The sequence below is a fragment of the Ruegeria sp. I1 genome (assembly GCF_056532675.1).
Window position 1 is genome coordinate 282,478 of record NZ_JBQFNM010000004.1, and the last position, 54,253, is coordinate 336,730.

General features: G+C 58.8%; 62 protein-coding genes (2 of these 62 running past the window's edge). 29 read left to right on the plus strand and 33 right to left on the minus strand.

Going from position 1 to position 54,253, the window contains the following annotated elements; all coding sequences use genetic code 11:
- The 5 genes from ACR0DH_RS09960 to argH form a co-directional block, all read right to left on the minus strand.
- Positions 1-2,240, minus strand: partial view of a TIGR02302 family protein gene (locus tag ACR0DH_RS09960; RefSeq protein WP_480548928.1) — the 5' portion only. It extends 292 nt beyond the left edge of the window; 2,240 of the gene's 2,532 nt are visible here — the first part of the coding sequence; its start codon is at positions 2,238-2,240; the stop codon falls past the left edge of the window.
- Between the two features lie 48 nt (positions 2,241-2,288).
- Positions 2,289-3,554, minus strand: coding sequence for a diaminopimelate decarboxylase (gene lysA, locus ACR0DH_RS09965; RefSeq protein ID WP_480548523.1), 1,266 nt, complete (start codon positions 3,552-3,554; stop codon positions 2,289-2,291).
- A 71-nt stretch (positions 3,555-3,625) separates the two neighbouring features.
- The gene (locus ACR0DH_RS09970; RefSeq protein WP_170535788.1) at positions 3,626-3,775 is read right to left on the minus strand and encodes a hypothetical protein; all 150 of its coding nucleotides are present in this window, start codon (positions 3,773-3,775) and stop codon (positions 3,626-3,628) included.
- A gap of 45 nt (positions 3,776-3,820) precedes the next feature.
- Entirely contained in the window at positions 3,821-4,006 is a 186-nt protein-coding gene (locus tag ACR0DH_RS09975; RefSeq protein WP_417750407.1) for an argininosuccinate lyase, read from the minus strand.
- Positions 4,003-5,391, minus strand: coding sequence for an argininosuccinate lyase (argH, locus tag ACR0DH_RS09980; protein WP_480548521.1), 1,389 nt, complete (start codon positions 5,389-5,391; stop codon positions 4,003-4,005). Before argH ends, ACR0DH_RS09975 begins: the two co-directional genes overlap by 4 nt.
- 21 nt (positions 5,392-5,412) lie before the next feature.
- Between argH and ACR0DH_RS09985 the strand changes: the two genes are divergently transcribed.
- The 10 genes from ACR0DH_RS09985 to yddG all read left to right on the plus strand — a co-directional run bounded on the left by ACR0DH_RS09985 (position 5,413) and on the right by yddG (position 13,492).
- Positions 5,413-5,979: a TlpA disulfide reductase family protein gene (locus ACR0DH_RS09985; RefSeq protein ID WP_170535784.1), complete on the plus strand. Its 567-nt coding sequence runs from the start codon at positions 5,413-5,415 to the stop codon at positions 5,977-5,979.
- Positions 5,980-6,043: 64 nt separating this feature from the next.
- On the plus strand, positions 6,044-6,409 hold the full coding sequence (locus ACR0DH_RS09990) for a hypothetical protein (protein WP_480544377.1): 366 nt from the start codon (positions 6,044-6,046) through the stop codon (positions 6,407-6,409).
- Between the two features lie 131 nt (positions 6,410-6,540).
- Complete coding sequence (locus tag ACR0DH_RS09995; protein ID WP_480544378.1) at positions 6,541-6,927, plus strand: hypothetical protein; 387 nt, start codon at positions 6,541-6,543, stop codon at positions 6,925-6,927.
- Positions 6,924-7,895 carry a sterol desaturase family protein gene (locus tag ACR0DH_RS10000; RefSeq protein ID WP_480548519.1) on the plus strand — a complete coding sequence of 324 codons (972 nt, stop codon included), beginning with the start codon at positions 6,924-6,926 and terminating at the stop codon, positions 7,893-7,895. The genes ACR0DH_RS09995 and ACR0DH_RS10000 overlap by 4 nt, the downstream gene beginning before the upstream one ends.
- Positions 7,896-7,991: 96 nt before the next feature.
- Positions 7,992-8,180, plus strand: coding sequence for a hypothetical protein (locus tag ACR0DH_RS10005; RefSeq protein WP_480548517.1), 189 nt, complete (start codon positions 7,992-7,994; stop codon positions 8,178-8,180).
- 89 nt (positions 8,181-8,269) lie between these two features.
- Positions 8,270-9,103: an EAL domain-containing protein gene (locus ACR0DH_RS10010; RefSeq protein ID WP_480548515.1), complete on the plus strand. Its 834-nt coding sequence runs from the start codon at positions 8,270-8,272 to the stop codon at positions 9,101-9,103.
- A 192-nt stretch (positions 9,104-9,295) separates the two neighbouring features.
- Positions 9,296-10,471: an acetyl-CoA C-acetyltransferase gene (locus ACR0DH_RS10015; RefSeq protein ID WP_480548513.1), complete on the plus strand. Its 1,176-nt coding sequence runs from the start codon at positions 9,296-9,298 to the stop codon at positions 10,469-10,471.
- A gap of 186 nt (positions 10,472-10,657) precedes the next feature.
- Positions 10,658-11,380, plus strand: a complete 723-nt coding sequence (gene phbB, locus ACR0DH_RS10020; protein ID WP_353012069.1) for an acetoacetyl-CoA reductase — start codon at positions 10,658-10,660, stop codon at positions 11,378-11,380.
- Positions 11,381-11,681: 301 nt separating this feature from the next.
- The gene (locus tag ACR0DH_RS10025) at positions 11,682-12,629 is read left to right on the plus strand and encodes a transcriptional regulator GcvA (protein ID WP_480548511.1); all 948 of its coding nucleotides are present in this window, start codon (positions 11,682-11,684) and stop codon (positions 12,627-12,629) included.
- A complete protein-coding gene (gene yddG, locus ACR0DH_RS10030) occupies positions 12,626-13,492 on the plus strand; it encodes an aromatic amino acid exporter YddG (RefSeq protein ID WP_480548509.1) in 867 nt (288 codons plus the stop codon). The genes ACR0DH_RS10025 and yddG overlap by 4 nt, the downstream gene beginning before the upstream one ends.
- Here yddG and ACR0DH_RS10035 read toward each other — a convergent pair.
- The 3 genes from ACR0DH_RS10035 to ACR0DH_RS10045 form a co-directional block, all read right to left on the minus strand.
- Positions 13,489-13,653 carry a YdcH family protein gene (locus ACR0DH_RS10035; RefSeq protein WP_083445267.1) on the minus strand — a complete coding sequence of 55 codons (165 nt, stop codon included), beginning with the start codon at positions 13,651-13,653 and terminating at the stop codon, positions 13,489-13,491. The two genes, yddG and ACR0DH_RS10035, sit on opposite strands and share 4 nt — an antisense overlap.
- Before the next feature lie 115 nt (positions 13,654-13,768).
- Positions 13,769-14,548, minus strand: coding sequence for a tRNA1(Val) (adenine(37)-N6)-methyltransferase (locus ACR0DH_RS10040; RefSeq protein ID WP_480548507.1), 780 nt, complete (start codon positions 14,546-14,548; stop codon positions 13,769-13,771).
- A complete protein-coding gene (locus tag ACR0DH_RS10045; RefSeq protein WP_170387439.1) occupies positions 14,545-14,760 on the minus strand; it encodes a putative signal transducing protein in 216 nt (71 codons plus the stop codon). Before ACR0DH_RS10045 ends, ACR0DH_RS10040 begins: the two co-directional genes overlap by 4 nt.
- A gap of 56 nt (positions 14,761-14,816) precedes the next feature.
- On the opposite strand from ACR0DH_RS10045, the gene ACR0DH_RS10050 reads away from it, so the two are divergent.
- Positions 14,817-15,815 (plus strand): polyprenyl synthetase family protein, encoded by a 999-nt coding sequence (locus tag ACR0DH_RS10050; RefSeq protein ID WP_480548505.1) that lies wholly within the window; start codon positions 14,817-14,819, stop codon positions 15,813-15,815.
- On the opposite strand, the gene ACR0DH_RS10055 is transcribed toward ACR0DH_RS10050, so the two are convergent.
- The 4 genes from ACR0DH_RS10055 to soxR all read right to left on the minus strand — a co-directional run bounded on the left by ACR0DH_RS10055 (position 15,808) and on the right by soxR (position 20,673).
- A complete protein-coding gene (locus tag ACR0DH_RS10055; protein WP_480548503.1) occupies positions 15,808-16,629 on the minus strand; it encodes a 4-(cytidine 5'-diphospho)-2-C-methyl-D-erythritol kinase in 822 nt (273 codons plus the stop codon). The two genes, ACR0DH_RS10050 and ACR0DH_RS10055, sit on opposite strands and share 8 nt — an antisense overlap.
- Positions 16,619-18,331 (minus strand): tetratricopeptide repeat protein, encoded by a 1,713-nt coding sequence (locus ACR0DH_RS10060; protein ID WP_480548501.1) that lies wholly within the window; start codon positions 18,329-18,331, stop codon positions 16,619-16,621. Before ACR0DH_RS10060 ends, ACR0DH_RS10055 begins: the two co-directional genes overlap by 11 nt.
- Positions 18,332-18,435: 104 nt before the next feature.
- Positions 18,436-20,082: an electron transfer flavoprotein-ubiquinone oxidoreductase gene (locus ACR0DH_RS10065; RefSeq protein ID WP_480548499.1), complete on the minus strand. Its 1,647-nt coding sequence runs from the start codon at positions 20,080-20,082 to the stop codon at positions 18,436-18,438.
- A 135-nt stretch (positions 20,083-20,217) separates the two neighbouring features.
- Positions 20,218-20,673, minus strand: coding sequence for a redox-sensitive transcriptional activator SoxR (soxR, locus tag ACR0DH_RS10070; protein WP_353013598.1), 456 nt, complete (start codon positions 20,671-20,673; stop codon positions 20,218-20,220).
- A gap of 88 nt (positions 20,674-20,761) precedes the next feature.
- Between soxR and ACR0DH_RS10075 the strand changes: the two genes are divergently transcribed.
- The 3 genes from ACR0DH_RS10075 to ACR0DH_RS10085 all read left to right on the plus strand — a co-directional run bounded on the left by ACR0DH_RS10075 (position 20,762) and on the right by ACR0DH_RS10085 (position 22,858).
- Positions 20,762-21,142: a VOC family protein gene (locus ACR0DH_RS10075; RefSeq protein WP_480544390.1), complete on the plus strand. Its 381-nt coding sequence runs from the start codon at positions 20,762-20,764 to the stop codon at positions 21,140-21,142.
- Positions 21,143-21,377: 235 nt separating this feature from the next.
- Complete coding sequence (greA, locus tag ACR0DH_RS10080) at positions 21,378-21,848, plus strand: transcription elongation factor GreA (RefSeq protein ID WP_480544391.1); 471 nt, start codon at positions 21,378-21,380, stop codon at positions 21,846-21,848.
- A gap of 14 nt (positions 21,849-21,862) precedes the next feature.
- Positions 21,863-22,858 carry a hypothetical protein gene (locus ACR0DH_RS10085; RefSeq protein ID WP_480548497.1) on the plus strand — a complete coding sequence of 332 codons (996 nt, stop codon included), beginning with the start codon at positions 21,863-21,865 and terminating at the stop codon, positions 22,856-22,858.
- Here the strand turns inward: ACR0DH_RS10085 and ACR0DH_RS10090 are convergent.
- The 5 genes from ACR0DH_RS10090 to ACR0DH_RS10110 are packed head-to-tail and all read right to left on the minus strand — an operon-like array spanning position 22,855 to position 27,581.
- Complete coding sequence (locus ACR0DH_RS10090; RefSeq protein ID WP_480548495.1) at positions 22,855-23,403, minus strand: GNAT family N-acetyltransferase; 549 nt, start codon at positions 23,401-23,403, stop codon at positions 22,855-22,857. The two genes, ACR0DH_RS10085 and ACR0DH_RS10090, sit on opposite strands and share 4 nt — an antisense overlap.
- Positions 23,404-23,444: 41 nt before the next feature.
- Positions 23,445-25,490, minus strand: a complete 2,046-nt coding sequence (locus tag ACR0DH_RS10095; RefSeq protein ID WP_480548926.1) for a molybdenum cofactor synthesis domain-containing protein — start codon at positions 25,488-25,490, stop codon at positions 23,445-23,447.
- Positions 25,491-25,510: 20 nt separating this feature from the next.
- Positions 25,511-26,002 carry a molybdopterin-guanine dinucleotide biosynthesis protein B gene (mobB, locus tag ACR0DH_RS10100; RefSeq protein ID WP_480548493.1) on the minus strand — a complete coding sequence of 164 codons (492 nt, stop codon included), beginning with the start codon at positions 26,000-26,002 and terminating at the stop codon, positions 25,511-25,513.
- Positions 25,999-26,646 (minus strand): molybdenum cofactor guanylyltransferase MobA, encoded by a 648-nt coding sequence (gene mobA / locus ACR0DH_RS10105; RefSeq protein ID WP_480548491.1) that lies wholly within the window; start codon positions 26,644-26,646, stop codon positions 25,999-26,001. Before mobA ends, mobB begins: the two co-directional genes overlap by 4 nt.
- A complete protein-coding gene (locus ACR0DH_RS10110; RefSeq protein WP_480548489.1) occupies positions 26,643-27,581 on the minus strand; it encodes a formate dehydrogenase accessory sulfurtransferase FdhD in 939 nt (312 codons plus the stop codon). The genes mobA and ACR0DH_RS10110 overlap by 4 nt, the downstream gene beginning before the upstream one ends.
- Between ACR0DH_RS10110 and ACR0DH_RS10115 the strand changes: the two genes are divergently transcribed.
- Positions 27,580-28,290, plus strand: coding sequence for an AzlC family ABC transporter permease (locus ACR0DH_RS10115; RefSeq protein ID WP_480548488.1), 711 nt, complete (start codon positions 27,580-27,582; stop codon positions 28,288-28,290). The genes ACR0DH_RS10110 and ACR0DH_RS10115 overlap by 2 nt on opposite strands.
- Positions 28,287-28,619, plus strand: coding sequence for an AzlD domain-containing protein (locus ACR0DH_RS10120; protein ID WP_480548486.1), 333 nt, complete (start codon positions 28,287-28,289; stop codon positions 28,617-28,619). Before ACR0DH_RS10115 ends, ACR0DH_RS10120 begins: the two co-directional genes overlap by 4 nt.
- On the opposite strand, the gene ACR0DH_RS10125 is transcribed toward ACR0DH_RS10120, so the two are convergent.
- From ACR0DH_RS10125 to ACR0DH_RS10155, 7 genes are all read right to left on the minus strand, one after another.
- Positions 28,608-29,240 (minus strand): hypothetical protein, encoded by a 633-nt coding sequence (locus tag ACR0DH_RS10125; RefSeq protein ID WP_170535739.1) that lies wholly within the window; start codon positions 29,238-29,240, stop codon positions 28,608-28,610. The two genes, ACR0DH_RS10120 and ACR0DH_RS10125, sit on opposite strands and share 12 nt — an antisense overlap.
- Positions 29,241-29,260: 20 nt before the next feature.
- Positions 29,261-29,395, minus strand: a complete 135-nt coding sequence (locus ACR0DH_RS10130) for an aa3-type cytochrome c oxidase subunit IV (protein WP_170535738.1) — start codon at positions 29,393-29,395, stop codon at positions 29,261-29,263.
- Between the two features lie 67 nt (positions 29,396-29,462).
- On the minus strand, positions 29,463-30,023 hold the full coding sequence (locus ACR0DH_RS10135) for a hypothetical protein (protein ID WP_480548484.1): 561 nt from the start codon (positions 30,021-30,023) through the stop codon (positions 29,463-29,465).
- Positions 30,010-31,848 carry a glycerophosphodiester phosphodiesterase family protein gene (locus tag ACR0DH_RS10140; protein WP_480548482.1) on the minus strand — a complete coding sequence of 613 codons (1,839 nt, stop codon included), beginning with the start codon at positions 31,846-31,848 and terminating at the stop codon, positions 30,010-30,012. The genes ACR0DH_RS10135 and ACR0DH_RS10140 overlap by 14 nt, the downstream gene beginning before the upstream one ends.
- 56 nt (positions 31,849-31,904) lie before the next feature.
- Entirely contained in the window at positions 31,905-32,357 is a 453-nt protein-coding gene (locus tag ACR0DH_RS10145; protein WP_353013580.1) for a DUF6173 family protein, read from the minus strand.
- Between the two features lie 3 nt (positions 32,358-32,360).
- Positions 32,361-33,386: an MBL fold metallo-hydrolase gene (locus tag ACR0DH_RS10150; RefSeq protein WP_480548480.1), complete on the minus strand. Its 1,026-nt coding sequence runs from the start codon at positions 33,384-33,386 to the stop codon at positions 32,361-32,363.
- Positions 33,387-33,405: 19 nt separating this feature from the next.
- Positions 33,406-35,109 (minus strand): acyl-CoA dehydrogenase, encoded by a 1,704-nt coding sequence (locus tag ACR0DH_RS10155; RefSeq protein WP_480544403.1) that lies wholly within the window; start codon positions 35,107-35,109, stop codon positions 33,406-33,408.
- 139 nt (positions 35,110-35,248) lie between these two features.
- On the opposite strand from ACR0DH_RS10155, the gene ACR0DH_RS10160 reads away from it, so the two are divergent.
- On the plus strand, positions 35,249-36,196 hold the full coding sequence (locus tag ACR0DH_RS10160) for an L-threonylcarbamoyladenylate synthase (protein ID WP_480548478.1): 948 nt from the start codon (positions 35,249-35,251) through the stop codon (positions 36,194-36,196).
- Here ACR0DH_RS10160 and ACR0DH_RS10165 read toward each other — a convergent pair whose 3' ends face one another.
- Positions 36,197-36,751 carry a YqgE/AlgH family protein gene (locus tag ACR0DH_RS10165; protein WP_480548476.1) on the minus strand — a complete coding sequence of 185 codons (555 nt, stop codon included), beginning with the start codon at positions 36,749-36,751 and terminating at the stop codon, positions 36,197-36,199.
- A gap of 145 nt (positions 36,752-36,896) precedes the next feature.
- Between ACR0DH_RS10165 and ACR0DH_RS10170 the strand changes: the two genes are divergently transcribed.
- Complete coding sequence (locus tag ACR0DH_RS10170) at positions 36,897-37,709, plus strand: protein-disulfide reductase DsbD domain-containing protein (protein ID WP_480544406.1); 813 nt, start codon at positions 36,897-36,899, stop codon at positions 37,707-37,709.
- A 4-nt stretch (positions 37,710-37,713) separates the two neighbouring features.
- On the plus strand, positions 37,714-38,133 hold the full coding sequence (locus tag ACR0DH_RS10175) for an NUDIX hydrolase (RefSeq protein ID WP_480548474.1): 420 nt from the start codon (positions 37,714-37,716) through the stop codon (positions 38,131-38,133).
- On the opposite strand, the gene ACR0DH_RS10180 is transcribed toward ACR0DH_RS10175, so the two are convergent.
- The 5 genes from ACR0DH_RS10180 to ACR0DH_RS10200 form a co-directional block, all read right to left on the minus strand.
- Positions 38,130-41,531: an efflux RND transporter permease subunit gene (locus tag ACR0DH_RS10180; protein WP_480548472.1), complete on the minus strand. Its 3,402-nt coding sequence runs from the start codon at positions 41,529-41,531 to the stop codon at positions 38,130-38,132. The two genes, ACR0DH_RS10175 and ACR0DH_RS10180, sit on opposite strands and share 4 nt — an antisense overlap.
- Before the next feature lie 5 nt (positions 41,532-41,536).
- Positions 41,537-42,985, minus strand: coding sequence for an efflux RND transporter periplasmic adaptor subunit (locus tag ACR0DH_RS10185; RefSeq protein ID WP_480548471.1), 1,449 nt, complete (start codon positions 42,983-42,985; stop codon positions 41,537-41,539).
- Between the two features lie 105 nt (positions 42,986-43,090).
- Positions 43,091-43,627 (minus strand): molybdenum cofactor biosynthesis protein B, encoded by a 537-nt coding sequence (gene moaB, locus ACR0DH_RS10190; protein WP_480548469.1) that lies wholly within the window; start codon positions 43,625-43,627, stop codon positions 43,091-43,093.
- Positions 43,627-44,223, minus strand: a complete 597-nt coding sequence (locus ACR0DH_RS10195; protein WP_480548924.1) for a metallophosphoesterase family protein — start codon at positions 44,221-44,223, stop codon at positions 43,627-43,629. The genes moaB and ACR0DH_RS10195 overlap by 1 nt, the downstream gene beginning before the upstream one ends.
- Positions 44,223-44,987 carry a uracil-DNA glycosylase gene (locus tag ACR0DH_RS10200; protein ID WP_480548922.1) on the minus strand — a complete coding sequence of 255 codons (765 nt, stop codon included), beginning with the start codon at positions 44,985-44,987 and terminating at the stop codon, positions 44,223-44,225. The genes ACR0DH_RS10195 and ACR0DH_RS10200 overlap by 1 nt, the downstream gene beginning before the upstream one ends.
- A 169-nt stretch (positions 44,988-45,156) precedes the next feature.
- On the opposite strand from ACR0DH_RS10200, the gene ACR0DH_RS10205 reads away from it, so the two are divergent.
- The 8 genes from ACR0DH_RS10205 to ACR0DH_RS10240 all read left to right on the plus strand — a co-directional run bounded on the left by ACR0DH_RS10205 (position 45,157) and on the right by ACR0DH_RS10240 (position 50,377).
- Positions 45,157-45,405 carry a hypothetical protein gene (locus tag ACR0DH_RS10205; protein WP_480548467.1) on the plus strand — a complete coding sequence of 83 codons (249 nt, stop codon included), beginning with the start codon at positions 45,157-45,159 and terminating at the stop codon, positions 45,403-45,405.
- A 340-nt stretch (positions 45,406-45,745) separates the two neighbouring features.
- Positions 45,746-46,681, plus strand: a complete 936-nt coding sequence (locus tag ACR0DH_RS10210) for an aspartate carbamoyltransferase catalytic subunit (protein ID WP_480548465.1) — start codon at positions 45,746-45,748, stop codon at positions 46,679-46,681.
- Positions 46,678-47,196: a hypothetical protein gene (locus ACR0DH_RS10215; RefSeq protein ID WP_480548463.1), complete on the plus strand. Its 519-nt coding sequence runs from the start codon at positions 46,678-46,680 to the stop codon at positions 47,194-47,196. The genes ACR0DH_RS10210 and ACR0DH_RS10215 overlap by 4 nt, the downstream gene beginning before the upstream one ends.
- On the plus strand, positions 47,181-47,567 hold the full coding sequence (locus tag ACR0DH_RS10220; RefSeq protein ID WP_480548462.1) for a hypothetical protein: 387 nt from the start codon (positions 47,181-47,183) through the stop codon (positions 47,565-47,567). Before ACR0DH_RS10215 ends, ACR0DH_RS10220 begins: the two co-directional genes overlap by 16 nt.
- Complete coding sequence (gene pyrC / locus ACR0DH_RS10225) at positions 47,564-48,844, plus strand: dihydroorotase (protein ID WP_480548460.1); 1,281 nt, start codon at positions 47,564-47,566, stop codon at positions 48,842-48,844. The genes ACR0DH_RS10220 and pyrC overlap by 4 nt, the downstream gene beginning before the upstream one ends.
- A complete protein-coding gene (plsY, locus tag ACR0DH_RS10230) occupies positions 48,844-49,449 on the plus strand; it encodes a glycerol-3-phosphate 1-O-acyltransferase PlsY (RefSeq protein ID WP_480548458.1) in 606 nt (201 codons plus the stop codon). The genes pyrC and plsY overlap by 1 nt, the downstream gene beginning before the upstream one ends.
- Entirely contained in the window at positions 49,446-49,715 is a 270-nt protein-coding gene (locus tag ACR0DH_RS10235; RefSeq protein WP_480548456.1) for a hypothetical protein, read from the plus strand. The genes plsY and ACR0DH_RS10235 overlap by 4 nt, the downstream gene beginning before the upstream one ends.
- Before the next feature lie 188 nt (positions 49,716-49,903).
- Positions 49,904-50,377: a YHS domain-containing (seleno)protein gene (locus tag ACR0DH_RS10240; RefSeq protein WP_353013544.1), complete on the plus strand. Its 474-nt coding sequence runs from the start codon at positions 49,904-49,906 to the stop codon at positions 50,375-50,377.
- Positions 50,378-50,507: 130 nt separating this feature from the next.
- On the opposite strand, the gene ACR0DH_RS10245 is transcribed toward ACR0DH_RS10240, so the two are convergent.
- The 3 genes from ACR0DH_RS10245 to ACR0DH_RS10255 form a co-directional block, all read right to left on the minus strand.
- Positions 50,508-51,491: a quinone oxidoreductase family protein gene (locus ACR0DH_RS10245; RefSeq protein WP_480548454.1), complete on the minus strand. Its 984-nt coding sequence runs from the start codon at positions 51,489-51,491 to the stop codon at positions 50,508-50,510.
- 108 nt (positions 51,492-51,599) lie between these two features.
- Entirely contained in the window at positions 51,600-52,586 is a 987-nt protein-coding gene (locus ACR0DH_RS10250) for an NAD(P)H-quinone oxidoreductase (protein WP_480548453.1), read from the minus strand.
- A gap of 57 nt (positions 52,587-52,643) precedes the next feature.
- Positions 52,644-53,336, minus strand: a complete 693-nt coding sequence (locus ACR0DH_RS10255) for a COQ9 family protein (protein ID WP_480544420.1) — start codon at positions 53,334-53,336, stop codon at positions 52,644-52,646.
- A 111-nt stretch (positions 53,337-53,447) separates the two neighbouring features.
- Here ACR0DH_RS10255 and rpsU point away from each other — a divergent pair, with 111 nt between their 5' ends.
- Together rpsU and ACR0DH_RS10265 are read left to right on the plus strand one after the other, a co-directional pair.
- The gene (gene rpsU, locus ACR0DH_RS10260; RefSeq protein ID WP_008207378.1) at positions 53,448-53,654 is read left to right on the plus strand and encodes a 30S ribosomal protein S21; all 207 of its coding nucleotides are present in this window, start codon (positions 53,448-53,450) and stop codon (positions 53,652-53,654) included.
- Between the two features lie 302 nt (positions 53,655-53,956).
- Positions 53,957-54,253, plus strand: partial view of a CAP domain-containing protein gene (locus ACR0DH_RS10265; RefSeq protein WP_480548451.1) — the 5' portion only. It continues 759 nt past the right edge of the window; the window shows 297 of its 1,056 coding nt (coding positions 1-297); the start codon lies at positions 53,957-53,959; the stop codon falls past the right edge of the window.

A 54,253-nucleotide genomic window follows, 5' to 3' on the forward strand; every position in this document is an offset into this window, starting at 1 on the left:
ATCGCTTCGGATTGACGATCTATCGCCTCGGCCAAATCATCGCCGCGCAGGGCTTGTTCGGCCTCATCCATGGCCCGACCCGCACGGCCCAGCGCATCGCGGGCGGCTTCGCCTTCCTGCGTGCCGGCACCCGGCAGGCCCTGTTCCTGACGCCGCAACTCATCGCGCAGCGCCTGTTGACGATCCGCCAGACTGCCCTGACCGGATTGACCTTCACCAGCCTGATCCGAATCCTGCCCCTGACCGCCCTGTCCTTCGTGGCTTTGACCCCGACCCTGACCACCATTGCGACCTTCGTTGCCCTGGCTTTCACCGGCCTGCCCGCCCGGGTTGAATTGTTCCTGCAAATCGCGGAAGGCCTGATCGCTCAGACCTTGTTGTTCGCGCAATGTCTCGGCTAGACCTTCCATGGCCTGTTGCCCCTCGGACTGGCCACCTTGACCCTGACCTTGGGTGACACGCATGTTTTCCATCATCTGCTGAAACTCTTCCAGCGCCTGCTGGGCTTCGGCCATGCGGCCCTGTTCCATCAGTTCTTGAATGCGGTCCATCATGGCCTGCAGATCATCCTGCGACATCTGCAGCGACTCGCCATTTTGCCCAGACTGACGTTCACCATCTTCGCCATTCTGTTGCGCCAGACGCTGCAACTGTTGGAGGTAGTCCTGCGTCGCCTCGCGCAGCTCCTGCATCAACTCTGCAATCTCTTCATCGCTCGCGCCATTTTGCATCGCCTCGCTTAGGCGTTCCTGCGCGCGGCGCATCCGCTCAAGTGCATCGGCCAGAGTGCCGTCTTCGATCAGCACCGCCAGATCCCACAGGGCTTGCGCGATTTCTTCCTGCTGAGGCTGCTTCAACCCGTACTGATTAAAGGTCTCCAACCGACGTAATAACACGCGCAGTCGCAGATAGGCCGTATCCGAGCGGAACAGACCCTCGGGCTGATGCGAAACTGCCCGCAACACCTGAGCGACCCGTGCGCCGTTCTCGCGCGACCAAAGCAGATCGCGCCGTTGTTCGATCACAGCAGCCGCAAGCGGATCAAAGAACCGGCGCGCAGGCAAGAGGGTCAGATAGGGTTGCGATTCCGATTGCTGATCCGCCGCATCGCGCGCCATCAGCGTTATCCGCACCGGCAGATGCGCCCATGGATGCTGCGAGAAGTCTTCAATCAAGTCTTCGGTAAAATCAGCCCGGTCGCCGGTGATGGGCATGGGCAATTCAATCTCGATCACCTCGCGCGGCTCAGGTTCGGTGGTCAAACCATACCGGCGATCTACGGCGTCCAGATCAAGTTCGATCAGGGCAGAGCCAGAGACAACGCCATAGTCGTCACTGGATTGAAACGGCAGCTTCATCTGCCCGCCCGCTTCGGCCTCGGCCCGACCTGCCACGTCAATGGTCGGAGGGGCATCGCCAATCACGTCAACAACCCAATCCCGGCCTGCAGGTCCTTCGATCCGCAATTGCCCCGATTGAGTGACAACAAAATCCTGTTCTGGTTCAGTGGCAGCTTCGGTTCCAGTGACCGAACTTGTTTCGGTCAGGCTGTGCGCACCAACCTCACCATAAAACCTCAAGGTCACACTACTGCCTGCAGGCACGGACAGAGCGGGCCCCGATTGATCGGCAAGATAGAGTGTTGGCAGGCCGGTATAGCGCGGTGGCTCAACCCAGCCCTCCCAGGTTGGTCCCTGCCCCGCGACCGCTGTTCCCGGCGTCATCTCGGCGACGGAGCCAATGCGCCATAGCGATCCGAACAGCATGGCAACAACCAATGCCAATAGAGCGGCATAGCGCAGGGCGTACGGATCGCGCGAAGCAAGGCGCAGATCAGGTTTCACTGCCTCGGCCTGAGAGACGCGCTGCGCCATCCGTGCCTTGTGCGCATGCCACAAAGCAACTGAATCCGCATCCGTCTCCCCAATGGCCTGGTCATCGATCAACGCCTGAATAGGGCGTCCGGGCAATGCCTCGTCCAAGCGGACAAGCGCCTCAGAGCGCGTCGGCCGATGGAATCGCCGAATCCCAACAGCCGCAGCCACGCTCAGCGCGATCAGGCTGACTGCACCTGCGGCCCAGACAAATTCAACGCGCACTTGATCCTGAAGGCCCAACATCAAAGCAGCCAGAACAGCCATCAAAATCGAGAAAAACGGCCAGAATGCGCGCAAAACCTGCTCGGCCAGCATTCCTGCATGGGTCAGCCAGAGCGAACGTTTTGGTATCGGCAGTTTCATTTTATCGCGCAATGCGGGCCTCCTGATCGGGCCCTTACGCTGATTGCGTCAAAGCCACGTAGGTATGGTATCGCGGTTTATGATTTCGTCAAAGCTTGGGCGTTCACGAATAACTGCAAATTGATCCTCATGCACCAGAACCTCGGGGATCAACGGCCGCGTGTTGTATTCACTAGACATCACCGCGCCATACGCACCGGCACTGCGAAACGCCACCAGATCACCCGCTTCAAGCGGCGGCATGTTGCGCTGTTTGGCAAAAGTATCGCCGCTTTCGCAGACCGGGCCCACGATGTCATAGGGCTGCTGTTCAACCCCGGCAGCGGGTTCCTGAACAGCAATAATGTCGTGATACGCCTCGTACATTGCCGGGCGGATAAGATCGTTCATTGCGCCATCAAGGATCAGAAAATCCCGACCCTCGCCGGATTTCACATAGATCACTTTGCTGACCATCAGCCCGGCATTGCCTGCGATCAGACGTCCAGGTTCGATCTCGATTTCACAATCCAAATGTCCCAGCGTCTTCTTGATCAGCGCGCCATATTCGACAGGCAGCGGTGGCGCATCGTTCGAGCGCGCATATGGAATGCCCAAACCGCCCCCCAAATCGAGGCGGCGGATATTGTGCCCTTCGCCCCTTAATTGTTCGGTCAGCTCGGCGACCTTGGTATAGGCAAGCTCAAACGGCTCCAGCTCGGTCAATTGTGACCCGATATGAACGTCAATCCCAATCACCTCGAGCCCCGGTAGGCTGGCGGCCAGCGCATAAACCTCGGATGCGCGCGAGATCGGAATGCCAAATTTGTTTTCGGACTTACCTGTCGCAATCTTGGCATGAGTCTTCGCATCCACATCCGGGTTCACCCGGATTGTGATCGGCGCAACCATCGCCAGCTCTGCCGCAACCGCGCTGATCACCTGCATCTCGGGTTCGGATTCCACGTTGAACTGGCGGATGCCGCCGGTCAGGGCAGTCCGGATCTCATCTGCCGTTTTGCCGACGCCTGAAAACACGATCTTATCGCCCGGAACGCCTGCAGCCTTGGCCCGCAGGTATTCTCCGCCTGAAACAACATCCATCCCAGCGCCTGCCTGTGCCAATGTCTTCAGGATGGCCTGATTGCTGGCCGCTTTCATCGCGTAGCAAACAAGGTGATCGGTTCCCTCAAGCGCATCATCAAACAGCTTGAAATGACGCAGCAAGGTGGCTGTTGAGTAGACATAGAACGGGGTTCCGACCGCGGCAGCGATTTCGGAGATTGGGACATCCTCGGCGAAAAGCGCGCCGTCGCGGTAGAGAAAGTGATCCATATCTGCGCGCTTAGACCAAAACGGCCCCCCGGTTCAATGGATTCGGGCGCTTAAGAGCCCCACGCAGCTATTTAGAACTCGGTCGAGACCCCGGCACGTGCATAGCCGGATACAGAAATGCCGGACTGTTTTGGCTCTGGCTTAGGATCAGGGCGCGACGCAGATGTGGATTCGCACGCCGCCAAAACGGCAAGCGTTAGAACTAGGCCGATGGTTCGCATATGCCGTTCTCCTCAGGCTCGGTGCTAACGGTGTTGGGTTTCGGATCAGACACCCAGATAAAGGCCGAGGCCGCCTTTGCGTAGGCCAACGCCTCCGCCAACATGTGTCCCACTGGATCCGACGCCAACACCCAGGCTGGCGGTCGGCTGAACAGGTTCGCCATCGGCACCACAGGCTGCCAAGGCAAAACCGGTCAAGATCAGCAGAATGACCCGAAACATACGCATCATACCAACGCCTTCCATCGTTTGATCTGAGCCCGCACCTGATCAGGCGCAGTCCCTCCATAAGATTGGCGCGAGTTTACCGAGTTTTTAACGGTGAGGACAGAATAGACGTCATCGGTGATATCATCGTGGACCGATTGCATGTCTTCCAACGACAGATCCGGCAGGTCGCTGCCCTTGCTTTCGGCCATGGCAACCAGCGACCCGGTCACATGATGCGCATCGCGGAACGGCAGGCCCAGCACCCGGACCAGCCAGTCGGCTAGATCGGTCGCGGTCGAAAAACCAGACCCCGCAGCGGCAGCAAGGCTATCGCGGTTGGCGGTCATATCCTTGACCATGCCTTCCATCGCGGCCAGCGCCAGCATCCAGTTGTCGGCGGCGTCAAAGACCTGTTCCTTGTCTTCCTGCATATCCTTGGAATAGGCCAGCGGCAGGCCCTTCATCACCATCATCAGCGCAGTGTTCGCACCAAAGATGCGGCCAACTTTGGCGCGGATCAGCTCCGCCGCGTCGGGGTTTTTCTTCTGCGGCATGATCGACGAGCCGGTCGAGAACCGGTCGGACAGCGTCACAAACCGGAATTGGGCCGAGGACCAGATCACCAGTTCTTCGGCAAAGCGCGACAGGTGAACGGCGCAGATCGAGGCAGTGGACAGGAACTCTAGCGCGAAGTCGCGGTCACTGACGGCATCCAGCGAGTTCGCGGCAGGGCGGTCAAAGCCTAGCGCTTCGGCCGTCATGTACCGGTCGATTGGGAAAGATGTCCCAGCCAGCGCAGCGGCCCCCAGCGGGGATTCGTTCATCCGGGCGCGCGCGTCACGCACGCGGGACAGGTCGCGACCAAACATCTCGACATAGGCCATCATGTGGTGGCCCCATGTTACCGGCTGCGCGGTTTGCAAATGGGTAAAGCCCGGCATGACCCAATCCGCCCCGGCCTCGGCCTGCGCCAAAAGCGCGCGGATCAGAGCCAGAATGCCGGTTTCTGCCGCATCCAACTGATCGCGGACCCAGAGTTTGAAATCGGTCGCCACCTGATCATTGCGCGACCGACCCGTGTGCAGACGGCCTGCGGGTTCACCGATCACCTCTTTCAGGCGCGCTTCGACATTCATGTGGATGTCTTCCAGCGCGGTCGAGAACTGAAAGTCTCCGTTTTGGATTTCTGACAAAACGGTGAGCAGCCCTTCCCGAATAGCCTGCGCGTCACTATCACTAATAACGCCTGTGGCGGCCAACATGGCGGCATGGGCGCGCGAGCCTGCGATGTCCTGGGCTGCCATCCGCTGATCGAACCCGATCGAGGCATTGATTGCCTCCATGATCGCGTCTGGACCGGCGGCGAAGCGGCCGCCCCACATCTGGTTCGAGGATTGATCGGTCATGAAAGAAAACCCGGAGTTAATATGCGCCTGTTACGTCTGATCCCCCTTTATATGGCCCTAGCGCTGGGTGCAAACGCCGCTTTGGCAACCGATGCCGAGACATTGGGGCCGCTGCGCGAGGACAGCCTGAAGCGACTGATCCTGCATAAAGAGCCCAAACCGGTTGAAGCGGTTGAATTTGAGTTGGAAGATGATGGCGGCACGGCGTCTCTGGAGGACTATAAGGGCAAATACATCCTCCTGAACTTCTGGGCCACCTGGTGTGCCCCGTGCCGCAAGGAGATGCCCCAGATCGCTGAACTTCAAGAAGAGTTCGGCGGCGACAGGTTCGAGGTGCTGACGTTGGCCACCGGGCGCAACTCACCCGCCGGGATCAAAAAGTTCTTTGACGAGAACGGGATCGACAACCTGCCTCGCCATCAGGACCCCAAACAGGCCGTGGCGCGTGAGATGGGCGTGATTGGCCTGCCGATCACCGTGATACTTGATCCGGACGGCAATGAGATCGCGCGACTGATTGGTGATGCCGAATGGAACTCGGATAGCGCGAAGGCGATTATCTCGGCTCTCGTCAACGCTGAAAGCTGAGAAATTCTGCTCTAAACCGTTAGAATCATGATACTCTCTTGCCGTTTAATCAGGAGAGTATTTTATGAAGAGTATCGTAACACTTGCCGCTGCTACCTTTATTGCACTGGCGGCGGCGGTGGCAGCCGACGCCAAGGACATCAAAAAGCAGAAGCAATTCCTTGATGCAGTTGCTGGCAAAACGCTGACTGGGAACGGGGCGACCCTGGTCATTTCGGCCGACGGAAAACTGTCTGGTAAACTGGACGACGGTCGAAACGTTGCCGGGGCCTGGGTTTGGAACAAACGGTTCTGGTGCCGCAATCTGGTGGTTGGAAGCGATACGTTGCCGCAAGATTGCCAGACCGTTTCGCTGGACGGCAATCAGGTGACGTTCACCCGCAACAAAGGCAAGGGTGACTCTGGCGGGACTTACACGATCAGCAACTGATATAATTTTGACCCGATCGAGTTCTCGAGGGGCGCAACCACTGCGGCTGCGCCCCTTTGCCATTCCGCCTTACGCCACGCCACCTTTGACAGCTGCAAAGGCCGGCTGCACTCTGGCCGCGGGAGGACCAAATGCCGCTGGAAATTCTTCTGGTGCTGGTGGTCGGAGGAATCGCTGGTGTCACGCTGTTGCTGCACCTGACAGGCCGATCGCAATTGCGCGCGCTGACACAGGACAACACGCTTCAGGAATGGCTGCGCCATTTCCCGGACGATGACGTGATCGATCTGACAATCGCCCATGATGGCCACACTGCCCTGATCCGAACCACAAACAGCCCTGGTCTGATCTGGTCCTTTGGCACGGATACCGTCGCGCGGCACCTACTGGATTATGACCTGCTGGACCATCCCGACGGGTTCGAAATCCAGTTTCACGACTTTGCCACACCCAGATGCCTTGTTCGTCTGGACGAATTCGAACGCAGCCATTGGCGTAACCTGATGGAACCCACATGACCGACCAGATTACCTTTCCCGACGCCGTCCAATGGGCAGTTCCCTTTTTCATCGCCGCGATTCTGGCCGAGTTCTTGTGGATCGCTGTCAAAGGCCGGGGTGGCCGGTATGAGACTCGCGATGCGGTGACCTCATTGATCATGGGGGCCGGAAACATCGCTTCGGGCTTTCTGCTGGGGTTCATCGCCTATGCGTTCTTTATGTGGCTGTGGCAGATCACGCCACTTGATCTGGGCACCTCGATCCCTGTGATCGTCCTGTGCTTTGTGCTGGATGACCTGCGGTACTACTGGGTGCACCGGTTCGGTCATCGCATTCGCTGGGTCTGGGCCAGCCATGTGAACCATCACAGCTCACAGCACTACAACCTGACCACCGCTTTGCGGCAAACTTGGACCTATACGTTCACCTTCATGATGGTGGTCCGCGCACCTCTGATCCTGCTCGGCTTTCACCCGGCCATGGTCCTGTTTGTCGGCGGGTTGAACCTGATCTACCAGTTCTGGATCCATACCGAAGCCATCGGCAAAATGCCCCGCTGGTTCGAGGCTGTGATGAACACCCCCAGTCACCACCGGGCCCATCACGGCCGCAACGCGCGCTATCTGGATTGCAACTATGCAGGTGTTTTCATCATCTGGGACAAGATGTTCGGCACCTTTGTACCCGAACAAGAGGATGAGCGGGTCGACTACGGGCTGGTCCACAACATCGGAACCTTCAACCCGTTGCGCGTGGCCTTTCATGAATGGGTTGGCATCTGGCGCGACGCCACACAACCCGGCCTGACTTTGCGCCAAAGGCTGGCCTATTGTTTTGCACCACCCGGCTACAGTCATGATGGCAGCCGCGACAGCTCAGAGCAGATCAAACAAAAGCATCTGGCACGGCACCCCGAAGATCGCGGAACGCCCGGTTTCCAGCATCTTGGCGATGAATTGCCCAATCTGAAGGCAAAACAATTCTGAACTGCGCGTGATCATGCCTGTCTCAGCTTGAAATATCGGTTACGGGTGCCATATGGGGTCCATGGTTTGAGATAACGAGTGACCGGAGACCCGCACATGACCCGCTTGACTACCCTTTCGACATTGGTCGGTTTGCTGGGTCTGATGTTGGCTATGGTCGCTGCGATTGCCAGCGCTTTGGCCGGTTTGATCGCGTTGGGCTTTCTGATGATGCTTTTGGGCTTTACCGGAGCAGTGATCGGGGCCGCATCCTCTTTGGCGCGCGCCCAACACTCTGCCCGCTGAAAATTCACCCGCTTTAACCGCAGATTCACCTGTTTGCCCTGACATTGGGACCGAAACTCTATTCGGACATGTTCAGGGAACTGGCGCTTATGCGGGACAAGAAACTTGCAGATTTACCTGAAGGATCGGACAACCCGTTAAACTCGGCCATCTCGGCGCGGGATCGATCCGTGGTGAAAATGGCGACCGAAGCGGTGAAGCACAAACAGTGCAAGCTGGCCTTTCAGCCGGTTGTGCAGGCGCAATCGCCTGGTGGCATTGCCTTTTACGAAGGCTTTATCCGCGTGCTGGACGAAACCGGGCGTGTGATCCCGGCGCGAGAATTCATGCCGCAGGTGGAAAACACGCCTCTGGGGCGCGAGATTGATTGCATCGCGCTGGAACTTGGGTTGCAAACATTGGTGCGAAACCCCGACATACGCTTGTCGATTAACATGTCCGCGCGCTCAATCGGGTTTTCGCGCTGGGCAAAGGTACTGGATCGGTTTCTGAAACGGGACGAGAGCGTTGGTGAGCGGCTGATCCTGGAGATTTCGGAACAATCCGCCATGCAAGTGCCGGAACTTGTGATCGACCTGATGGATCGCCTGCAGGAACGCGGCATTGCCTTTGCGTTAGACGACTTTGGCGCCAGCGATTTTGGTCTGCGCCATTTTCGTGAGTTTCTGTTCGACGCCGCAAAGATCGATGGCCAGTTCATTCGAGGCATAAGTGAACAGCCCGACAATCAGGCACTGGTGCGCGCGTTGATCCTAGTCGCACAGGAATTCGAGATACTGGTGACTGCCGAATCGGTTGAAAATCAGGCTGACGCCGAGTTTCTGCGCAATAGCGGGGTCGACTGTTTGCAAGGTTTTCTGTTCGGAGCGCCCACAGTCGCCCCTCCTTGGAAGCAGGAAAACAAATCCAAAACAGGCTCTTAAGCAAAAATCGGCCCAGTCGTTTCAATCACTCAAACTGCTGAGACAAGCTGCCCGTTGCTGCATATGCAGCATTGCGATATGCCATAAAGCGCTGGAGCGGGGAACTTGGGGCGCTCTTGTTTTGTCAGAGACCTCTCTGCCACCTGCGCCGTCAGATTTCCCAAAGGACCTTGACGGTAAAGGACTGACTATATGACCAACGTAGTAATCGCATCCGCCGCACGCACGGGCGTGGGCAGCTTTAGCGGTTCGTTTGCGAACACCCCTGCACATGATCTGGGCGCTGCCGTTTTGGAAGCGGTCGTGGAACGCGCCGGAGTAGAAAAGGGCGAAGTAAGCGAAACCATCATGGGTCAGGTTCTGACCGCCGCACAGGGCCAGAACCCAGCCCGCCAAGCGCATATCAATGCCGGCTTGCCGCAGGAAAGCGCAGCTTGGGGCATCAACCAGGTCTGCGGCTCGGGCTTGCGCGCTGTGGCTCTGGGTGCGCAGCATATCCAACTGGGTGATGCGGACATCGTCGCCGCCGGTGGCCAGGAAAACATGACCCTGTCGCCCCACGCCGCCGCCCTGCGCGCCGGTCACAAGATGGGCGACATGAAATATATCGACACGATGATCCGCGACGGCTTGTGGGATGCTTTCAACGGCTACCATATGGGTCAAACCGCCGAGAACGTCGCCGAGAAATGGCAGATCAGCCGCGATCAACAGGACGAATTCGCCGTTGCCAGCCAGAACAAAGCCGAAGCTGCGCAGAAAGCAGGCAAGTTCTCGGATGAGATCGTGCCCTTCACTATCAAGACCCGCAAGGGTGACATCGTGATGGATAAGGATGAGTACATCCGCCACGGCGCCACCATGGAAGCGATGGCAAAACTGCGCCCAGCTTTCACCAAAGACGGTTCGGTCACCGCCGCCAACGCCTCGGGCCTGAATGACGGCGCGGCGGCGACTCTGCTGATGTCGGCCGAGAACGCCGAAAAGCGCGGGATTGAGCCTCTGGCGCGGATCGCATCCTACGCAACCGCCGGTCTGGACCCGTCGATCATGGGCGTTGGCCCGATCTACGCCTCGCGCAAAGCGCTGGAAAAAGCTGGCTGGTCGGTTGACGATCTGGATCTGGTTGAAGCTAACGAAGCCTTTGCCGCGCAGGCCTGTGCTGTGAACAAGGACATGGGTTGGGACCCGTCCATTGTGAACGTCAATGGCGGTGCGATCGCCATCGGCCACCCGATCGGTGCCTCGGGCTGCCGCGTTCTGAACACGTTACTGTTCGAAATGAAACGTCGCGATGCCAAGAAGGGTCTGGCGACCCTGTGCATCGGTGGCGGCATGGGTGTCGCCCTGTGTGTGGAGCGCGACTAAGTGCTTTGACAGCCAAATAGAAAAGGGCGTCCCACCGGCGCCCTTTTTTGTTACAATCGAAGCTTATCCGCTAGATGCGACAATATCGCCAGACAGAAAGCCCAAACTGCTACGAAACGATATTGCGCAACACTATCTCTCAGAGTAACAGAATTACCAAGACGACTAAATTTGGAGGATTCCTAAATGGCACGTACAGCACTCGTTACCGGCGGTTCCCGCGGCATCGGCGCAGCAATTTCCAAGGCGCTTAAGGCCGAAGGGTGCAATGTTGCAGCGACCTACGCAGGAAACGATGAAGCCGCAGCAAAATTCACCGAAGAAACCGGTATCGCCACCTACAAGTGGAACGTGGCCGACTATGACGAGTCCAAAGCGGGCATCGAAAAGGTCGAGGCCGAAGTCGGCCCCATCGATATCGTTGTGGCAAACGCGGGTATCACCCGCGACGCGCCGTTCCACAAAATGACGCCCGAGCAGTGGCATCAAGTGATCGATACCAACCTGACCGGTGTATTCAACACGGTCCACCCGGTTTGGCCTGGTATGCGCGAGCGCAAGTTCGGTCGTATCATTGTCATCAGCTCGATCAACGGTCAGAAGGGTCAGTTTGCGCAGGTGAACTATGCTGCAACCAAGGCGGGCGATCTGGGCATCGTGAAGTCTTTAGCCCAAGAAGGCGCACGCGCTGGTATCACCGCCAACGCGATCTGCCCCGGCTACATTGCCACCGAAATGGTTATGGCAGTGCCAGAGAAAGTCCGTGAATCCATCATCGGCCAGATCCCGGCAGGCCGCTTGGGTGAGCCAGAGGAAATCGCACGCTGTGTCGCATTCCTGGCCTCGGACGATTCTCAGTTCATCAATGGCTCGACCATCTCGGCCAACGGTGCTCAGTTCTTCGTCTGATCAGACTCAGTAGCAACAAAAACGGGCCGGTCCTTTTGGACCGGCCCTTCTTTATCCCGTAAGATCACGCGCGCTGTGATCAGCGGGAACCGGTTAACCACGCCCAAAGTTGGTGAATGACTTTGCTGCGTTCTTCATGGGCGCGACGGATCGCATCTTGAACAGACGGGTTGGTCGTCATCTCGATCATGGCATATCCTCCTGGCTAAAGATGAACTTGACTTGCTCTCAACATGGCGCTTGATTTCAAAACGTACAAACGAGAGTTTTCGACAGCTCAGGTAAGTAAATCTTAAGTGAAATGTCCGACCGACTGCCTCCTCTGACCGCTTTGCGCGCCTTTGATGCCGCCGCGCGCCATATGTCATTTGCGAAAGCGGCTGATGAGCTGAACGTAACGCCCGCTGCGCTGTCCTTTCAGATCAAATCGCTGGAGGAGCATCTGGGCTACCCCCTATTCCGACGTTTAAACCGCGCAGTGGAATTGACCGAAGCGGGCAAAGCACTTGCCCCAGGAACGGCCGAGGGGTTTACCACGCTCAAATCCGCATGGACCGCGACCCGCAGATTGCAGGACAATACAACGCTCACCGTTACAGCCGGACCGGCGCTAACGGCAAAATGGCTTGCCCCGCGCCTATATGATTTTGCGCGCGCACATCCAGAAATCGATCTGCGGTTTTCGGCCACCCTGCGCAATATGGATTTGGAACAGGATGATGTGGATGTTGCGATCCGCTTTGGATCTGGTCAGGACGAGGGGATGTATAGCCTGCCGGTGCGCAAGGAATGGCTGACGCCGGTCATGACACCCGAGCTGGCAGAGCAGTTTTCCACCCCCGAAAGCTTGCGTGATGCGCCCTTGATCCATGATGATTCAATCGCGTTTCTCAAACCACCAGCCGATTGGCCGACCTGGTTCAAGGCCGTTGGGATGGAGTTCACGCCAACACATGGCGCGCATTTCTCGAACGCGGATCACGCGATTGATGCTGCGGTGGCCGGGGTTGGTGTCGCCTTGGGGCGGCGCGCGATGATCATCAAAGACATGACCGAGGGGCGATTGATCGCCCCGTTCAAAACCGCCATCGAAACCAAGGGGCGGTTTCGGTTTCTGTGCCTGCCCGGTGCGGAAAACCGGCCACAGGTCGCCGCGTTCCGCGATTGGTTCGCGACCGAGATTGAAAAGACCGCCCATATCTCGGATGAGTTCACTATCATTCCCGTAGAAGACGTCTTAGCCAAATGACTAGAAACCGCGCCACTGCCACCGGATTCATCGCTGTTCTGCTGTGGGCCTTGCTGGCGCTATTCACCGTCGGCTCGGCCCCGACACCGCCCCTTTTGCTCAATGCCATATGTTTCAGTATCGGCGGTTCTCTGGGTTTGATCTGGACATGGCAATCCGGTGGGTTTTCCAAACTGCGCAGCATCAGTTGGAAAATCTATGCATTCGGCACTGTTGGTCTGTTCGGATACCACGCGCTCTATTTCTCGGCTCTGCGCATGGCCCCTGCGGCAGAGGCTGGGCTGATTGCCTATCTCTGGCCCCTCCTGATTGTCCTGTTTTCAGGACTTCTACCCGGCGAGCACCTGAGACCGGGCCATCTATTCGGGGCCTGCCTCGGCTTTGCCGGTGCCGCGCTGATCATCACTGGCGGTGGCAGCGCAGGCTTTCAGATTGACCACCTGCCGGGATACGCGCTGGCCTTCCTCTGTGCTCTGACATGGTCGGGGTATTCGGTGCTGTCCCGTAAACTGGGTGAAACGCCCACAAGCACTGTTGCTGTGTTCTGCGTGCTGACTGCCATCGCCTCGTGGGTGCTGCATTTCGCACTCGAAACCACCGTCTGGCCCGATACCGCCCTCAGTTGGGCCTCAACCTTTGCCTTGGGTCTGGGGCCTGTAGGGCTGGCGTTTTATGTTTGGGATATCGGGGTCAAACAGGGCGACATACAGATGCTGGGAACCAGCTCTTACGCCGCACCTTTGCTGTCTACTGTTGTGCTGGTTGGTGCCGGGATCGCCATGCCGACATGGACATTGGCGATCGCGGCGGTACTGATCACCGGCGGCGCTGTAATTGCGGCGCGCGCCAGCCTGACTGGCTAAGCTGACAGGCGTTCGATCTCTTCCTTGAGCTTAAGTTTCTGCTTTTTCAGCTGGGCGATATGGAGATCATCGATGCCTGGCGAGCGTTGGGCTTGTTCCACTTCTAGACCGAGAGATTCGTGCTTCTTCTTCAGTTCCGTCAGATGTGCGCTTACGCTCATGGCGATCCTCCTTGGTTACGTGTCTAAAAGTCACGTAAGAAGTTGAGCACATCGTTTCCACCCTGTCACGCTGCAGGCGCACAGAATCTGTAATAAATCCGACAAATTCGGCTGGTCATCGCCGAGAGGTATGAAACGGCCCCATGGCTGCACCATCCCTCAGCACGGCTGAAATCTCAGGGCTATAGCTTTCGCCATCCTGTTCGTGCCGATCCCCTTGATGCAGAATCAGCGGGGCGTGCAAACGGAATGCAGCGCGCCCGCCCTTACGGGCACGCAAAATGACCAGTTCGGCTTCACGCCCTGATCGCGCCGCCAAGGGCAGCACTTCGACCGAGCCCAGCTGGCCCTGGCAGGCCATCAGCATATCCGGCAGGCGGTCCGCTTTTTGGATCATGTGTAAATACCCGCGCGGCGCAAGGCGTTTGGTGGCCACATCGATCCAATTGGCCAATGGGGTCTGTTCGCCCAAGGCAACACTGCGCCCTGAATCATGGGCCGGACTATGGGCACCAGCACGGTAGTAGGGCGGGTTTGCGATCACATGATCAAACTGACGTTGTTTTAGCTCTGTCGGAAGTGCGCCTAGATCAGCGGTTGCAACCTCCAGCGTAATGGAATTGTCGGCGGCGTTGCGACGCGCCAAACCCGCATAGGGTGGTTGCAGCTCAACGCCGCACATTTGCAAACCCGGAACCCGTGCAGCAAGACAAAGAATGGCCGCCCCGGCCCCGCATCCAAGCTCGAGCACTGATTGGCCGCTGGTGGCCGGAACCGACGCGGCAAGTAAAACCGGATCGACCCCGGCGCGATACCCTTTGACAGGCTGCCACAAGTGCAGCTTGCCGCCCAAAAACGCATTTTGGCTTAGGTCTTTATCCTCGAAACGGGTCATCGTCCCAGCGGGATGTCATTATCGCGCATCACGCGTTCGGCACGGGTCAGATCATCCGCCCGAACCATCAGGCGACGAGGGAAGATTCCAATGCCGCCTTCGAGGATGCTCATATTTACGTCCATCTGAAAGCAGTCTATATCCTCGCCCTCAAGAAGAGCGGATGCAAAGGCCAGGATTGTCGGATCGGTGCTGCGCAATAGTTCTTTCATGGGGATGGATGTAAGGGCAAGGCATGGCAGAAGTCGAGCCTTGTATCAGGAGTGTGATGGACGTCAGCACAATCTCGAAACCGCATGAGCGGCTCGCTGAAATTCTGACCGGCGAAATGGAGGCGGTGAATACGCTGATCCGGACCCGGATGGCATCTGAGCACGCACCGCGCATCCCTGAAGTGACCGCACATCTGGTCGAAGCGGGTGGCAAACGTCTGCGCCCGATGCTGACATTGGCGGCAGCGCGTCTGTTTGGCTACACGGGCGAGCATCATGTGCGTCTGGCCGCGACGGTTGAATTTATTCACACTGCGACCCTGCTGCATGACGACGTGGTCGACGAAAGCGCCCAGCGGCGTGGGCGGCCCACAGCGAACCTTTTGTGGGACAACAAATCCAGCGTGCTGGTGGGCGACTATCTGTTTTCACGCAGTTTTCAGTTGATGGTAGAAACCGGATCGCTCCGTGTTCTGGATATTCTGGCCAATGCTTCGGCCACCATTGCCGAAGGCGAAGTGCTGCAAATGACCGCCGCCACCGATCTGGGCACGGATGAGGCCGTTTACTTGCAAGTCGTGCGCGGCAAGACAGCGGCGTTGTTCTCGGCAGCGACCGAAGTGGGCGGTGTGATCGCCGGTGCGACAGAACCACAGGTCGAGGCCCTGTTCGATTATGGCGATGCGCTGGGTATTGCCTTCCAGATTGCCGACGATCTGCTGGATTATCAGGGCGATAGCAAAGCGACCGGCAAGAACATTGGCGACGATTTCCGCGAACGGAAGCTGACCCTGCCGGTAATCAAGGCAGTGGCGCAGGCCACACCCGATGAGCGCGTGTTCTGGGAGCGCACGATCGAGAAAGGCCGGCAGCAAGATGGCGACCTGGATCATGCACTGAGCTTGATGGCCAAGTATCAGACGCTTGAAGCCACACGTCAGGATGCGTTGGGATGGGCCAACAAAGCCAAGGCGGCACTGGAGTTGCTGCCAGATCATGAGCTACGGACCCTGCTGCGCGACCTGGCGGACTACGTGGTGTCTCGGCTCAACTAAGCTGAGTGGCGCGGCACCACCAATCAGGGTGGGCTGCACCAATCTCATAGGCTGCAAAATGGGCCGCTTTCAGGGATGGATAGAGCGCAAAGCAGGTTGAGCCCGAGCCGGACATACGCGCCAGTAACACCTCCCGAGTCCCGGTCAATTCGTCCAGAACACGCCCAATCATTGGGGCGATGCTAATAGCAGGGCTTTGCAGGTCGTTTCGCTGATTGGACAACCAGAAGGCACAGTCAGCAACGCCCTCAAAAATCGGAATATCATCTGGCATCTGTGGGTTTTGACGCGATTCCATGACTTTGAACACAGCCCCTGTGGGCACTTCAACGCCGGGATTTACCAAAAGGGCAGGCAACTCAGGCAAGGTCATCGCAGTCACCTGCTCACCAATCCCTCGCATCCGCGCAGCCTTGGCCATTATGCAAACCGGGATGTCCGCCCCCAGAGAGACGGGGAGATCGGGTGGAATATCAATGTCCTGATCTTGCGAATGGCGTAACATCGCAGCAGCATCAGACGATCCGCCGCCAATGCCAGCACCGTGTGGTAGTGCCTTGTTCAGATCGATATGTCCGGTCCAACCAGTGGCTTCCGCCGCCTTCCAGACAAGGTTGCGCGCATCTGAGGGAACGCCAGCCGCGTGCTCTCCGCTAACGGAAATCGACAGATCGGGCCCCGGCGCAAACTCCAGTTGATCCCCGACATCTGCAAACGCCACGAGCGAATCCAACAGGTGATACCCGTCCTCCCGTTGGCCGGTAACATGCAGTGTGAGGTTTATCTTGGCGGGTGCGAAGCCCTTAGTTGCCATTGGCAACCTTCAAAGGATCGGAGCCTTCCTCGGCCAATACTGCATCCAGACCCACCTCGAGCTTGCGGCGGATGCGCTCAGGGTCAGCTTCGCCATCAATCTCTTCCGGGTCAATAAAGGACAATGCGCGTTTCCACTGGAACTCAGCCTCACGATCCCGGCCAACGGCCCAATAGACATCGCCCAGATGGTCATTGACCACCGGATCAACCGGCATCAGCGCAACAGCGCGTTCCATATGATCCACGGCTTCGTCATAGCGCCCAAGGCGGAACAGGACCCAACCCAGGCTGTCGACAATGTAACCGCTGTCCGGGCGCGCGGCGACGGCGCGTTCGATCATATCCAACGCCTCATCCAGTTTTTCGCGGCGTTCGACAAGCGAATAGCCCAGATAATTCAGAACTTGCGGCTGATCCGGGTTCAACTCCAGCGCCCGCCGAAAATCCGCTTCGGCCTGATCCCAGTTCTTCAACCGCTCATGCGAGATGCCGCGCGCGTAATGCAGGAACCAGTTCCCGCTTGACGCGGCGTCTGTCAGGGCGATTGCACTGTCATAGGACGCTACTGCGGCCGCATAGTTTTCCTGTTGCCGCTGGATATCCGCAAGTGCCACGTGAACGCTGGGCAGATTGGGTTTTTTTGCCGAAAGATTCTGTAGCACTTCGATGGCGGCATCTGTTTTGCCTGACCGGCTGAGCACCTCGGCCCGACCCAGCTCAGCGGCATGGTGATCATTGCTGTCAGCTGGAACCTTTCGATAGGTATCGACGGCCAGATCATATTGCTTCAATTCATCCAGAAGCTCTGCGCTCAGCAAGATTGCATCTACATGATCGGGGCGCAGGAAGCTTGCGACGCGAGTGTACAGCAGTACATAGTCAGGCGTCGCTTCGGTGTTCAGCACCGCAGCGACCGAGAAAAAGATCTCGGCCATGCCATCCTGAGCGGATCGAACATGGGTAAAGGGCAGTGTTTCACCAGCATTCAACTGGCTGACATAATCTTCAATCGAAGGGTCACTGCCCGCCGCAAAGACGGTTTCCAAGAACGCCAGCGCATCGGCGTTTCGGTCAAGCTGCGACAGAACCTCAGTCCGCGCCATCGCTGCGCGGCGCGAGAATTGGGCAATCGCACCATCATTTTCCGCAAAGATCGCCTCGGCCCCCTCAAAGTCACCGATCGAGGCCAGTGCCATTGCCTTGTGATACAGCGCAAATTCGCGCAGCCCATCCTGGGTGGATACAGTGTCGAACTGCTCGATCGCTTTGGTCAATTCACCCTGACCAAGATGGGCCCAGGCGATCATCAGCCCGTCTACCAGCGGGCCAACACCCTTTGTTTCGGGGTCGCGCGCCAAAAGCTCTGCCAGTTTGTCATTCGCAATCAGATTGGCGGCGACCACCATTCTGGCGGCCTGGCTGGGTAGTTCAGCCTCTTCAATCGTTTGCGCGATGGGCAAGGCGCGCTCGATCTCTCCCAGCGCCAGTCGTGCCACCACAACACTTTCCAACAAAAGTGCGTTCTGAGGGTCAAACTTCAGCGCCTGCGCATAGTATTGCTCGGCTGCTGTATAGTCGCTTTCATAAATCGCCTGACGACCAGCCAGATAGGCCCCTGCCCCTGTATCCGCAGACACTGGCACACTGACCGTCGAAAAAAGCAGCGCGGCCAATACCGCGCGATGCACAAGGGAAATCACCTAAATCCTGCCCTGCTAACATAGACTGACCGATAAGCTAGGGCCTTGGCTGGCAAGAGGCAATGGCAGAGCCTTCACGACCCTGCCAGTGCACCGGTTTTCGCCTACATATTGGGATAGTTCGGGCCATCCCCACCCTGCGGTGTGGTCCAGGTGATGTTCTGGCTGGGGTCCTTGATATCACAGGTTTTGCAGTGGACGCAGTTCTGAAAGTTGATCACGAATCGCGGGCCGTTTTCGTCTTCGACCACCTCATACACACCTGCCGGGCAGTAGCGCTGCGCCGGTTCGTCGAACTGAGGCAGGTTGACCTTTACCGGAACCTCTGGATCAGACAGGTGCAAATGGCAGGGTTGACTTTCCTCGTGGTTGGTCATCGCGAATGACACGTTGGTCAGACGATCAAAAGACAGCACACCGTCGGGTTTGGGATAGTCAATCGGCTCGTGCTTGCTGGCATCCTCGGTCGCCTCAGCATCGTTTTTACCGTGACCGATGGTGCCGAACAGGGAAAAGCCCAGCGTATTGGTCCACATGTCCAAACCACCCAGCATCAGAGAGGCGGTCAGGCCCCATTTCGACCAGATCGGCTTGACGTTGCGAACCTTCTTGAGGTCGCTGCCGATGGGGCCGCTGCGCACTTCGGTCTCATAATCTGTCAGCTCATCACCAGACCGCTCGGCCTTGATGGCTTCATAGGCAGCCTCGGCTGCGGCCTTACCCGACAGCATGGCGTTATGGTTGCCCTTGATGCGCGGCACGTTGACCATGCCTGCCGAGCAGCCCAGAAGCGCCACACCCGGCGCGACCAGCTTCGGCATCGACTGGAACCCGCCTTCAGTGATTGCCCGTGCGCCATATGCCACGCGCTTGCCGCCTTTCAGCAGGTCAGCAACGACCGGGTGATGTTTGAAGCGCTGGAATTCCATGTAGGGGTACAGATGCGGGTTTTTATAGTTCAGGTGAACCACAAAGCCGACATAGACCTGATTGTTTTCAAGGTGATAGATGAACGATCCACCGCCCGCGTTGCTACCCAGCGGCCAGCCCATGGTGTGCGTGACACTTCCTTCCTTGTGCTTGGAAGGATCGACCTCCCAAATCTCCTTCATGCCAACGCCGTATTTCTGCGGCTCTTTGCCAGCAGACAGGTCGTATTTGGCAATGATTTCTTTGGACAGCGACCCGCGCACACCTTCCGACAGGAAGACATATTTGCCGTGCAATTCCATGCCAGGCTCGGTGTTTGGACCGTAAGAGCCATCGGCTTCCAGGCCAAAGACACCTGCGACCACGCCTTTGACTTCGCCGTTCTCGCCATAGACAAGCTCCGAACATGCCATGCCAGGGAAGACTTCCACGCCCAGCTCTTCAGCCTGCTCGGCCATCCAGCGGCAGACATTGCCCATCGAGACAATGTAGTTGCCGTGGTTGTTCATCAGCGGCGGCATTGGGAAGTTGGGGATACGGATCTGACCCGCCTCTCCCAGCATATAGAAGTTGTCTTCGTTGACCGGTGTGTTCAGCGGCGCGCCTTTTTCCTTCCAATCGGGGATCAGCGCATCCAGACCACAGGGATCAAGCACCGCGCCTGACAGGATATGCGCGCCGACTTCGGACCCCTTTTCCAGAACCACAACGTTCAGATCCGCATCCAGCTGTTTTAGACGGATGGCCGCCGACAGGCCCGCAGGACCTGCGCCCACGATCACCACGTCATATTCCATCGCTTCGCGTTCAATATCGGCCATCGCGGGCTCCTTAGCTAACTTTCCGAATTGGCGCTTTTCTCGTGCAGTCGGCGCAATTTTGTTTCACGGCTGATTACATGGTCGGAAAGACCTTGGTCAATCAAAACACGGCGTAACATTGCTGCAATGCGGCAGTTAAGCCTCTGGAGAGTCGCCCATCAGGTATCTGGGACCGCTCCCATTTGATTTGGCGCGATCATCTGGATTGTACAGTGCACATTTCGGCAGGCTTAAGCACCCACAGCCAATGCAGCCATCCAGATTGTCGCGTAGCCGTACCAATGTGTCGATTCGCTGATCTAAATGCGCCCGCAGCGTTACACTGATATCCTTCCAATCTTGCGGTGTCGGGGTGCGGTTGCCCGGAAGGCCCGACAGAACCTCGCGGATTTCCGGCAGGGTCAAGCCGAACTGCTGTGCGATCATCACAAAGCTCAGCCGTCGGATATCGGCCCGCTGATACCGCCGCTGCCCGCCCGCGTTGCGCCACGGCGAAATCAGGCCCTGAGCCTCATAATACCGAATGGCCGATACCGCCAAACCGGTGCGCCGGGCCAGTGCGCCGATTGCCAGCCCTTCAGATGCAGCCATTAGACCCTCGTAAAAAATACCTTGACCTAAAGTTAGGTTTAGAAATTACGGTGAGTCGTGACAAGCCTCAATTCGTAAAGGAGATCCCATGATGGCGACGCTTGAACACACCAATTTCACCGTTCGCGACCCGCAGGCCTCGGCGGCGTGGATGCAAAAGGTCTTTGGCTGGAAGACCCGCTGGGAAGGCCCGGCCATTGCGGGTGGCTACACTGTGCATGTGGGCAGCGCGCATACCTACCTGGCGCTTTATGCGCCCAGTGATCCCAAACCCGCAGGTGAAAGCAGCTATGACATCGTCGGCGGCTTGAACCATGTTGGCGTTCTGGTCGAAGATATCGACGCCACCGAAGCCAAAGTACGCGACGCCGGTTTCACACCCCATAACCATGCGGATTACGAACCAGGCAAAAGGTTCTATTTCGACGATGACAACGGCATAGAATTCGAAGTGGTCCAATATGATTGAGATGCTGTGGCTATGCACCCATTCGCGCCGCTGGCGCCGGGACAAGCCCCCCGATCACCGCCACAGGCGCGCGCCTGTCCCGTCCGAACGGCGCTAAGCCGCGAATTGAACGCGGGCTGCCCCTTGGCCTCTTGCAATTCACGCCCCATTTAGGTCAGGTACTGAACGACCCATCATTCGCCCCGACGCTTTCCCTGCGGCGGGGCGGCTCAATTTATGCGTGGACAACAAGACTATGGAAAAGATTCCAATGACGCCTGCGGGCAATGCCGCGCTGGCAGCAGAGCTGAAAAACCTCAAATCCGTCGAGCGCCCAGCGATCATCGAAGCGATCGCAACGGCCCGAGAACTGGGTGATTTGAAGGAAAACGCCGAATATCATTCTGCCCGCGAAAAGCAGGGCTTTATCGAAGGCCGCATCAAGGAACTGGAAGGCATCCTGTCTCTGGCCGATGTGATCGATCCCGCCAAACTGTCTGGCGCGATCAAATTCGGCGCAAAGGTCACATTGGTCGATGAGGATACCGACGAGGAAAAGACCTGGCAGATCGTCGGAGAGTATGAGGCCAATATCGAAAACGGCCTGCTGAACATCAAATCGCCCATGGCCCGTGCTTTGATCGGCAAGGATGAAGGCGACAGCGTCGAAGTGCGCACACCCGGCGGTGTGCGATCCTATGAAGTTCTGAGCATCGAATACGCCTGACCGGAGCATCTGACATGTCGGGGAACGAACCTGACCAAGAAACCGAACGGCCGACCTCGCTGGGGATCTATGATCGCCCGGACCGGACACCTGTAACCTCGATCGAAATCGCCGCCGCTGTGCTGAGTGTCGTCTGGCTGGTGATATCGGTCGTGTTTCTTGTGCTGCCCGATCAGGCCGAAGGTAGTGGGATCATTGTGACCTTTCTTGCGGTGTTCATGCCGGTCGCGATGATCTGGGTCGCGGCCACCGCCATGCGTGCCAGCCGCATAATGCGAGAGGAAAGTGCCCGGCTCCAGACGGCCATCGATGCGATCCGTCAGGCCTATGTCGTGCAACAGCAGCGCGCTGCCAGCTCTTACGAACCGACGGTGAGCAAAAAGCTGGACGAGATCGCCGCAGCAACCAAAAAGGCCGAGGATGCCTTGGCCACATTCTCGACCAAACGCCGCGAGCCTGTTCAGACCCTTCAGTCAGCCCCGGTTGCCGGAGATCAAACCTCGCTGGCACTGGGCACCACGGCCGAAGAGATCACGCCACCACTGACAACCGATATCTTCATCCGCGCCCTGAATTTTCCCGAGACCGATAAAGATACCGAAGGCTTCAATGCGCTGCGGATGGCACTGAAGGACCGAAAGGTCGCCAAGCTGGTACAGGCTTCGCAGGATGTGCTGACCCTGCTCAGCCAGGAAGGCATCTATATGGATGACCTACGCCCCGACATGGCACGGCCTGAGATCTGGCGGCAATTCGCTCAAGGTGCTCGTGGGCGTGCCGTGGCGGCTTTGGGTGGAATTCGGGATCGATCGTCACTGGCGCTGACGGCGGCGCGGATGAAGCAAGACCCAATTTTCCGGGATGCGGCGCATCATTTCCTGCGACGGTTCGACAACATGATTGTTGAATTTGAACCTGACGCCAGCGATGCCGAACTGGCTGCGCTGGGTGACACCAGAACGGCGCGCGCCTTTATGCTGGTGGGACGTGTTGCCGGGACGTTCGATTAGACGGGTGTAACGGCCCAACTCATCTTGGTTGCACTGCTGAACCCAAACACATACCCGAATGGCCCCGTCTCTTCATAACCTACCGGTTTGAATCCTTCGCGTTCATACAAAGCCTGCGCGCGCGGGTTTGTATCGATCACATCCAATTGCACTTCGGTCATGCCACGGCTGCGCGCCTCATCCTTGATCGCGCTCAGCAATGTCGTCCCGACGCCCTTCCCGCGCGCCTCAGCTGCGACAAAGATACCATCCATTTGGAACACACCGGGTTTCAGGTCTCGCTCCAACACGCTCAGCACCGTGCCGCGCCACAGTGCCCCGAACCATCCATAGACCCGCGCAAGGTCAGACAGGCTGCCTCCGGCCAGACCACCCTCGTTGGTCTTGAAACCGGCAAGCCCCAGTATTTGTCCGGACGAGTCGTGTGCAACCAATGCGAAATTGGGATTAAGAGCCTGCTCGAAAAAGGCCAAACCCCGTTCTTCCGGGCCCATCACTTTGTGCAATTTCGCTGCGAAGGCCTGCCAAAACAGTGCAGCAGCCATCGGCCGTTCATCTGGACTAAACCCTTTCGAGACGGTGACACTCATAGCCCGAAACTGCCGTAAGGAATGAACCGTACCGGATCGCCCGGTTGAATATGCCGGGCACCATCGTCGATTTCGACCAGCCCCTCGGCCCAGCTCAGCCCGCTGATCCGGCCTGACCCTTCCGAATGAAACACCTCGGCTATGCCATCGCGCAGACGCGCGCGCAGGTATTCGCGGCGCCCAGGTTTCTTGCGCTTCTCAAACGCGGCAGGCACCTCGAATCCCTGCGGTTCAACCCATCCTTCTCCTGACATCAGGCAAAGAGCAGGTCGTGCGAAGATCAGGGTGCACACCATAGCCGCGACGGGGTTGCCGGGCAGCCCAAAGACAGGCGTGTCCGACCAAATGCCCAGCGCCAAAGGTCGCCCGGGTTTCAGCGCAATCCGCCACTCCTGCATCGCACCCGCGTCACGCAAAAGGGCTGAGACATGATCCTCATCCCCTGCCGAGGCCCCGCCGCTGGTCAGGATGACATCCGCCTGCGCGGCGGCCTCATCCAGCCGTTTGCGCAGCACATCCCGGTCGTCCTCGACTCGGCCCATATCAACAGGCACAAATCCCATCCGCTCAATCAGAGAAAGCAACATTGGACGATTGGCATCGAAGATTTGCCCTGCACCCGCCGCCTCGCCCGGCTCGACAAGTTCATCCCCGGTAGACAGAACCGCCACGCGTAAGGTCTGACGCACCGGAACCTCAGCAACACCGACGGCGGACAATAAAGCCATATCCGCGGGCGTTAGCCTGCGCCCGGCTGCAAGGGCTGTGTCACCCTCAACCACATCCTCACCCGCGCGGCGCGTGTTTGCACTTTTTTTCAACGGCCCTCGGAACGCGATGTGACCATCCTTCAGCGTCACATCCTCTTCAAGGATCACCGTATCCACGCCCTTGGGCAGGGTCGCCCCGGTCAGGATGCGCAGCGCATGGCCGGGCGGGACCTGGCCATCAAATGGAATGCCCGCCGCTGCACGACCTTCAGTCAAAGGCATCACCTGTGCACCATCTGCGGCAGGGCCTGCAAAGCCATAGCCATCAACCGCCGTGTTGGGTTGCGGCGGGTTCGAGCGTTTTGCCACCACGTCTTCGGCCAAAACCCGGCCCACGGATCGCGTCAACGGAACAGTTTCAATCCCGGTCACGGGATGTAACCGGCTCTGAAGCAAAGCCAAGGCCTCATCCACCGGCGTCCAGTTCACTCCCGCAGGCAAGGCAAAACAATCGTTTCGCAATCGCGGCAGCGCTATGTTCGGTCTGTCTTGAGGTACACCCAAAATCCACCCCTCCTCGGGGGCTGAAACATCCAACTGTTCTGTCAATTCCTGATCGCTAAGCCGGGACAAAGTCAAGGCGACCTGTTCCATCTGCCAGGCATCCTTGATCCGATCCGGCGGGGCGGACCCTAGATTGAGCGAGGGCCAGATCTCGACAAACGCGACCGGTTTGTCCAGCGGCTGAAACGGCCAGACGGCGACCTTTCCGTCGAAGGCATGCCGCAATCGGCTGAGCACCGGCAGGCCCATCATCACCTGCCCCCCGACAGACCCGGCCCCGGCCATTTGCCAGCAGGTAAAGCTACCCTTCGCCAACAATTCGACTGCACGGCGGTCGGGGAACGGGTTGTGATAGTCCTTTTTCGTGCGCGGCAACCCGTCGATATCGCGGCGCAGCGCATTCATCCAGAACGGGCCCTTGCCACCAAACCGGCTATTGATCAGCCCCGCCAGATCGAAGCGATTATTGGCGTTGGGTGAATCCTCGACTTGTGCCTCTAGCCAATCCCACAACGCCAACGGATCACCGTAGCCTGTCATGGCTTCGGCAAATCCTTGAGGGTAGCCAAACGGGAAATCGAACCCCAGAAACAGGCGTCGACCCGCCGCCAATTCGGTCTCGATCAGTTCACGCAGACAGGTTTCAGCCACCACACGGTTGCGCAGATAGTCAAGCGCCTGCACTTTGCCATCACGCACAACACAAGCCCAGATCGCATCTTTGCGCGGGGTCGGCCCGGTATCATTACCGCCTGACCAATCCACCATCGCAAAGCTGTCAAACAAGCTCACAAACCGACCTCGGACAGAATGAAATCCGCTATCGCCTCGGTGTCGTTCAGATCGAAAACGGGACGATCCAGCGTCAACGGAATGTCACTGGCAACCGCCCGGATCGTGGGGTCGCCTTTGGCGATCAATTCATTGCACGGCTCGGCACGAAACGCTTCGATCTTGGGGTGAGGTTCGCGCTTATACCCCTCGATCAGCACCAAATCGACCGGTGACAGGCGGGCCAGCAAATCGCCAAGCGCGGGTTCCGGGGCCCCCCGCAATTCCTGCATCAGCGCCACACGCTGGCCCGAGGCCAGCAGAACCTCACGGGCGCCCGCCATTCGGTGGCGATGGCTGTCCCGCCCCGGCTGATCAACATCGAAAGAGTGATGCGCGTGTTTGATGGTCGAGACCGAGAATCCCCGCCCGGTGATCTCGGCCACCAACCGCTCCATCAACCCGGTTTTGCCCGCGTTTTTCCAGCCGGTCACGCCGTAGACCTTCATGCCTGCCCCAACAGCTTTTCGGCCAACGCCAGATCATCCGGCGTGTTGACGTTAAAAAAAGGATCAAACGGCTCAGCCGGGAATAGGGCCTCACGACCGTCATGCTGATCGGTCCACAGCACCACCTTGCGCAGTCCGTCGTTCAGCGCAGCCCGCAGATCATTGCGCAGCGTAACGGGCCAGAGGCCAAACGTCGGATGCCGATTGACCCGTTTGCTGCCGCCTGATTTCAACGCCTCATCCCCGGTGCGCGGAGTGGTCGCCAGAACCAGCGGATGGGTCTGACCTTCGGCTGCGGCGGTCAAGCGGTCGACCAGATCACGTGGCAAGAACGGCGTATCCGCCGCTGCCGTAACGATGCTGTCCACCCCTTGCTCTGCCGCCCAGTCGAGCCCTGCCAAAACACCCGCCAAAGGACCCGCGAACCCTTCGATTGTATCCGGTATGACGGGCAGGTTCATGTCGGCGAACCGTTCCGGATCACCATTTGCGTTCAGAGCCAGACCACTCACCTGTGGGGACAAACGGTCGATCACGTGGTTCAATAGGCTCTGCCCGCCAATCTGCAAGAGGCCCTTGTCGCCGCCTCCCATTCGGGTCGCAAGCCCGCCTGCGAGGATGATGCCGAGGGGTGTCTCGTTCATCCCGCACTTTTCCGTCTATGCTTCTTGTCCTCAACCGCCACACTCGCCGGATCAATGTCACGCAGCAACCGATCCTCGCCCGACAAACATACAAACCGCTGACCCCGCATCCGGCCAATCAGGGTCAATCCAACCTCGCGTGCGATCTCGACGCCCCAAGCAGTGAACCCCGATCGCGAGGCCAAAACCGGGATGCCCATCATCGCCGTTTTGATTACCATCTCGGATGTCAGGCGGCCTGTGGTGTAGAGGATCTTGTCATCGGCGGCCTCACCTTCAGACAGCATCCAGCCTGCGATCTTGTCGACCGCGTTATGGCGGCCCACGTCTTCCATATAGACCAGCGGCCGGTTCTGGCGGCACAGGACCGTTCCGTGGATCGCGCCTGCCTCAAGGTACAAAGACGGTGTGCGATTGATCTTGGCAGCCAGATCATACAGCCACGAGGTGCGCACCGAGACCTGAGGCAGGCGCACATCCTCCAACCCGTCCATCATGTCACCAAAAACAGTGCCCACAGCGCAGCCGCTGGTGCGGGTCTTCTTCTTCAGCTTGTCCTCATAGGAAGTCTCACGCGCCGTGCGGACCACAACCGTTTCCAGATCATCATCATATTCGACACGTGTGATCTGATCATCAGGCAGCAACATCCCCTGATTGCGCAGAAAGCCCAGCGCCAGGTATTCTGGATAGTCGCCAATCGTCATCGCCGTCACGATTTCCTGTGAATTCAGAAAAATCGTCAGCGGGCGTTCTTCGACCACCGAGATCTGGCTGACCTCACCATTCTGATCCACACCTTCGACGGCACGGGTCAACCGGGGCGCACCCGGATCAGGTGCGATGATGTAGTCCGAGACGTTCGGTTTCGTGGCCAATTGCAACCCTCTCTCAAGATCGCTACTGCTGCTGCGATCACCATAGGATTTCGCCATGGCAGACGCCACATCCAAGTCATACTTCTGGAAGGGTTTTCGCGACGGGACGCCGTTCATATTTGTTGCCATTCCGTTTGGCACCCTGTTCGGCGTCTTTGCGACCGAGGCGGGTTTGAACGTTGTGCAGGTGGTCGCCTTTTCCGCCACGGTCTTCGCTGGCGCGGCGCAATTCACCGCGTTGCAGCTGATGCAGGAAAACGCACCAACGGTAATCGTGCTGGCCTCGGCATTGGCGGTGAACCTGCGGGTGGCGATGTATTCGGCGTCTCTGACACCGTTTCTGGGCGCGGCCCCGATGTGGCAGAGGGCTTTCGCGGCGTATCTAACGGTCGACCAATCCTATGCCTGCAGCATTGTGCAGTTCGAAAAAGAACCGAAGATGACGCTACCACAGAGGATGGCGTATTTCTTTGGTTCGGTCACACCGATCACGCCGCTTTGGATTTTGGCCACTTATCTGGGCGCCGTGCTAGGTGCGCGCATTCCAGAAAGCTGGGCGCTGGATTTTGCGCTTCCGATCACCTTTCTGGCCATGATCGGGCCGATGATGCGCACGCTTCCCCATGTGATCGCAGCCTTTGTCGCAATCATCGTCGCCCTCCTGACCGTCTCTGTCCCGTTCAACCTGGGCCTGTTGATCGCAGGAACGGCGGGAATGATCGCAGGTGCACAGTCCGAAGTGATGCTGGAGCGGAGGAAGACATGACCCAGATTGATCCTGTTACCATGTGGACTGTCATAATCGGGCTGGCGATTGGCAGTTTTGCCCTGCGCTTTACCTTTATCGGTCTGGTCGGAGACCGCCCGATGCCGCCATGGCTGCTGCGCCATCTGCGTTATACGGCTGTGGCGATCCTACCCGCGTTGATCGCGCCGCTGGTTGTCTGGCCCGCGGCCACCGAAGGCCAGCCCGATATTGCACGTATGGCGGCGGCAGCAATGGCACTGGGCGTCGGGGTGCTTACCAAAAACGTCCTCGCCGCGATCTTTTCGGGGGCTGCGACGCTTTATGGTTTGCTCTATCTACTCGGCTAGGGCCGCGTCCAACTGATTGAGACGCGCATTGTTCGCCGCCAGACCTTTTTGCAGATCGGCATCATCGTTTTCACGATAGTCTTCAGTCACCACACCGGGCAATTGACCAAATTGATCCGAGAGTTTCACAGGATAGAAGGTCACATCGATCTGCTCGAATCCGGGCACCTGTTGCAGCAATCGCGCTGTTGAGTTCGCACAGAACGCACCCGCGACCGGGCCGCTCTGTTTGGCCAACTGCAAGGCAATTTCCGCCTGCTGGGGTGAGACTTGAATGGTCTGAACACGCGCATAATGCGACTCGCGGGCATGCGAGCTGCGATAGGCCTGCTCGACTGCCGGGGTAATGCCATAGAGAACATCGTCCTTGACCGGCACGACATCGGCCCGGAAAGACCCCGCTGGATCAAAAATCACCCGTTCACTGCCACCGATCATCAGCGACGTATGCGCCCCGGACCCAGTGCGCGTGTTGATCATTGTATAGAGCGTCAGCGTTGACGGCCCCGGATCACGGTAAGACCGGGATACGATCTCTGACGGATCAGCTTGAGGGCGCTGAGAGCCTGCGCAGCCTGCAACGGTTGCTGCCAGTAGGCAGGCAATCAAAATCCGGAACACGGGGCAGCCCTCGCTACGCGTTACGCTGCGAAAACCGCCAGGAACAGGCAGAGGAAGGCGATAGCAATCACACACCAGGTTGTGGCTTTGATAAAGCCGTTGAAGGTTTTGGTTTGAACGGTGATGTCCATTTCGCCGTGCTTGTGGTCAGCCATGAGTCTCAGAATCCCAATTCGCGTGTTTTCCTGTTGGATAATCGAAAAGGCAGTGGCTGTCACGACGTCATTCGCGCGCAGGGGTGCGATCCCCGAAAACAGAACACCCCGGATACCCAAACCCCCAGCGCCACGGCAGCCCGCTGCAAGGTCCGCCGCCGAACCGAACGGCACCATACATTGCATCTGCCGTCAGCGCATGAACGTTGCGCACTTGATCCGGCGTCATGTCATAACGCTGTGCATAATCCTCGGCATATGTGTCCCCATGATCCTTGACGCAGGCGCGCAGGGTCTGATCTGCGGACAGTCGCGCGTCGTAGCTGTCCTCGGGCAGCAAGGCTGCGCCCGCATTGTGATAGGCCCGGTCGTGGATCACGCAGCATTCCTCCCACGGGGGGTGGGCCTCGTATAAGTCTCCGATCTGCGGAAATGTATCGGCCACCCAGCGCCAACTGGTCGACAGACCGCCTGAACAGCCATCTGTTTCAAACGGTGTCAAAGGCACAGTGCCCCGTTGCGCAATCAAAGCGCGATGTGCAGGCATCTCGACGCTGCGCATCAAATCCTGAGTCGCCGCAGCGCCGGATAGGCAGACCAGCAGCACCGCTACCTTACGGGCTTGCATCGCGCATCGCCTGCGTGTCGACCTGCATACCAAAGGTGGTGGCGAGCCACAGCAGAAGGCGTTCAGCCGGGCCCATCTCGGCCCGGATCCGTAGAACCTCTCGCGCCATTGCCGGGCGATCGGTGATCAACCCGTCAACGCCCATCGACGCCATGGCAGACATCTGCAGCGGATCGTTCACTGTCCAGACATAGATATCTTTGCCCGCGTCGTGCAGGGAACGGATCAACCCCGGAGAGACCGACGCCGCATTCACGGCGACAAAGTCGCCTTCAAGGCCAGACAAATCCCCCACTGCCGTTGCGGCCAAAACACCCGCGCGCCAATTGGGACGCAAAGATTTCATCTTTTGTACCGCAGGATACTTCAGAGACATCGTGGCGATCTGATCCTGCATCCCGAACTCTTCGACCAGCGCAACCACCCGGTTTTCCAGATCGATATCGTGGCCATAGTATTTCAGTTCGATGATAACCTTGGCTTTGCCCTTTACAGCTTCTAGAACTTCGCGCAGCGTTGGGGTGCGCTGATCCGCGTATTCAGGGCCGAACCAACTGCCGATGTCGATCTCTGCCACGTCCTCCATCGTGGCATCCCAGACCTTCAGATCGACCTGCGCCAATTTCATGAAGTCACTGTCATGCGCAACAATCACCTCATTATCCGCGGTTTCCTGCACATCGATCTCAACCCAATCCGCGCCATCCTCGATCGCCTTTAGAACCGAGGACATCGTGTTTTCGGGCCTCAACGCTGCCGCGCCACGATGACCGATCACCTCGGCCCGATCGGGCGCCTGTACCTGCTCCAGAAGGCGATGGCCAAACCAGCTGCCGACCAGCAACGCAATCACCGAAAGGCCCACCGCACCGATCAGCGACAGGCGCAGACGACGCGGTTCGGGATGCGGGATATCCGCGACCTGAGGTTCAAAGAACCCATCCAACAGCAACGCAAGCGCGCCCAGCGCCATTGCCGCCAGAACCAACCCCGATAGTGACCAAAGCCCCGCGATCACCAGGCTATAGATCAGCGCCAACCGCAGATGATCGCTGCCTTGCAATGGAACCAGCGCAAACAGTAGCCCGGCAATCGCCGCAATCGCCGCTGCGATCACAAGGCGCAGGCCGAGCCAGGCAACCAAAGACAACTTCAACCGTCCTTGCCGCCCTTCCATCCTTATCGCGCTGACCCCAAACACATGCGCCGGGTGGACATTTTCGAACAGCACAAGATGCAGCGACAGCGCCCATGCCGACAATCTGCGGATCAGAACCCAAGCCATCACCAATGCAACCGCGCCAATCAGCAGAACGGCAATCCAAAAGGCGGGCGGGTGCAAGGTCAGGTAGTAGTTGATGTCGTATTCCGTCAGCGCCCACCACGCGATCAGGCCCGAGATGGCCAGAAAGGGCAGTGCCAGAATCAGAACGCGCAGAATAAAACGCCAAGCAAACCCAAACAGGGCTGGCAGGCGCGACACCACCAGCCGGATGGCGGAACTGCCCGCCCGCCACGGGTTAGGTTCATCCATGCGTAGAGAGCCTGCCATTACGGCAAAGACGAAAACCTCAGCCATCAGAAACAGGCTCAGCACGACCAGGGCCGCGATGAACCCTGCGGGCGATAGGATGAAGGTGGCGATATCCTGATCCGTCAACGCCGACTGATCAGACAGAGAAACTGCCAGATTGATCGCTGCGGCGATAGCCGGCGCAATGAGTGCGATCAGCAGCAGGCGCACTGCAATGTAGATGGGAACAAAGGTCTGCCGCCGGGCAAAGGCACCAGAATAGGCCCGAACTATGACTGAGACATATGACACGTCGTGGCCTCCTGAATGATGGGATCATTCAAGGCCGCGTAGCCGTGAATTGCAAGTCAGCTTTCTTCCAGATCGGCGGCCAGCCGGAACCCGATACGATTGGCTGGTTTGTCTTCGACCGATTTCGGCAAGGCGCGCAACATCACATTCAGTTGGCTGACATGCTGCACCAGCTGGGTACGGCCACCGGCCCCGTCCGAGCCGTAGAAGGTGATGATATCAGGATCAAAATAGCCCATGCCTTCGATCCGCAGCACACCCGCGTCTCCGCCAGTGAAGCCCATCGCGACCTCATGATCGCCATCCAGTGTCTTTTCGAAGTTCTGGATGTATAGGATCAGTCGTTCATAAGCCCATTGCGCCGGGCTTTTGGTTTCAACCGGTTTCTGCAATGGTTCCGGCAAAGGCTTCGACCCAGACTCGGCTTCGGAATTGGCGTGCACCTCATAGCAGCGCGGCAGCGCCGCCGCTTCGGCTGCCTCGGCTGAGGTCTCGATCTCGTCCTGCATTCTTTACCCTTTGCGTTGGTAGACCCAGGCTCCGTCTGCGCGGCGCGTCCGGGTGACGGACCCAATGTGGTAAAGATGGTTCATATGTGCAACCGCTTCGACCAGCGCGAGGCCATATTCCCCCTCACGAATGGTCCGTTTGAACAGCGGCGCAAAGCAATCCGCCGCAGCTTTGGGTGTATCCAGATCATCCAGCAGGCGCTTTAGTGCTCCGTGATGGTTGTCGATCAGCTGCCGCATGCGCAGGGGCAAACCGGTAAAGGGCAGCTTATGCCCCCCCAGAACCAGATGATCGGCCCGCGCAAGCCCTTCCAGCCGTTCACACGCCTCTAACCAACCTGAGACTGGATCAGCTATGGGTTCGGTAGCATAGACACCCAGATTTGGACTGATCGAGCTGAGGATCTGATCGCCGCTTAGCACCAGATTGTCATCTCGGCTCCAGAGTGTGACATGTTCCGGCGCGTGGCCGTTGCCCATATGCACATCCCAATCGCGCCCACCTGCGCGCAGAACATCGCCCTGTTTCACCCGCGTGAACCCCAATGGCATCGGATATACCGTGTCGGCGAAGTTGAAGGGCCGGTCAGCCTTGCGCTTGTTCAGAACCTCGGCAGACATGCCCGCGCTTTGGTAGAAGTCCAGCGTTTCCTGGGGCCAGCTTTCCTGAACATCCAATGTCAGCATACGCGCAAACAACCAGGCGGTTCGGCTGGTCAGAAGTTCGGCGCCATGTTCAGACTGAAACCAACCCACATTCCCGACATGATCAGGATGATGATGGGTCGCCAGCACGCGGCGGACGGGTTTGCCCGCAAGCGGACCGGACATCAACTGCTGCCAGATCGCGCGTGTTTTCCCGGATGAAATCCCGGTATCCACAAAGGTCCAGCCATCCCCATCGTCCAGCGCATAGACATTGACGTGATCCAGCGCCATGGGCAGCGGCAAGCGCATCCACAAGACACCTTCGGCAATCTCAATCGCCTCACCCGGTGCGGGCGGTTCGGGCCAGGGATATTCGATCATCGACACCGCCATTCAGCTTTTAAGCCGCCAGATCATCTGCACTGAGCGCGAAAAGGTCCTCGGCCCCGTTTTGCGCCTGCGCCAAAAGACCGGAATACTGCGGCAGCAACCCGTTGATGTAGAACCGCGCCAGCTTGCACCGCGCGCCTCGCGGATCGGCCAATGCCGCCTTGAGGTGGTAGTGCCCGCCCAGAACGCGGGCAAAAGCACTCAGATAGGCATGCGCCCCGGCAAATCGGTTGTTCATATCCCCTTGGCTGACCATCCATTCGGTTGCTTCACGCAGGGATTCGGTTGCTTCCCAGACCGGACCTGCAAGATCGGGCAGCGTGGCACGGGCCTGTTCGGCATGGTCTTCGATCTCATCCAGCAGGCGCGAGGCAGCCTCGCCCCCATCCATCATCTTTCGGGCGACAAGGTCCATGGCCTGAATGCCATTCGTGCCCTCATATATCGCCGCCACGCGGACATCGCGGTAGTATTGAGCCGCCCCGGTTTCTTCGATCACACCCATGCCACCATGCACCTGAACACCTGTTTCCGAGACGCGCATCCCGGTCTGTGATCCAAAGGCTTTGCAAATGGGGGTCAACAGCGCGGCACGCGCAGCCCAATCGGCATCCCCATTGGCCTGCGCCATATCAATGGCCACCGCATTCGCCAGCATGACCGCACGCGCGGCAAAGGTGTCGGCGCGCATCTCTGCCAACATCCGGCGTACATCAGCATGATCTATGATGGTGCCCGAGGGCGTTTTGCCCTGTTTGCGATCCATCGCATAGGCCAGCGCGTGTTGATATGCAGCCTCGGCCACGCCCACGCCCTGCCCGCCAACGCCCAAACGCGCGTTGTTCATCATTGTGAACATAGCCGCCATACCGCCATGCTCTTTGCCCACAAGCCAGCCGGTCGCCCCGTCATACTGCATCACACAGGTCGGCGAGCCGTGCAGGCCAAGCTTGTGTTCAAGCGAGACGACCTTCAGATCATTGGCAACGGCCGGGTTGCCCTCGGCATCCGGAATGAACTTGGGCACCAGAAACAGCGAGATCCCTTTGGTGCCGGGAACCCCATCCGGGAGACGCGCCAAAACCAAATGGCAGACATTCCCCGCAAAGTCGTTGTCACCCCATGAGATATAGATTTTCTGCCCCGTGATTGCGTAGGTGCCGTCCCCGTTGGGTTCAGCTTTCGAGGTCAGCGCGCCAACATCGGACCCGGCCTGCGGTTCCGTAAGGTTCATTGTGCCAGACCATTCACCTGCCATCATCTTGGGCAGGTACAATGTTTTGAGGTCATCGCTGGCATGATGTTCCAACGCCTCGATTTGGCCCTGTGTCATCAGCGGGGCCAGTTGCAGCGACAGGCAGGCCGCACTCATCATCTCGTTCACTGCGGTGGTAACGGTCATCGGCAGGCCCATGCCGCCATATTCCGGATCGCCACTGATGCCAATCCAACCGCCTTCGGCAATCGCGGTCCAGCCATCGGCATACCCGGGCGAGCTGCGCAGAACACCGTTTTCCAGACGTGCGGGCGTCAGATCACCGGGCCGCTGAAGCGGGGCCAGAACCTCTTCGCACATCTTGCCCGCCTCAGACAGGATCGCGCTGACCACATCGGGGCTGGCATCCGCAAAGCGATCTGTCGCGGCGATCTGATCGAACCCCACAACGTTTTCGAACAGGAACTGATAATCTGAAAGCGGCGCGCGGTATGGCATTTTTTCCCTCAGGAGCTGTCTGATCGGCTGTTTGCAGGCGGGCTTGGATTTCCGACACTGCACCGGTATGCATCAAGGCTTGGAAGCATTACCTAACGTTCCCTATGTTCCGAGCAACCGAAACGCGGCGTCACCAGACATGATCCCAACGACTCTCGATCTGACAGCGGACCCAGGCGGCATCGCACGGGCCGCAGACCTTTTGCGGCAGGGCTTGCTGGTCGCCTTTGCGACCGAGACAGTTTATGGGCTTGGTGGCGACGCCCGGAACGGCGAGGCGGTCGCTGCGATCTATGAGGCCAAGGGACGACCCAGCTTTAACCCGCTGATCGCTCATGTCGCCTCGGTCGAGGCAGCCCGACGATTTGTCGACTGGTCAGACCATGCAGAAACGCTTGCCAATGCGTTCTGGCCCGGACCGCTGACGCTGGTTCTGCCCTTGCGTGATGGTCACAGTATCTCTCCGCTGGTCACGGCAGGGTTGGAAACACTGGCTGTGCGCGTCCCCGCCCACCAAACCGCCCGGGACCTGCTGGCTGCCTTTGACGGCCCAGTGGCCGCCCCATCTGCCAATCCATCCGGCCTGATCAGCCCCACCACCGCTGATCATGTGCGCGCAGGGCTTGGCGGCCGGATTTCTGCCATTCTGGATGACGGACCCTGTGGGGTCGGGCTGGAATCGACCATTGTTGGTTTGGCCGGGGAACCTACCTTGTTGCGCCCCGGTGGTATCGCGCTAGAGGATATCGAAACCGCTCTCAACACACGCCTGCACCTGCACCAAGTCGGGGATAACCTGACGGCACCGGGACAACTGCAATCCCACTACGCCCCTGACGCCCCCGTCCGCCTGAACGCTTTGTCGAAGCGGGGCGAGGAGGTTTTGCTGGGCTTTGGTCCGGTAGATTGCGACCTGAACCTTTCTGAGAGTGGAAACCTGATCGAAGCCGCCGCCAATCTGTTTGCTGCTTTGCACAGGTTGAATGAAACGGGCCGACCTATTGCTGTGTCCCCGATACCCGATCACGAGCTTGGGGCGGCTATCAATGACCGCCTGCGCCGTGCTGCGGCACCGCGCGACAGCTGACTACGCACGCCCGGCGCTGGCCGACAGGGTCAGTGGATCGACACCCAGCGTGGCCAGCGCGGCCTCCCACTTGTCGTCATCGGGGACATCGAACACCAGTTGCGGGCTCGCCTCAGCCGTCAGCCAGCCATTCATGGCGATCTCATCCTCCAGCTGACCGGGACCCCAACCTGCGTATCCCAGCGTGACCATTGAATTCAGTGGGCCCCGGCCAGAGGCCAAATCCTCAAGCACATCCAGCGTTGCGGTCATGCTGAAAGACTCTGAGATTTGCAGCGAATGCAGATTGGCATCGTAGTCGGCGCTGTGCAGGACAAAGCCGCGCGACATCTCGACCGGGCCACCGAAATGCACCAACCGTTCCCCCACCACCGGAATACGACAGGCTATGTTCAGTTGGCCTAGCAAGGCTTTGATCCGCAGGTCTGAGGGTTTATTCACGATCAAGCCCATCGCGCCGTCATCACCATGACTGCACATATAAACAACCGAATGGTCGAAGCGCGGATCACCCATGCCGGGCATCGCAATCAACAGTTTTCCGGTCAGGTCCATGGGGCGGGGTCTCTTTCAAATGGCACCTCAACAATGGCCTCGCGGCACAGGGATTGGCAAGATGGCACTGAGGTTTTTGGCAGATTTCAGTCCGGTGACCCGAACGTGACTTGGATTTCATCCGCATACCACGCATGTATAGGTCATGATCGCGTTCAAGAAACCCGTCACGGCCGCTGTTGCGGCTTGCCTGTGTGCCGTCTCGCCTGCCCCGGCGCAGCAACTGGATGGTGTCGTCCAACTGGACGTTCTGGATGGGGGTCGGACCACCAACGGCACCTATCTGGGGGCATTGCGCCTGACCTTGCAGGATGGCTGGAAAACCTATTGGCGCGCGCCGGGGGATGCGGGGATTCCGCCGCAATTTGACTGGACCGGGTCGCGTAATGTTGGCGATGTGTCGATCACATGGCCTGCCCCGGATGTGTTTGACCAAAATGGGCTGCAATCCATCGGGTACGAGGATCAATTGGTTTTGCCGGTCGAGATCACGCCGAAAAACCCTGCCAAGCCTGTTCGCCTGCGCGGCGAGATGGATTTGGGCGTCTGCAAGGATGTCTGCATCCCAGAAAGACTGGATTTTGACCACACGCTGGACGCCAAGGCCGACCGCAACCCGGCTATCGCTGCGGCCCTTGCTCAACGCCCGTTTTCCGCAGGCGAAGCCAATGTTTCAGCCGCACGATGCAGCCTGACACCTACGGTAGACGGCATGCAGATCGAAGCGCGCGTGACCATGCCCTCGGCTGGCGGGCAGGAAATAGCAGTGATCGAACCGGGCAATCCGGTGCTTTGGGCCTCGCAGCCTGAAACAGTGCGTCAGGGCGGCACGCTGATTGCAACGGCGGAAGTTATCAACGCCTCGGGCGCGCCCTTCGCGCTGGATCGGTCCGAAATTCGAATCACGGTTCTGGGCGCAAACCACGCGGTCGACATTCAGGGTTGCACTGCGGGTTGATCACATGAGCCAAACCCCAAAAATCGGTGCGCTGGCCGTTGTTCTGCATCAGGGTCAGGTCCTGCTGGTGCAACGCAGCAAACAGCCCGACCGTGGGCTTTGGGGCTTTCCGGGCGGCCATGTGGAATGGGGCGAAACCGTTCTTGAGGCAGCGCAGCGGGAGCTGTTCGAAGAAACCTCGGTCACCGCGGAACCGCTGCACTATCTGGACAATCTGGATCTGCTGCGACGGGATGAGGCAGGAGAAGTCATCTCACACTACTTACTCGTCGGCGTGGCCTGCCGCTATCAGTCAGGCGAACCCAAAGCCGGCGATGACGCGCTGGACGCACGCTGGTTTCCGATTGAACGGATACGTCAGGGCGATTTACAGATGAGCGCGCGCGTACCCCAGCTTTTGGAACGGGCCCTGCGCGTGGGCTAAGTGCCAACCCGGCCTTTCAACCGCACATAAAGCAATCCGGACGCTGCAAAGCTGAGCGCCAGTATCGGGAGAGCTCCGGCCAAAAACGCACCCAGCCCCATATCCAAGACACCCGCGCCGCCCTCATCCGGGTAGAGCGCAGAGAGAATGCCCATCGGTGCACCAGCAACTGCAGGCCACACCATCGTCACTGCAAACCACAGCATCAGCACGACCCCGGTGGCCGCAACAGCGCTCTGCATCACCCGATCCGGTGCGCGCATGGCCCGGCGCATGGCTGTCATCGGACGGGAGACGTCATTCAGAATAGCCAGCAAGGCAGGAACCAGGACCAAAACCAGCAACATGCCGAAACCCAAGCCGTAGACCAGAGTGATAACGGTCGGCTTCAAAAATTGTGCTTGCTGAGAACCTTCATACAGCAACGGTGTCAGACCCAGCACTGTCGTCAGCGTCGTCAGCATCACCGGGCGCAACCGGTCAGCCGTGCCTTCGACAATCGACGGGACCAGACCGCGTTCCTGCTGATAGCCATCTATGGTTGTCACCAAAACGATTGAATCGTTGATGATGATACCGGTCATGCCCAGCAGACCAACAACCGTGAACATGCTCAGCGGCACATCCCAAATATAATGCCCCCAGATCGCACCCACCAAGCCAAACGGGATAATGGCCATCACCACCAGAGGTCTGGACCAACTGGCAAAGACCCAGGCCAGCACCAGATAAATCCCGGTCAAACACAGGATCAGACCCGTGCGCGCCTCGGAGAGGAACTCGTTTTCCTGCTCGCTCAGCCCTGCCATGCGCCATTCGACCTGTCGTTCAGCAGCGATATTGGGCAGAATCTCTTCGTTCAGTGCGCGTTCAATCTCTGCCGCGCGGGCCGGATCATCCTCGGAAATGTCGCCATTCACCGAGATCACCCGCAGCCCATTCTCGCGCCGCACAGTTGAGAAGCCGGATTTCCGCTCGACCGAGACAATATCGGCCAGCGGCACATACACCCCGTCGGGTGTGCGCATCAGGGTGCGTTCCAGGAAGTCAGCCGTCAGCTCGCCTTCGGGCAGTTCCACCCGGATCTCGGCGCTGCGTGGCCCGTCCGGGAAGGTCGCGGCCTCGATCCCGTTCAACCTGTTGCGCAATACGCGCCCCAGAGTTTCGATGCGGAAACCCAAGGCTTGCCCCTGCGCGGTCAGGTCAAGAATGTATTCTTCTTTGTCATAGGCCAGATTGTCTTCCAACGCCGAAACTTCGGGGTACTTTGACAGTTCGGTCTGAAGGTCTTCAGACGCAGCCTTGAGCGTGTTCACATCGGAACCGTAGAACTGCACGTCGATGGCATCGCCACCTGGGCCTGACCGCCAGCCTCGGAAGCTGATCAGCTCGACCTTGGGATGGCGGGGCACGAAATCCTGCAGCTCGCCCACAAATTCAAAGCTGGAATAGGGGCGCAGGTCGGCATCAATCAGTTCGATCGAGATACCGCCCAGCAGATCATCATCCTTGCCTTCGGCGGCAGACAGGCCAAACCCGGCGCTGCCGCCAACTTCAGCCAGAACATAGTCAATGGGGTTGCGACCATGGCGTTCTTCGTAAATTGCGCCCAGTTCTTCGGCGGCTTGCTGCAACTGGCGCATCATCTCAAACGTATCGGAACGGGTCGCCCCTTCGGCCATGATAAAGTTGCCGGTAACCGAACCGCGCTCGGGCGCGTTAAAGAACCGCCAATTCACATCTCCCCGGATAAACAGGGCAATCTGGCTGGCCAGAATGACAACCATCAAGGCAACGACCACATAGCGTGCCCAGACCACCCAGGCGATGAAGGGCCGGAACCGGCGATCCCGCACCCAGCGGAACCCGCGGTTGACGATCCGATTGGGCAGGTCGTACCAATGCTCTTTCGCCGAATGGGCGATGGCATGGGCCATGTGGTTGGGCAGGATCAAGAAACACTCGATCAGCGAGGCCGCAAGTACAGCGATCACGGTGAATGGGATATCCCGGATCAGCTCTCCGAACCGACCACCGACAAGGGTCAGGCCGAAGAATGCGATCACGGTAGTCAAAGTCGCCGCGAATACCGGCATGGCCATCCGCCGGGCGGCGCGTTCAGCCGCAACCATGGGCGGTTCGCCCAGACGACGGGCACGAAAATCAGCGTGTTCGCCCACGACGATCGCGTCGTCCACCACAATGCCTAGGGTGATGATCAGGCCGAACAAAGAGACCATGTTGATCGACAGTCCGCCTAGGTACATCAGCGCAATGGCGGCTGACATCGCGACGGGAATGCCAGCGGCCACCCAGAAAGCAATCCGCGCATTGAGGAACAGAAAAAGCAGGCATACAACCAGCCCAAGCCCGACAAGGCCGTTGTCGATCAGAATGTCCAGCCGGTCTGTGATGGACTGCGCTCGCGTCCGGATCAACTCGACGGTGACGCCTTCAGGCAGGCTGGCCTGCATCTCGGCCACCACGTCTTCGACCTGATGTTGAATGCCGATGGCATCGCCCAGATTAGAACGATCCACCCGGATGGACATGGCTGGATCTTCGCCCACGAAATAGCTTCGATTGCGGTCGACCCCTTCAATCCGGATCTGCGCGACATCGCCCACGAACAGTTTGGAACCATCTGCAAAATTGCGCAGTGCGATGCCTTCGATCTCTTCCGGGGTGCGCTTCTCCGAACCTGTTCGGATACGGGCATTGGCGCCCGTGACGTCCCCGGCGGGGCTGGCGTTAACCTCGGCCGCAATGGCCGAGGAAATGTCAGACAAGGCAATGTCGTTGGCGATCAATTGCGCCGTTGGAACCTCGACCACCACGCGCGGTGCAGCCAAACCTCGGATCGTGGTGCGTGTAACACCCGCAGCGAACAGCCTGTTGATCAGTTCATCGGTAAACTTTGCCAGCTGGTCAGGTGCCACCGGGCCGGTGATCACAACATCCGTTACACGATCGCGCCACGCCCCCCGCCGGATCGAGGGTTCTTCGGCGTCTTCAGGCAAGGTCGTGACACTATCAACGGCGGTCCGAACATCTTCGACGGCGCGGGACATATCCCAGTTGGCTTCGAACTCAAGCCGGATGTTCGCGGACCCTTCTCGTGAAGTAGCTGTGGTACTGGCTACACCCTCGACCGCCAGCAGTTCGGGCTCCAGCAGTTGAACGATACCGTTATCAACATCTTCGGGGCCTGCGCCCTCCCACTCGACGCTGACATCGACCCGTTCCAGAATGACATCGGGAAAGAACTGCGCGCGCATGTTCGGGATCGCGGCCGCCCCGAGAACGAGCATAACCAGCAACAGAAGATTGGCGACCGTCCGGTGCCGGGTAAAATAGCTCAGGATGCCGCCCGCCGCGCTTGGGATTTCACGCATCATAGCGCTTAGCCCCCGGCCCGGTTTTCAATACGACGAACCAGCGAGGCGGGCACTTGCGCCGCTTCCAACTGACCCAGCATTCGGGTTTTGACATCCTGAGGCATACCTTCGCTGGCCTCAACCTGTGCGACAAGCTGTGCGCGCTGCGTATCCGTCAACTCGACCATATCCGCGTCGGCGCTTTCCTCGACCCGTAGAGGACGCACTCGCACGCCCGATCCCAGCAACGGCGTGCGGCCAATAACCACTTCGCGTCCTTCCAGGCCGTTGCCGCGCAGCAAAACCTCGTCACCCTGCCGCCGGATCAATTGCACCGGCAAGGTTTCCAGACGGTCATCCGCGCCCAGCACCAGAACCGTCCCTGCCGCATCAAGAACGGATGAGGGCAAACGCACCACAGCGTCTACCGCCTGTTCCTGAACGGTGACTGTCACAAAATCTCCGGGTTTGAAGCCCGCGGCGGAGTCCAACCCTGCAAAGATCAGACGACCTGTCTGCCCCTCGCCCGCTGATCCGCTGTCGCGGCTGATCCGTCCCGTTGCGGTCAGGTCGGCCCCCGTGACCTCAAGCGATACGGTCACGGCAGCGTTTAGTAGGTTACCATCTTCATCCAGCAAGCGAACAAATTGGGCCGTCGAAACCCGGAAGGCGACTTCCAACGCATCAGGGTCTACCAGCTCGGCAAGTTTTTCGTTGGCGGCAACCAGTCGGCCTTCGACCAATGTGACATCGGTCAGTGTGCCGCCGAATCCGGCCCGAATGGTCATATCATCCAGATCGCGTTCTGCCGCTTCAAGGGCAATCCGCGCGCGCGCCAACAGTGTGGTGGCCTGATCCACACGCGATTCAGCCTGTGCCAGTGCAATCCTACGTGCCAGAACAGATTGCTGAGCCGAGGTGGCAGACAATTCGGCCTCCTCCACGCTCGCAGTCGCGCCCACACCGCGGGATTCCAGATCGCGTTGCCGTTGCAGGGCACGTTCGCGCAGCTCAGCCTGCGCTTCTGCCGATTTCAACTCATCTTGTGCCAACAGCAGGGACCGTTCCGCATCGCGTTCCTCGAACTGGGCATCCAGCAGATCGGATTTGGCCCGGTCCAAGGCAGATTGCGTATCCGCAGGGTCCAGCTCGACCAAAACTTCACCCGCCGTGACCGTCCCGCCATCCTCGAAGTCATCGGCGAGTGAGATCACGCGACCACCCAGCGCTGCGCGCAGTTCAAGCCGACGGCGGCTTTGCACTTCACCAAAGGCTTCCAAATAAGGCGTTACAGTCTGTAACTCAGCTGTTCTGACGGACACTGTGAAAACACGCTCACGCGCCGCGGGTTTTGCAGTGTCGCGCGCGATCACATCTTGCACCGCGCCCGTGATCATTTGGGCTGCGACAAACAGCAAAGCCAACGTCAGCGACGCCAGAAAGACACCGACAAGACTTTGCCTTAGAAAACGCATTTTCACTTACCCCGGTTGCGATGGGCTACCTTTCGCAAAATGTAGCTGGACGGTGAAATATGCCAAGCCACAATGCGGTTATAAGGTGTTAAACGTAGGAACAGTCTACTTCCGTCGCAGATGTTCGTCCAATCGCGGCATTATTTCCACAAAGTTGCAGGGGCGATGGCGGTAGTCGAATTGTTTTTCCAAAATACCGTCCCATGCATCCTTGCACGCACCCGGGCTGCCCGGCAGGGCAAACAGATAGGTGCCGCCAGCAACACCGCCAGTCGCGCGGGATTGCACGGCAGAGGTTCCGATCTTCTCCATCGACAGAATGGTGAAGACGGTTCCAAAAGCATCAATCTCTTTCTCATAGACATCGCGATGCGCTTCGACCGTGACATCGCGCCCGGTCAGGCCCGTGCCTCCGGTTGAGATCACAACATCGATCTGCGGGTCTTCGATCCATGCACGCAGCTGATCAGCGATCTGCGCACGCTCATCGGGCAGGATTTGCCGATCTGCAACGGCGTGACCCGCCGCTTCGATCCGATCGACCAGCGTTCGACCGGATCGATCTTCTTCAAGCGACCGCGTGTCCGAAACCGTCAGGACCGCAATACGAACCGCAATAAAGTCTTTTTCCTGATCGATCATCACGACACCTCGAACCAATTCACCTTGGGCCCCAGATTGGCGATTTGAGCCCGGCCCAGCGTTCCGCGATAGCCCCAGCTGTCGTGGATATGGCCACAGAAAACCAGCTTGGGCTGAAGCCGTTCCACAGCATCGCGCACAGCCACCGAACCGACCGAGACACCTTGCGATGTCACATCTCCATACCCTTTAGGCGGAGAATGCACGATCAGGATATCCGCAGCGTCGCAGCGATCCAGCAGTTCCGAAGCCTCTGGCTCGGACAGATCACAGGACCAATCGCCAAATGGCGTGGCGGGTACTCCGTAGCCCAGCCCGAACAGGTGAATTCCATCGACCGTCATTCCGGTGCCATGCAGAACATGGGCGCCATCCGGCGCGGCATCGCTCAGCTCATCCGCGCTTTCCGCATTTCCGGGCGCCAGCACCAGCGGGGCCGAGATACCCGACAGCATCTGCATGGCCTCGCCCAATCCCTGGCGCATATTGCAGTAGTCCCCGGCCCCAATCACCAGATCGGCCTGCGCGCTGGCCTCCACCAGATCAGCCGCCCGGTTGCGCGCCATATGCAGGTCCGAGAAGGCCAGAATTCGCATCATCCTGCCCCCAGCCGTGCTTTCAACTCCAACAGATCGGCCCAGGCCTCTCGTTTCATCTGCGGTTGGCGCAGTAGGTAAGCGGGGTGGAACATCGGGATCACCGGCAAATCCAGCGCGTGTTCCCAAGTACCGCGTAAGCGCGTGATGCCGCGTTTACCCAGAACAGCCTGACAACTGATATTGCCCATCACCACGAGAACCTCGGGCTTGGCCAGCGCCACATGGCGTTCCAGAAACGGCTTCATCATGCCGATCTCTTCCGGCTTCGGATCGCGGTTCTGTGGGGGGCGCCAGGGCAACACATTGGTGATATACACATTCTGCGCGCGATCCAGATCAATCGCCGCCAGCATCCGATTCAGCAGCTGACCCGCGCGTCCGACAAAGGGCTTACCTTCGCGATCTTCATCCCGCCCCGGCGCTTCACCAATGATCATCACGCGCGCGCCCGGAGTACCATCGGCAAAAACCAACTGCCGCGCACCGCGTTTCAGCTCACAATGTTCAAATGTCTCCATCGCCGCGCGCAATTCATCCAGTGATCCGGCGCTTTGCGCTGCAGATTTTGCGATGGCAACCGGGTCAACCTGCTCTGGTTTCTCGGTCGCGGCCTCGGGGCTGGCCTGTTTCTTGGGCTTGGGCGCGGTATCGGGCAGCGCATACCGGTCGATTGGCGCGTCGCCAATCGCCTCGGTCACGCCCAGTTCGATCTGCCAGTCCAACAGCGCCCGTGCGGTGTGATAATCCATGCCCGATTCCATACCCCACAATCTAACCGGCTTTTGACCGATGGAAAGCGAATAGACCTTGCCACGGCGCTGGGTCACACCGACCATGATCCTGTTATGCCATCGATCTTGCGATTCCTTCTGATTGCTCTGCTTCTGAGTGCCCCGGCCAGCCCGCTACACGCGCAGCTTTCCATCGGCAATGACCAATGCCGCGGGGGTCAATTCGCCTGCGGCAGCCGGTGTTGTTCGGGCGGGCAAAGATGCAGCTTTGATGGACACTGCATCCCTCTGGGTGGCACCTATTGCGGTGGCGGGCGCAGCTGTGGCCCATTCGAGCGCTGTGTCGCGGGTGGCACGCGATGTGCACCACAAGGTGCAAATGCCTGCAATTCGAGCCTCGATTGCCCCAGCGGGAGCCGCTGCAATGGCCGTCGCAAATGCGAGCTGATCCGCCCCGATATCGAACTAAACCTACCGCAGCCCTGCGCTGATGGCCGGATCTGCGTGCGCGGATCTTACTGCCTGCCGCAAGGCGGATGCTCTCGCCCCGGATGGTACTTGTGCGAAAAAACCGGATCGCAGTGTCGCCAAGGTTTCAAATGCTCCAGAAATCAGGGCTGTGTCCCTGTCAAAGCCATCGATTGCGGATATGGCAAATGGTGCAAACCGGGCGAACAATGCCTGCCGCAGGGGGGATGCCAGAAACTGCCCGACAGCACAGAACCTTAGGTTGCCTTGCCTCGCGCGGCTTTCTATAAGCGGTCCGATTGTCAGACAGGAGCCCGCCCATGCGTTTCGCCCATCGTCACCTTCTTGGCATCGAGCATCTGTCGCAATCCGATATCACCGCCATTCTTGACCTGGCCGAGACCTATGTCGATATGAACCGTCAGTCGACCAAACACTCGGACGTGCTGTCCGGGCTGACCCAGATCAACATGTTCTTTGAAAACTCGACCCGCACGCAAGCGAGCTTTGAGATCGCGGGTAAGCGTCTGGGCGCGGATGTGATGAATATGGCGATGCAGGCCAGTTCGATCAAAAAGGGCGAAACCCTGATTGATACAGCAATGACATTAAACGCGATGCATCCCGACCTGCTGGTGGTGCGCCATCCACAATCTGGTGCAGTCGATCTGCTGGCGCAGAAAGTGAATTGCGCCGTGCTGAATGCAGGCGACGGGCGGCACGAACATCCGACCCAAGCGCTGCTGGATGCATTGACCATCCGCCGCGCCAAGGGGCGCTTGCATCGCCTGAACATCGCCATTTGCGGCGATGTGGCCCATTCCCGCGTGGCGCGTTCGAACTTGATCCTGCTGGGCAAGATGGAGAACCGCATCCGTCTGATCGGCCCCCCCACGCTGGTGCCTGCGCAATTCGCAGAGTTCGGGGCCGAGATTTATGACGATATGACCGAAGGTCTGCGGGATGTGGATGTCGTCATGATGCTGCGCCTTCAGAAAGAGCGGATGGATGGCGGGTTCATTCCGTCAGAGCGCGAGTACTATCACCGCTATGGCCTTGACGCCGTCAAGCTTGCGCAAGCCAAACCCGACGCCATCGTCATGCACCCGGGTCCAATGAACCGAGGGGTCGAGATCGACGGCACGCTAGCGGATGACATCAACCGTTCTGTCATTCAGGAACAGGTCGAGATGGGCGTCGCCGTCCGCATGGCCGCCATGGAACTGCTGGCCCGCAACCTGCGCGAGGCCGCATGAGCGACCTGACCGTCCTTCCCCACGAACGCGGTGTCATTCGCCTGTTTGCGCTGAACATGCGCCCGGAAGAGGCCAAGTTTCTGCGCGAACCGGGTGCTGCTGATCAGGTTTTGGGGGTTGCCAATCTGGACCTTGAACAGATCGACATCTTTCCTGTGTCCGACCTCGAAGACCTGGGCCTTTGGGGCTATCTGAACGAAGGGGGCGGCGTCTCCGAAAACCAATTGGATCGCGCGGCGCTGGACGCTGTTGAAGGCTGGGTCATGGCTCTGCGCAGCGCTGCGTTCAAAGGACAGTCTGCGGTGCTTACCCCGGATCCGCGCGTTCAGTTAATTGGTTTGTTCACGGAAGAGGCCACAAACTGGACTGGCGGTCGGATCGAAACCGAAAGTGCCAAGCCATTTTCAGCGCCGCAGCCGCCGCCGCAAGACGACAGGCCGCGCCAAATGGGCTCGGCTGTATTGGCCTTGTTCATATTAATGGTGATCGGAGGTGTCCTGTGGCTGATCCTGTGATCTTCACCCCCGACAAGGGGGCATATATTCGCACCAATGCCTGGCTGGCCGCTGCTGCAATGGCCGGGGCAATGGTCGTGCTCTGGTTGGTCGGAAACCCCTATGTCTGGACCGGTGCGCCTGCTGGACTTGCAGCCATCGGCCTGCGCGCATGGTATCTGGCTTCGGAAGAACTGACCGCCAAATGGGAAATGACCGATACTTTGCTGACAGGCCCGGGCCCGCGCAAGGTCGCGCTGACCCAGATCGAAACCGTGAACACCATGGGCAGTTTCGTCCAGCTTGTGACCAAGAGCGGCGACAAGCACCTGATCAAATACCAAGCGGATCCCGTCGCAACCAAAGCCGCTATCGAAAGGGCCTTGCCATGAGCACCGTTTTGTTTACCAACGCGCGCCTGATCGACCCTGAGAACGGGACGGATGCGACCGGATGGCTGCAAGTCGCGGACGGGCGGATCGTGGCAAACGGCGAAGGCGATGCCCCTGCGGTGGACGGGCAGGTCGTGGACTGCGATGGCAAATGCCTGGCACCCGGCATTGTCGATATCGGCGTTAAAGTGTGTGAACCGGGCGAGCGGCACAAGGAAAGCTATAAATCCGCAGGTCTCGCGGCAGCGGCGGGTGGGGTGACCACGTTGGTCACGCGCCCCGATACCACACCTGCCATCGACACGCCGGAAACGCTGGAATTTGCAACACGCCGCGCCCAGGCTGATACGCCTGTGAACGTTCTGCCAATGGCCGCTCTAACCAAAAGGCGTGAGGGGCGCGAGATGACCGAGATCGGGTTTCTGATGGATGCCGGTGCAGTCGCCTTTACGGATTGCGATCATGTGGTGACCAACACCAAGGTATTCGCGCGCGCGCTGACCTATGCGCGGTCCTGCGGGGCGTTGGTGATAGCGCATCCGCAGGAACCGGGGCTCAGCGCCGGGGCTGCTGCGACCAGCGGTAAATTCGCCGCGTTGCGCGGCCTGCCCGCAGTGTCAGCCCGGGCGGAACGGATGGGGCTGGACCGCGACATCGCCCTGCTGGAAATGACTGGCGCGGCCTATCACGCAGATCAGATCACGACGGCTCGCGCCTTGCCCGCATTGGAACGCGCCAAGCGCAATGGTTTGGACATCACCGCCGGAACCTCGATCCACCATCTGACGCTGAATGAGTTGGACGTGGCCGACTATCGCACCTTCTTCAAAGTCAAACCGCCGCTTCGGTCAGAGGATGACCGGCAGGCGGTGATTGAGGCGGTGCGAACGGGCCTGATCGACACGATCAGTTCGATGCACACTCCACAGGACGAGGAAAGCAAACGCCTGCCGTTTGAAGAGGCTGCCTCGGGCGCGGTTGCTTTGGAGACATTGCTGCCTGCAGCGCTGCGCCTGTATCATTCGGGTCAGTTGGATTTGCCAACCCTGTTCCGTGCCATGACCCTGAACCCGGCCAAACGCCTGGGTTTGAACAGTGGTCGTTTGTCCACAGATGCGCCAGCCGATCTGGTATTGTTTGATCCTGATATTCCTTTTGTGCTGGACCGTTTTACACTCCGATCCAAATCACAAAACACGCCATTTGACGGGCAGCGGATGCAGGGTAAGGTCATTGCGACCTACGTGGCCGGCAAAGAAGTCTACCGGAGAACTTGATGCCCTTGATTGACAGTACACAATCCGAATTGCTGCTGTGGGCGGCCATGGGCTACCTTTTGGGGTCAATTCCCTTTGGCCTGATCCTGGCCAAGCTTATGGGGCTGGGCAATCTGCGCCAGATCGGGTCGGGCAACATCGGGGCCACCAATGTGCTGCGGACCGGCAACAAGGCCGCTGCCGCCCTGACCCTGCTGTTTGACGCCGCAAAAGGCGCTGTTGCGGTTCTGCTGGCGCGCGCCTTTGCCGGTGAGGATGCAGCCCAGTTTGCCGCGCTCATGGCGTTTCTGGGCCATTGCTATCCCGTTTGGCTAAACTTCAAGGGCGGTAAGGGTGTGGCCACTTTCCTTGGCCTTTGGCTGGCGCTGGATTGGCGGGTCGGTGTTGCCTGCTGTCTGACATGGTTGGTTGCGGCTGCGATATGGCGGATATCCTCGATTGGCGCACTGGCGGCGGCTGCATTGTCGACCACCTGGGTCGTGGTGTTGACAGATGGCTCCACCTTCGTTTTGGGTATTGCGCTTACCTTGCTGGTCTACTGGCGCCACAACGCCAATGTAGCCCGCATCAAGGCGGGGACTGAGCCCAAAATCGGAAAGCCGTGAACGCGACCGACGCGTTCACCCGCGCCTTTTTCGCATTGCCCTTGGGCACATTCACTGGCCGCGCCCATGATCGGCGCTATGTCGTCTCACGTCAGGTCATGGCAGGAAAAAAGTCCCATAAGCTTGTGGCGTATGAACTCGGTGGCGAGGACTATATCAGCCTGAACCTCTACCAAACCCGCAACAGCGGAGCATTGCTGCGCCCTTGCGAAATGCCTGCTCAAAAGGTCGTCGACTTTGTTCTGGCGCTCACACCCGAAGGCTAACCCAGCCACATTTTTGAACAGCATCTCTGCGCTTCTGCACAATCACAATTGATTGCTTTGAACGTGAACATCCGGCTTCCCACCTGAGTTTCTGTGACGGCCAATTACCGGTCGCACAGGACAAAACCCGGGATCGCAAATCGCAATTACGGCGACCACGCGCATCCTCTTTCACGAAAGGTGAAGCTATGAACACGTTTAAATCTCTGATCGGTGGCGTTGCGCTGTCTGTTGCCCTGGCAACTTCAACCCTGGCCGCTGGCGTTGAAATCAATGCCAGCTCGACCGGGCTGGCGATGCAGGGCTATGACCCGGTTGCGTATTTTACCGAAGGTGAAGCCACCAAGGGCGACTACCGGATCACCACGCTGCATGATGACGCAATGTACCGCTTCTCATCCGAGGAAAACAAAGCCGCGTTTGAAGCGAACCCCGAAGCTTATCTGCCCGCCTATGGCGGCTACTGCGCCTTCGGTGCAGCCATGGGCTTCAAGTTTGATGGTGACCCGAACCACTGGAAGATCGTTGACAACACACTGTACCTGAACCTGTCGCAAGACATCCAGGAACGCTGGGAAGGCGACATTCCGGGCTTCATCGAACAGGCCAGCGCAAACTGGGAAAACATCGCTGACAAGGCTCCGGCCGAACTGCAGCAATAACCCATATTCGGCAACTTTTGCGGTGGGAGCAGAAATGCTCCTGCCGCGCTCAAATCCCACTCTGAACGGAATACCCTTTGGAACCCGGCAGATTGAGCAAAACCCGGCGCGTTTCGCCGGGTTTTGTTATTCAGATATCCAAGATTGTGCTGCCCGTAGTCTGACGCGCCTCAAGCGCGCGATGCGCGTCGGCGATCTGATCTAGTGGGAAGCGCTGATCGATATGTATCTTGACCTCGCCGCCTGAAACTTTGCCAAACAGCCTCCGTGCCATCGCCTGACAGACCGTATGATCGCCGATATGCGTAAACAAGGTCGGGCGGGTGATCTTGAGCGATCCTTTCTGCCCCAAGATCCCGATATTCACGGGCGGAACCGGCCCCGAAGCATTGCCGAATGAGATCATCATCCCAAGCGGTTTCAGACAGTCAAGCGACCCTTCGAACGTGTCGGCGCCGACCGAGTCCATCACCACGTCGACGCCATGCCCATTGGTGATCTCGGCCACGCGTTCGACGAAGTTCTCGGTGCGGTAGTTGATGCAATGCGCTGCGCCATTGAACTGGGCCAGCGCGCATTTCTCATCCGTACCGGCAGTACCGATCAGAGTGATACCTTCGGATTTCGCCCATTGGCAGGCGATCAGGCCCACACCCCCGGCCGCAGCATGGAACAACACCGTATCTCCACGACGCAAAGGCGTGGTGCGGTGGAACAGATATTCAACGGTCATGCCCTTCAGCATCATCGCTGCCGCCGCTTCGAATGAAATGCCGTCTGGCAACGGGCAGAGCTGAGCCGCCGGCATCACCCGCGCTTCGCAATAGGCGCCCGACGGTGCGGCAGCATAGGCGGCGCGCTGACCTGGTGTCAGATGAGTGACCCCGTCGCCAACCGCTTCGATCACGCCCGATGCTTCCATCCCAAGCGCATGTGGTAGTTCCAGCGGATAGAGACCGGTGCGCTGATAAACGTCGATAAAGTTCAGGCCGCAGGCATGATGGCGGATACGAACCTCACCCGGACCGGGATCACCCAGGGGCCGATCTTCGATCTGCAAGGCCTCGGGGCCGCCGAATTCGTGGATAACGACTGTGCGCGCAATATTCTGCATTCTGAACCTCCTCGTGCCTGATCCCAAGCTAGCATGCTTGCGTGACAGGGCAATCAGGAGCTTGTGCTGCGGCGAGTTTGCGCACGGATCAAACCCCGCGCATCGCCACTAGCCCGCCACGTTCAAAACGATCTTGCCAATATGGGTCGAGCTTTCCATATGGGCATGCGCTGCCGCAGCATCGGCCAGGGGGAATTCGCTGTCCATAACCGGGGCAACCTTACCGGCGGCCAGCAAAGGCCAGACGGCCTCACGCAGGTCCTGTGCGATCTTGGCTTTGGCCAGATCGCTTTGCGGGCGCAAGGTACTGCCCGTCAAAGTCAGGCGTTTCACCATCATCAGGGCAAAATTCAACTCAGCCACCGGGCCCTGTAGAAACGCGATCTGAACCAGACGCCCATCCTCGGCCAATGCCTTCACGTTGCGCGGGATATAGTCTCCGCCCACCATATCGAGGATCAGGTTCGCCCCGCCTTCAGCGCGCACAACACCCACGAAATCTTCGTCGCGGTAGTTGATTGCCTTCTCAGCACCAAGTTTCAGGCAGGCGGCACATTTCTCATCCGAGCCAGCAGTTGCAAAGACCCGCGCACCAAAGGCATTGGCCAGCTGGATCGCAGTGGTTCCGATGCCGCTGGACCCACCATGAACAAGGAAGCGCTCGCCTGGTTTCAGACCGCCGCGCGTGAACACGTTGGACCAGACGGTAAAGAACGTCTCTGGCAGACAAGCCGCTTGCTTCATGTCCATCCCGTCCGGCACTGGCAGGCAATGCGCAGCGGGTGTGGCGACGTATTCGGCGTAACCGCCACCGGGCAACAGGGCGCAGACCTTATCGCCCAGCGCCAAGCCCTCGACCCCTGCGCCCACGGCAACTACCTCGCCCGAGGCTTCCAGCCCCGGCAGATCGCTGGCTCCCGGCGGGGGATCATAGGCCCCTGCGCGCTGCAACGCATCCGGGCGGTTCACACCGGCATAGGCCACTTTCAGAACAACCTGCCCGGCCTCCGCCGTCGGCATCGGTCGTTCGGTCAGCTTAAGAACATCGGGACCACCGGGCTGCGTGATTTCGACAGCGCGCATCATCTGGGTCATGGGCAAATCTCCTTTGCCCAATGCCTAGCTGTCATCTGAGCAAAGGCCAAGCTTTGACTACTTGCGCGGGTTCAGCAGGCCCGGCAAATCTGCTCGCATTTTCATCGGAGCCTTGACCTGACCCGCCAGCCAATTCGGAACGGCCAGAAACGGTTTGAACAACGGGTTGCTGTTCACCTGCGCCTTCAGCTTCTCAAACTGCATCACGTCGCCAATGCGCCTGTCCAGAAACTCCCACGTCTTCTGGTGATCAGGCGAATCGTCCCCCAGCCAGAACAAAAGGGTCGAGGAATAGACGCCCGACAGCGTCGCCCGCTTGGTGTACCAGTTTACGTCATCCGACGTGTCACCCAATGCATCCCAAATCAGATCGCAGGTACCCCAAACAGCCTTGGCCCCGTCACCTGCATGCATTGGCAGGGCAAACAAAGTCATGCCCCGGCGGACCAGTTCCTTGTCTTCGACCGCCTCAAGCCGGAACCGAACAGCAGCGGCTACCTTTTCGCGGAACTTAAGCGCGCTGAGGTCTTCAGACTTGATCCGGTCCAGCATCATCTGGTCCCCACGCGCATGATAGGCCAGCGCCAGATCAACCGCGCCGCGCGGGCAAATCGCCCGGGCAAGACCGTCATCCAGTTCGCATTCTGCAACGGCGGCGCGAAAGCTGGTTTCGGACCATCCGTCAAACGGAACATGGGCAAGCATCGCGTCCAGCATCTGCTGTTTTGCGTCTTCATAGGTCACTGTCATGGCGGTTCTCCGGTGTTCGGGGCCAGTACTAGACAAGATAGAACGGCTTTGCTATACGGCCAATTCCTGCAATTTCCTTGCAACTCTATCTAGAAAGGTGGTGACAACCACATGCAGGTTAGTGTTCGCGACAATAACGTCGATCAGGCGCTTCGTGCCCTGAAGAAAAAGCTGCAGCGCGAAGGCGTGTTCCGTGAAATGAAGCTGAAGCAACATTTCGAGAAACCGTCCGAGAAAAAAGCGCGCGAGAAAGCTGAAGCGATCCGCCGTGCCCGTAAACTGGCACGCAAGAAAGCCCAGCGCGAAGGTATGCTCTAAGCAGCAACCCGTCTCGTCCAGCTTTGGATGACACTATTTGACGACCCCCGAGGCCCCGCCCGGGGGTTTGTCGTTTCTAAGACCGGTTTGATCTTGCCGACTCGTGCGTGATGCTGTGCGGCAAGCTGCCATTTCGGCCCCGGCAGAATTTTGCCCGGCATTTTGCAGCGCAGCGAATCCCGCATCGGTAGCACTGCGATGCTCAAATTCTCCTGACAGGTCAGCCCACCTATCCGTCACAGGAAAGGTCTTTGTATCAGCCTCTCGTCTACTCAGACACCAAATCAATAACGGAGGCTACTATGTCGACTGCAAGCACAATCGAGCGCGAAATGCTCGCACTTATCAATGAAGAGCGAACATCCCGCGGGCTGAACCCACTGCAATTGGAAACCAACCTGAACGAATCTTCTGAAGATCACAGCACCTGGATGCTGGACCGCGATATTTTCAGCCATACAGGCGCAGGCGGGTCCAGCGCAACGCAACGGATGCAGGCTGCGGGGTTTGATCTATCGGGCAGCTGGCGCACGGGCGAAAACATCGCCTGGCAATCTGAGCGCGGCGCGCCGGGCATCAGCGACGACGTCGCTCAGCTG

What these genes read in the sequence shown, in the direction of transcription:
- ACR0DH_RS10185 (WP_480548471.1), bottom strand. Translation starts at nt 42,985, where the DNA reads ATGCGTTTTCTAAGGCAAAGTCTTGTCGGTGTCTTTCTGGCGTCGCTG.
- ACR0DH_RS10145 (WP_353013580.1), bottom strand. Translation starts at nt 32,357, where the DNA reads ATGCAGGACGAGATCGAGACCTCAGCCGAGGCAGCCGAAGCGGCGGCG.
- ACR0DH_RS10040 (WP_480548507.1), bottom strand. Translation starts at nt 14,548, where the DNA reads ATGACCCGTTTCGAGGATAAAGACCTAAGCCAAAATGCGTTTTTGGGC.
- lysA (WP_480548523.1), bottom strand. Translation starts at nt 3,554, where the DNA reads ATGGATCACTTTCTCTACCGCGACGGCGCGCTTTTCGCCGAGGATGTC.
- ACR0DH_RS10160 (WP_480548478.1), top strand. Translation starts at nt 35,249, where the DNA reads ATGATCCCAACGACTCTCGATCTGACAGCGGACCCAGGCGGCATCGCA.
- ACR0DH_RS09985 (WP_170535784.1), top strand. Translation starts at nt 5,413, where the DNA reads ATGCGCCTGTTACGTCTGATCCCCCTTTATATGGCCCTAGCGCTGGGT.
- ACR0DH_RS10115 (WP_480548488.1), top strand. Translation starts at nt 27,580, where the DNA reads ATGGCAGACGCCACATCCAAGTCATACTTCTGGAAGGGTTTTCGCGAC.
- mobA (WP_480548491.1), bottom strand. Translation starts at nt 26,646, where the DNA reads ATGAACGAGACACCCCTCGGCATCATCCTCGCAGGCGGGCTTGCGACC.
- soxR (WP_353013598.1), bottom strand. Translation starts at nt 20,673, where the DNA reads ATGGCTGCATCTGAAGGGCTGGCAATCGGCGCACTGGCCCGGCGCACC.
- ACR0DH_RS10150 (WP_480548480.1), bottom strand. Translation starts at nt 33,386, where the DNA reads ATGATCGAATATCCCTGGCCCGAACCGCCCGCACCGGGTGAGGCGATT.
- mobB (WP_480548493.1), bottom strand. Translation starts at nt 26,002, where the DNA reads ATGAAGGTCTACGGCGTGACCGGCTGGAAAAACGCGGGCAAAACCGGG.
- ACR0DH_RS10155 (WP_480544403.1), bottom strand. Translation starts at nt 35,109, where the DNA reads ATGCCATACCGCGCGCCGCTTTCAGATTATCAGTTCCTGTTCGAAAAC.
- ACR0DH_RS10085 (WP_480548497.1), top strand. Translation starts at nt 21,863, where the DNA reads ATGTCGGGGAACGAACCTGACCAAGAAACCGAACGGCCGACCTCGCTG.
- yddG (WP_480548509.1), top strand. Translation starts at nt 12,626, where the DNA reads ATGACTAGAAACCGCGCCACTGCCACCGGATTCATCGCTGTTCTGCTG.
- ACR0DH_RS10195 (WP_480548924.1), bottom strand. Translation starts at nt 44,223, where the DNA reads ATGCGAATTCTGGCCTTCTCGGACCTGCATATGGCGCGCAACCGGGCG.
- ACR0DH_RS10180 (WP_480548472.1), bottom strand. Translation starts at nt 41,531, where the DNA reads ATGATGCGTGAAATCCCAAGCGCGGCGGGCGGCATCCTGAGCTATTTT.
- phbB (WP_353012069.1), top strand. Translation starts at nt 10,658, where the DNA reads ATGGCACGTACAGCACTCGTTACCGGCGGTTCCCGCGGCATCGGCGCA.
- ACR0DH_RS10120 (WP_480548486.1), top strand. Translation starts at nt 28,287, where the DNA reads ATGACCCAGATTGATCCTGTTACCATGTGGACTGTCATAATCGGGCTG.
- ACR0DH_RS10245 (WP_480548454.1), bottom strand. Translation starts at nt 51,491, where the DNA reads ATGCAGAATATTGCGCGCACAGTCGTTATCCACGAATTCGGCGGCCCC.
- ACR0DH_RS10010 (WP_480548515.1), top strand. Translation starts at nt 8,270, where the DNA reads ATGCGGGACAAGAAACTTGCAGATTTACCTGAAGGATCGGACAACCCG.
- pyrC (WP_480548460.1), top strand. Translation starts at nt 47,564, where the DNA reads ATGAGCACCGTTTTGTTTACCAACGCGCGCCTGATCGACCCTGAGAAC.
- rpsU (WP_008207378.1), top strand. Translation starts at nt 53,448, where the DNA reads ATGCAGGTTAGTGTTCGCGACAATAACGTCGATCAGGCGCTTCGTGCC.
- ACR0DH_RS10050 (WP_480548505.1), top strand. Translation starts at nt 14,817, where the DNA reads ATGGACGTCAGCACAATCTCGAAACCGCATGAGCGGCTCGCTGAAATT.
- ACR0DH_RS10165 (WP_480548476.1), bottom strand. Translation starts at nt 36,751, where the DNA reads ATGGACCTGACCGGAAAACTGTTGATTGCGATGCCCGGCATGGGTGAT.
- ACR0DH_RS10025 (WP_480548511.1), top strand. Translation starts at nt 11,682, where the DNA reads ATGTCCGACCGACTGCCTCCTCTGACCGCTTTGCGCGCCTTTGATGCC.
- argH (WP_480548521.1), bottom strand. Translation starts at nt 5,391, where the DNA reads ATGACCGATCAATCCTCGAACCAGATGTGGGGCGGCCGCTTCGCCGCC.
- ACR0DH_RS09995 (WP_480544378.1), top strand. Translation starts at nt 6,541, where the DNA reads ATGCCGCTGGAAATTCTTCTGGTGCTGGTGGTCGGAGGAATCGCTGGT.
- ACR0DH_RS10135 (WP_480548484.1), bottom strand. Translation starts at nt 30,023, where the DNA reads ATGCAAGCCCGTAAGGTAGCGGTGCTGCTGGTCTGCCTATCCGGCGCT.
- ACR0DH_RS10175 (WP_480548474.1), top strand. Translation starts at nt 37,714, where the DNA reads ATGAGCCAAACCCCAAAAATCGGTGCGCTGGCCGTTGTTCTGCATCAG.
- ACR0DH_RS10200 (WP_480548922.1), bottom strand. Translation starts at nt 44,987, where the DNA reads ATGGAATCGGGCATGGATTATCACACCGCACGGGCGCTGTTGGACTGG.
- ACR0DH_RS10055 (WP_480548503.1), bottom strand. Translation starts at nt 16,629, where the DNA reads ATGGCAACTAAGGGCTTCGCACCCGCCAAGATAAACCTCACACTGCAT.
- greA (WP_480544391.1), top strand. Translation starts at nt 21,378, where the DNA reads ATGGAAAAGATTCCAATGACGCCTGCGGGCAATGCCGCGCTGGCAGCA.
- ACR0DH_RS10250 (WP_480548453.1), bottom strand. Translation starts at nt 52,586, where the DNA reads ATGACCCAGATGATGCGCGCTGTCGAAATCACGCAGCCCGGTGGTCCC.
- ACR0DH_RS10065 (WP_480548499.1), bottom strand. Translation starts at nt 20,082, where the DNA reads ATGGCCGATATTGAACGCGAAGCGATGGAATATGACGTGGTGATCGTG.
- ACR0DH_RS10210 (WP_480548465.1), top strand. Translation starts at nt 45,746, where the DNA reads ATGCGTTTCGCCCATCGTCACCTTCTTGGCATCGAGCATCTGTCGCAA.
- ACR0DH_RS10240 (WP_353013544.1), top strand. Translation starts at nt 49,904, where the DNA reads ATGAACACGTTTAAATCTCTGATCGGTGGCGTTGCGCTGTCTGTTGCC.
- ACR0DH_RS10015 (WP_480548513.1), top strand. Translation starts at nt 9,296, where the DNA reads ATGACCAACGTAGTAATCGCATCCGCCGCACGCACGGGCGTGGGCAGC.
- ACR0DH_RS10110 (WP_480548489.1), bottom strand. Translation starts at nt 27,581, where the DNA reads ATGGCGAAATCCTATGGTGATCGCAGCAGCAGTAGCGATCTTGAGAGA.
- moaB (WP_480548469.1), bottom strand. Translation starts at nt 43,627, where the DNA reads ATGATCGATCAGGAAAAAGACTTTATTGCGGTTCGTATTGCGGTCCTG.
- ACR0DH_RS10090 (WP_480548495.1), bottom strand. Translation starts at nt 23,403, where the DNA reads ATGGCTGCTGCACTGTTTTGGCAGGCCTTCGCAGCGAAATTGCACAAA.
- ACR0DH_RS10000 (WP_480548519.1), top strand. Translation starts at nt 6,924, where the DNA reads ATGACCGACCAGATTACCTTTCCCGACGCCGTCCAATGGGCAGTTCCC.
- ACR0DH_RS10255 (WP_480544420.1), bottom strand. Translation starts at nt 53,336, where the DNA reads ATGACAGTGACCTATGAAGACGCAAAACAGCAGATGCTGGACGCGATG.
- plsY (WP_480548458.1), top strand. Translation starts at nt 48,844, where the DNA reads ATGCCCTTGATTGACAGTACACAATCCGAATTGCTGCTGTGGGCGGCC.
- ACR0DH_RS10035 (WP_083445267.1), bottom strand. Translation starts at nt 13,653, where the DNA reads ATGAGCGTAAGCGCACATCTGACGGAACTGAAGAAGAAGCACGAATCT.
- ACR0DH_RS10205 (WP_480548467.1), top strand. Translation starts at nt 45,157, where the DNA reads ATGACCAATGCCGCGGGGGTCAATTCGCCTGCGGCAGCCGGTGTTGTT.
- ACR0DH_RS10045 (WP_170387439.1), bottom strand. Translation starts at nt 14,760, where the DNA reads ATGAAAGAACTATTGCGCAGCACCGATCCGACAATCCTGGCCTTTGCA.
- ACR0DH_RS09970 (WP_170535788.1), bottom strand. Translation starts at nt 3,775, where the DNA reads ATGCGAACCATCGGCCTAGTTCTAACGCTTGCCGTTTTGGCGGCGTGC.
- ACR0DH_RS09990 (WP_480544377.1), top strand. Translation starts at nt 6,044, where the DNA reads ATGAAGAGTATCGTAACACTTGCCGCTGCTACCTTTATTGCACTGGCG.
- ACR0DH_RS10095 (WP_480548926.1), bottom strand. Translation starts at nt 25,490, where the DNA reads ATGGTGGATTGGTCAGGCGGTAATGATACCGGGCCGACCCCGCGCAAA.
- ACR0DH_RS10130 (WP_170535738.1), bottom strand. Translation starts at nt 29,395, where the DNA reads ATGGCTGACCACAAGCACGGCGAAATGGACATCACCGTTCAAACCAAA.
- ACR0DH_RS10215 (WP_480548463.1), top strand. Translation starts at nt 46,678, where the DNA reads ATGAGCGACCTGACCGTCCTTCCCCACGAACGCGGTGTCATTCGCCTG.
- ACR0DH_RS10075 (WP_480544390.1), top strand. Translation starts at nt 20,762, where the DNA reads ATGATGGCGACGCTTGAACACACCAATTTCACCGTTCGCGACCCGCAG.
- ACR0DH_RS10170 (WP_480544406.1), top strand. Translation starts at nt 36,897, where the DNA reads ATGATCGCGTTCAAGAAACCCGTCACGGCCGCTGTTGCGGCTTGCCTG.
- ACR0DH_RS10005 (WP_480548517.1), top strand. Translation starts at nt 7,992, where the DNA reads ATGACCCGCTTGACTACCCTTTCGACATTGGTCGGTTTGCTGGGTCTG.
- ACR0DH_RS09975 (WP_417750407.1), bottom strand. Translation starts at nt 4,006, where the DNA reads ATGATGCGTATGTTTCGGGTCATTCTGCTGATCTTGACCGGTTTTGCC.